Below are 56,671 nucleotides of genomic sequence, written 5' to 3' on the forward strand. Positions count from 1 at the left end.
GGCCGGGGCAGCGCCACCGGCGCCTTCGAGCGTATCGGCAATATCGCTGAATTTCTCGTCCAGCGCGGTGCCGAGCTGGCCGGCGCCGACCATGATGGCGAGCGCGATGAGAGCGGCGATCAGACCGTATTCGATGGCGGTCGCGCCGGATTCGTCCTTCACAAAACGTGCAATGAGATTAGACATTCGAGAGCTCCTACTCCAGGTGTTACAGCAATTCCGTCAACTTCTCTGTTGGCTGATCGGATACTGCCAATCTATCGAGAAGCTCTTTCGATCGACTTAATAAACAGCCTTACCGATTCCTTTCCGGCTTCGATGACATTGCGTGGTTAACCGTAGACTAAGCGGCGCCTATGGACCCGACAGGCGCAGCAGGCTGCGAAAGGGGCAATTTAGCGACCTGAGAAAGGGGCGGGCCGCTCCTGGCGATCCCAGCTCCAGGCGATCAAAGGGCCGAGCCCGACATCATCACGGCTCCCCTCCTTAACCCTTGCTTCACCAATCTCGTTCATGTTCCGTTGAGCAAATTGCCGCCGTGGAGCGCTTCAATGACCGGGCCGAGATCGTCCTTTCCGATTGCCGCGCTGCTTGCCGCCACGGCTCTTATCGTGCCGGCCAAGGCCGGCGCCGGCATCGAGGTCACCATGAACCAGGCGAAGATCGTCAAATTGTCGCGCGCTGCCGATACGATCGTCGTCGGCAATCCGGCGATCGCCGACGCCTCGGTGCAGGATGCTTCGACGATCGTGCTGACGGGCAAGGGCTTCGGCGTCACCAATCTCGTCGTCCTCGATCAGGAGGGCCGTCCGATCGTCGACGAGCAGATCACCGTCGTGCGACAGGACGCGTCCTCGGTGCGCATCTATCGACGCGCCGAAATACAGACCATGTCGTGCACGCCGTATTGCGAAAGCTCATATAAAAGCGAGGCGGAGAAGACCTCGGAAGCCGAGATGAGCGCCGGCCAGTAAGCGACCCGACCGTTTCGTCTCGCTGAAAAAGCCGCTTCGGTTATCGGCCTGTTAAAACCTCCCCTTCGAATTTAACGATCATCAAAACCGCACTTCAATGGGTTTGCGCTAATGTTGCCCGACACCCCCTAAGGGATCGGCAGGCACGGGACATGAGCAAAGCAGGACGATCAAGCCTTTCAGCGCGCTTCCTTGGCGACCGGCGCGGCAGCACCGCTTTGGAGTTCGCGATGCTTGCCGTGCCATTTGCGCTCCTCGTCTTTGCCATACTGGAGAGCTGCATTTCATTTGCCGGGCAAGAGGTGATGGCCAATATCACCGACGATGTCGCGCGCCAGCTGCGAACGGGCCAGGTAAGGCAGGCAAACGTAACCGAGGCGACGCTGAAGTCCATGATCTGCAGCCGGCTGGAGATCATGGTCGCCAAGGACTGCCCGGGATTGGAAGTGGATCTGCGCGCGTATCCGAGCTTCGCCGCTGCGGCCCAGGCGGGCTTCAATATCCAAGACGGCGAAATCGCGTTGACCGGTATAACCCCCTCGACTTTTACGGTATCCCCGGGCTTGGCTGAATCGATAAACATGCTGCGGGTTTTTTACAAATGGCCCGTCATGACCGATTTCATGGCCAAGTCGATGGCCAATCTGAAAGACGGCAACACGCTGCATTTCGCATCGATGACCTGGAAGAACGAGCCGTTCGACGACTGAAAATGCAAACCGCTGCGTGGGAAAAGGACGATAGCATGGGGCGTGCGGGGCACATATGAGGACCGCTGGGATATGCGCGAAAGCCATACGGTTCTGCCGTGATCGCCGCGGTGTCGCGGCGGTTGAGTTTGCCTTCATCGTGCCCGTCCTGCTGATGATGTACTTCTTGACCATGGAAGCCTCGCAAGCCATCGAGACCAACAAAAGGTCAGTCGCATCGGCAGCATGGTGGCGGATCTCGTCACCCAGCAGCAGACCGTCACGCCGGCCGAACTCGATGCGATCATGCAGATCGGCAACTCCTCCCTTCAGCCGTACAACCGATCGATCCCGGAAATCACCATCACCGCGATCCAGGTCACGAACGAGCCGACGCCGCGGGTGCTGGTCGCTTGGTCACGCAAGATGGTCGGCGATGCCTTCAGCGCCGGCGCCGCCAAAAACTCCGTCACCACGGTTGCACCGCAGCTCGAGGTCAAGGGCACGTTTCTCGTTCGCGTCGAAAGCAATCTGGCATACGAGCCGATCATCACCTGGTCGGCGGATAGTGAAAAGCGGCTTGGCTTCAGTTCGGCTTTCAACTCGATATCGATGGGCGAAACTTATTATCTCAGGCCCCGCAGGAGCCCGACGATTACCTGCGACACCTGCTGAACGACGGCGCCCGATCGCCATTGCTATCGGCCTGACACTAGGCGCACGATAGCCGCGGATGCCTTGCATGTCGCATGTGAGTTCCCTCTCGTTTTCGTCGATCCACGCCGATGCCGGCGACAATTCTACCATCGCGCCCGGATGTGCACACAGCCGTCTGGTTCCGAATTGCCAATGGCGGCGCGGCCGCCTATGTCTGGGCTGACAGACAAACGATAATAATGAATCCCTGCAATGGCGCGCGCCTTCCTTTTTGTTCTCGATTCCTTCGGCATCGGCGGCGCGGCCGACGCCGAGCGCTATGGCGACACCGGTTCCAACACGTTCGGACACATCGCTCGAGCCTGCGCGGAAGGCCGGGCGGATCGCGAGGGGCTGCGCAAAGGCCCGCTTTTCGTGCCCAACATGCTCTCGCTCGGCCTGGCGCACGCGGCGAAAACCGCGACAGGATTCTGCTTCGACAGCAGCGGCCTGCTTGCCTCCGCCTTCCACGGCGCGGCGCAAGAGATTTCGAGCGGCAAGGACACGCCGTCAGGCCATTGGGAAATCGCCGCCTTGCCGGTCCGCTTCGACTGGGGCTATTTCCCGGACACGGTTCCCGCCTTTCCAGCCGAGCTGACCGAAGCGATCATTCGCGAAGGAGAGGTGCCGGGCATTCTCGGCAATTGCCATGCTCCGGGCACCGAGATCATCGAGCGGTACGGCGAGGAACATGTCCGCACCGGCAAGCCGATCTGCTACACTTCGGTCGACTCCGTCCTGCAGATCGCCGCGCATGAAGTTCACTTCGGCCTGGAGCGCCTCTACGAATTCTGCAAGGTGGTGCGCAGGCTGGTCGATCCGCTGAACATCGGACGGGTGATCGCGCGGCCTTTCATTGGCGAAACCGCCGCCAGCTTCGAACGGACGCACAACCGCCGGGACTATTCGGTGCCGCCGCCCGAACCGACCCTGCTCGACCGGCTGACGGCGCGCGGCAGCCGGGTCATCGCGGTCGGCAAGATCGGCGACATCTTCGCCCATCGCGGCATTTCGGAAGTGCGCAAGGCCGCCGGCAACATGGCGATGTTCGACAAAGCACTCGGCGCGATGGACGACGCGGGCGACGGCGATCTCGTCTTCGCCAATTTCGTCGATTTCGACACCGAGTTCGGCCATCGGCGCGACGTTGCCGGCTATGCCGCCGCGCTCGAGGCCTTCGACCGGCGGCTGCCGGAGGCGCTTGCACGGCTGAGGGCAGGCGACCTTCTCATCCTCACGGCCGACCATGGCAACGACCCGACCTGGCACGGCACCGATCATACGCGCGAACGCATTCCGGTGATCGGCACCGGACCGGGCTTTGGCGGCGACATCGGGTTGAGAACGACGTTCGCCGACATCGGTGAAACCGTCGCCGAGCATCTTGGGTTGGCTCGCGGCCGTCACGGCACCTCCTTCTACACAGCGATAGGCGGCCATGCCTGAGTTGCCTGAGGTCGAAACGGTGCGGCGGGGCCTGCAGCCGGTTCTGGAAGGCGCCCGCATCGCCCGTGTCGAGGCGCGCCGGCCCGACCTGCGCTTTCCCTTTCCCGAAAAATTCCTGGAGAGGCTGACCGGCAAGACGATTACGGCGCTCGGCCGCCGGGCCAAATACCTGACGATGCACCTGGAAGGCGGTCCGGTGCTGATCTGCCATCTCGGCATGTCAGGCTCGTTCCGCATCGAAACGTCTGATGACACGCCCGAAAGCAGCGAAATGCTGGGCGCGTTTTATCATGAGCGCCCGAAGGCCGCGGTGCACGACCATGTCGTCTTCCATATCGTCTCTCCCCAAGGCGCCCGGTCCCGGGTGACCTTCAACGATCCGCGCCGTTTCGGCTTCATGCTGTTTTCGGAAGGGACGCCTGACACGCATCCGATGCTGGCGGGACTTGGCGTCGAGCCGACAGGCAATGCGTTGGACGGCGAACTGCTCGCCTCGCTGCTGAAAGGCCGGAAGTCGCCGCTAAAGGCAGCACTTCTCGATCAGCGGCTGATCGCCGGGCTCGGCAATATCTACGTGTCGGAGGCGCTGTTGCGCGCCGGCCTGTCGCCGTTGCGCGAGGCGGGCACCATCGCGAAGCCTGGAAAGAAGGCCAAACAGCAGCGCGACGCCCTGGCCGAAGCAATCCGCGAAGTGATCGCCGATGCGATCGCCGCCGGTGGATCGTCGCTGCGCGACTACGTGCAGACCGACGGGTCCCTGGGCTATTTCCAGCATTCGTTCGCGGTCTATGATCGCGAGGGCGAGCCCTGCTCCAAGCACGGCTGCAGCGGCCATATAGAACGCATCGTGCAAAGCGGGCGTTCCACCTTCTATTGCCGGAGCTGTCAGTTGTGATTTAGGTGGGGGCGTAAGCCAGGTGCCGGGTGTGAGTTGGACGCCTGATGCAAGGAGATGACCGAGTGAGGAGATACAGTCATGGCCTATGAAACGATTATCGTCGAAACCCGCGGCAAGGTCGGGCTGATGACGCTGAACCGGCCGAAGGCGCTCAATGCGCTGAACTCGCAGGTCCTGGCGGACGTGGTCGCAGCCGTGAACGGCTTCTGCGCGAATGCCGACATCGGCGCGATGGTCATCACCGGCTCCGAAAAAGCCTTCGCGGCAGGTGCCGACATCAAGGAAATGCAGGCGATCTCCTTTGTCGACGCCTATGTGCAGGATTTCTTTATCGGCTGGGAAGAGCTCACCCGGGTGCGCAAGCCTGTCATCGCGGCGGTGGCCGGCTATGCGCTCGGCGGCGGCTGCGAACTGGCGATGATGTGCGATTTCATCATCGCCGCCGACAACGCCAAGTTCGGCCAGCCCGAGATCACGCTCGGCGTCATGCCGGGCATGGGCGGATCGCAGCGCCTGACCCGTTTCGTCGGCAAGTCGAAGGCGATGGACATGTGCCTGACCGGACGGATGATGGATGCGGCGGAAGCCGAGCGTTGCGGCCTGGTGTCGCGTGTCGTGCCCGCCGGCGAATTGCTCGAGGAGGCGTTGAAGGCGGCGGCCAAGATAGCCGATTTTTCGCTGCCGTCGGTGATGATGGCGAAAGAGGCCGTCAACCGCGCCTATGAAACGACACTGGCCGAGGGGCTGCGGTTCGAGCGCCGGCTGTTTCACTCACTGTTTGCGCTCGATGACCAGAAGGAAGGCATGGCGGCCTTTGTCGAGAAGCGGAAGCCAAATTTCTCGAACCGGTAGCCAAATTTCTCGAACTGGTAAGATGGCGACGACATCAGCCGGGAGCGAGCGACAGCAGCGGCCCAAAAAGAAGGCGAAGCAGCGTTGACGCGCCGGAAAAGCTGAACTATAAGCCGCACCAACCGAGGCGGCCCTGTGGCTGCCCGTTTGTTTTTTGCGCCTTGCGGCATCCCGCATGCGCCCACCAGATCAGAAGAGAGGCATCATGGCCAATACCTCCTCGGCCAAAAAGGCAACGCGCAAGATCGCCCGCCGCACGGCGATCAACAAGAACCGCCGCTCGCGCGTGCGGACCTACATCCGCCAGGTCGAAGAGGCGCTCGCCTCGGGCGACAAGGCGGCCGCGCAGGCTGCTTTCAAGGTGGCTGAGCCGGAATTGATGCGCGCCGCGAGCAAGGGCGTGGTGCACAAGAATACGGCATCCCGCAAGGTGTCGCGCCTGGCCCAGCGCCTCAAGGTGTTGTCGGCCTAACCCGGATATCCGGGCTGATATACCTTTACTAAACTTGTCCTTTTCAGACCCGGCCGCTCGTGCCGGGTTTTTTCGTTTGCCGGCAAGTACTTAAAAAGAAAGCCCGCAAGCAACACCCCGCACGATTTCGAAGTTCGAATTGCTTTGCCGGCATATACATGCCGGCTGACAGGCGCAGGCGCTGAAAGCGTTCACGGCGAAAATATCAACTGTCGAAAATCACCTTTATTTTTCAAACGGTTGCGGATGGTCATCCACAGCTTGTTCACATCGCGTGCGAGGGATGGGGGACAATTGCCTGTCAAGAAAATTATTTGATAAAATTTCGCGCGACGCGGCCTTTTTCACATTCGCCGGAAAAGGGTTTGAATCACAATGGGTTTGTCAAAATAAGCCAGTGCAACGCAGGCTCCGAACCCGTTTGCGCTAACCACATTCCTTAAAAATCCGTTAGTCGTGGCCTTGCCCTATCCACAGCGATTTCGCTAAGGTCTGTCTATCGAGAGGGACGGGCTGTTGGCCCTTAACCCAGCCTGAATCGGCCAGCAAAAAAGTGGCAGAATTCATGACGCGGATCATCTCCGCGTACGGGTTTGGTTTGCCTTTTCGATACGGTAGGGGAATGGCGTAATTGTACATGGCAGATCAATGACGCGCCGGCGTTTCGCCGGGCGGAATTGTATTGCCCTGACATGACCAAAGCGGGCTGGCTCCGAGGAGCCGGCGCCGGTTCCCTGACAATGAGGCGACATCAGCTGCCGGCGGCGGCGGTGGTGTCGCTGCGAGGACACGGTCGCCGGAAACATGGATGCAGGAGGCGCATTCCCGGCGGAAAAAGGTACAAAAGGACAAGGAACTCGATCATGCAGAGCGGCATCGAAAGGGAGCTTACGGGCGACCTCCCATTCCCTGGGACCTTAACCGGAGGGGACGCCATGTCGGCTTCCATCGACGCGGAACAAAAGTTCGACCGGGTCAAGGCCCAGTTGAAGGCGCGTCTGGGAACCGAAGTCTATTCGAGCTGGTTCGGGCGCATGAAGGTCGCCGAGGCGTCCCGGGGCATTGTCCGCATCTCGGTGCCCACCGCCTTCCTGCGCTCGTGGATCAACGGCCACTACCTCGACCTCATCGCCGAGCTGTGGAAACACGAGGATCCTGAAATCCTCAAGATCGAGATCGTCGTGCGCACCGCTACCCGCCCGGGGCGCAACGGCGTCGAGCCCGAAGTGGCCCCGGCGCGCAAGATGACCAGGCAAGCGCAAACGGCGCTGGCCGCGGGAACAGCGGCCCCCGGCAGGGTGGAGCGGGTACCGGCACCTCGCCCGGGAATGCCTGCCGAGACCGAGTTCCGGCACAATGTGCTCGGTTCGCCGCTTGACCCGCGCTACACGTTCGGCTCCTTCATCGAAGGACCGTCGAACCGGGTGGCCTTCGCCGCCGCCAAGGCGGTGGCGGAATCGCAGTCGAGCGCGGTGCGTTTCAATCCGCTGTTTCTGCACGCGACGGTGGGGCTGGGCAAGACGCACCTGCTGCAGGCGATCGCGGCGGAATCGCTGAAGCAGAATCCGAAGTCGCGCGTCGTCTATCTCACGGCCGAATATTTCATGTGGCGGTTTGCCACCGCGATCCGCGACAACAACGCGCTGACGCTGAAGGAACAGTTGCGCGACATCGACCTCCTCATCATCGACGACATGCAGTTCCTGCAGGGCAAGTCGATCCAGCATGAATTCTGCCATCTGATCAACATGCTGCTCGACAGCGCCAAGCAGGTGGTGGTCGCCGCCGACCGGCCGCCGTCGGAACTGGAATCACTGGAGCCCCGCGTCCGCTCGCGCCTCAACGGCGGCGTCGCGCTCGAAATGTCGGCGCCGGATTTCGCCATGCGGATCGGCATGCTCAAGCTGCGCCTTGCCACCGCCAAGGCCGACGATCAATCGCTCGACATCTCGGAGGAGATCCTCAACCATGTCGCCCGCACGGTGACCGGCAGCGGGCGTGAACTCGAAGGTGCGTTCAACCAGCTTCTGTTCCGCCAGTCGTTCGAACCGCAGATCACCATCGACCGCATCGATGAGATCCTCGGCCACATCTATCGTTCGGGCGAGCCGAAGCGGGTGCGCATCGAGGACATCCAGCGCATCGTCGCGCGCCACTACAATGTGTCGAAGACGGAACTTCTGTCCAACCGGCGCACCCGCACCATCGTCAAGCCGCGGCAGGTCGCCATGTACCTGTCGAAGGTGATGACACCGCGCTCCTTGCCGGAGATCGGGCGGCGTTTCGGTGGCCGCGACCACACGACGGTGCTGCACGCCGTGCGCAAGATCGAGGATCTTTCAGGCGTCGACAACACGCTGGCGCAGGAGCTCGAATTGCTGAGAAGACTGATCAACGACCAGGCCTGACCGGCCCGAAAAAACAAAAGCGTGTCGCGTCTGGATGGCTGCAACGCGCTTGAAATCACGGTCTTTATGCACGTCGTTGCCGCAAAGCCCATGCACACTCTCGGGCCTGATCCGAGGGCATGCTTTTGGGCGACAGGCATGGCTTGCGGGCTTCGCCGGTTTTATCCCAAGAAAGCCCGCGTAACCGGCCCGAACCGTCAGCACGGGCTTGCGTTCACGGGTTTTTTCCTGTCAGTTTGTGCAGATTCTGAGCCTGTTCAGACCTTTCGCGGGTTGCCGCTTGCCGGAGACCCGCTCATTCATTCAAGCGAGCCTGTTTCGTCATGCGTGTTATCCTGGAACGGTCAAATCTCCTGAAGTCGCTCAACCACGTTCATCGCGTGGTCGAACGGCGCAACACCATACCGATCCTGTCGAACGTGCTGCTGAGCGCCGAAGGCGCCACCCTTGAAATGAAGGCGACCGACCTCGACCTGGAGGTGACCGAAGCCACGCCCGCCAAGGTCGAGCGCGGCGGCGCGACGACGGTCCCGGCGCACCTGCTCTACGACATCGTGCGCAAGCTCGCCGACGGCGCGGAGGTCATGCTGACGACCGACGAGGACGGCAACGCCATGACGGTGACCTCGGGCCGCTCGAGCTTCCGCCTGCAGTGCCTGCCGCAATCCGATTTCCCGGAGCTTTCGGCCGGATCGTTCTCGCATATCTTCCGGCTCGATTCGGTCGCGCTCCAGGGCCTGATCGAGAAGACCCAATTCGCCATCTCCACCGAAGAGACGCGCTACTACCTGAACGGCATCTACCTGCACACGCATGACGCCGACGGCAAGCTGAAGCTGCGCTCGGTAGCGACCGACGGCCATCGGCTGGCGCGCGCCGAGATCGACGCGCCGGCAGGATCGGAAGGCATGCCGGGCATCATCATTCCGCGCAAGACGGTGAGCGAATTGCAAAAGCTCGTCGACGACCCTGATATCGCGGTGACCACCGAATTGTCCGACACCAAGATCCGTTTCACCATCGGCAGCGTCGTTTTGACCTCGAAGCTGATCGACGGCACCTTCCCGGACTATCAGCGGGTGATCCCGACCGGCAACGACAAGAAGCTGATCATCGACCGCCAGAGTTTCGCCGCCGCCGTCGACCGCGTCTCGACCATTTCGTCCGAACGCGGCCGGGCGGTGAAGCTTTCGATTGGAGAAGGCCAGGTCACGCTTGCAGTCAACAATCCGGATTCAGGCAGCGCCACCGAGGAACTGGCCGCGGATTATTCGTCCGACGCGATCGAAATCGGCTTCAACGCCAAATATCTGCTCGACGTCGCCGCCCAGTTGACCGGCACCGAGGCAAAATTCATGCTGGCGGATGCCGGCTCGCCAACGCTGATCCACGACATGGCCGACGAAACCACCCTCTACGTGCTGATGCCGATGCGGGTCTGATGCATGTCGCGCAAAAGTGTGCCGCGGTTTTGCGATAACGACATGCATAAAACAACAAACCTAAAGCGCGTCCCATGAGGCCGGTCAAACGCGGCGCGCTTTAGGCCCGAACGAGGCCATCTTGCTGTCATGACCGGAGTTGCGAAGCAGCCTGAGCGCGATCAGCAGACTCATATAAGTAAGCTTTCGCTTACCAATTTCCGCAATTACACAACACTTTCGATCGATCTCGATCCCGGCCCGGTGGTTTTTTCCGGTGACAATGGTGCCGGCAAAACCAATCTGCTGGAGGCGATCTCCCTGTTGACGCCGGGGCGCGGCCTGCGCCGTGCGCCTTATGCCGACGTGGCGCGCGAAGGCGGCGACGGCGGCTTTGCCATTCATGCCCGGCTCGATGGGCCGGTCGGCCCGGTCGAGATCGGCACCGGCATCGCGGGCGGCGACGCCGCCGAAGGCGGCCGGCGGGTGCGGATCAACGGCGCGGCGGCGCGCTCGGCGGAGGACATGCTGGAATGGTTGCGCGTCGTCTGGCTGACACCGGCGATGGATGCATTGTTCACCGGGCCGGCCGCAGATCGGCGGCGCTTTCTCGACCGGCAGGTGCTGGCGATCGATCCGGGCCACGGCCAGCGCGCGCTCGACTACGAAAAAGCGATGCGCGGCCGCAATCGACTGCTCGCCGAAGGCTCGCGCGATGGCGCCTGGTTCGATGCGATCGAGACGCAAATGGCCGAAACCGGTGTGGCGATTGCCGCGGCGCGTGCCGAACTGGTGCGCCTGCTCACCGCCATGATCGACAGGCTGCCAAGCTCCGGTCCGTTTCCGCAAGCCGACATCGGCCTGTCCGGCGCGCTGGAAAGCGAGGTCGCAACCAGCGCGGCTGTCGATGTCGAGGAGCGGTTCCGCCGCACTCTTGCCGAAGCGCGCGATCGCGACCGCGCCGCCGGGCGCACGCTCGACGGGCCGCACCGGTCGGACCTCGTGGTGCGGCACCGGCCCAAGGCGATGCCGGCCGAACTCTGTTCGACGGGCGAGCAGAAGGCGCTGCTGGTCGGCATGGTCCTGTCGCACGCCCGGCTGACCGGCGAGATGTCTGGCATGACGCCGATCCTGCTGCTCGACGAAATCGCCGCCCATCTCGACTCGGGCCGACGCGCCGCGCTGTTCTCGATCCTCGAAGAGCTGAACTGCCAGGCTTTCATGACCGGGACCGATGCGGCGCTGTTTTCCAGTCTCAACGGACGCGCGCAGTTTTTGACCGTCGATCATGGCACGGTTCGGTGAATGGTGAATGGTGAATGGTGAATGGTGAATGGTAGTGAGAGCGCCATTATTTCACTAATCACTAATCACTACTGAGTGGTCGCTATCCACTATTCACTATTCACTATTCACTATTCACTATTCACCATTCACCATTCACACTAGTCAACTGCTGCGCACCCCGATGGGCAAGCCGATGGCAGGCTTTGGCAACGTGCATTGCCGCCTGACAAGGTTTTTCTCCCGCTATATGGTCCGACGATGATCACCACCGCGCTCACCAACGAAGAACTCGAACGCTACGCCCGCCACATCGTGCTGCCCGAGATCGGCGGCGCCGGCCAGCAGCGACTGAAGCGGGCTCGGGTCCTGGTCATCGGCGCCGGCGGGCTGGGAGCGCCGGTGCTTGAATATCTTGCCGCAGCCGGCGTCGGCACACTCGGCATCGTCGACGACGACAGCGTCTCGCTGTCGAACCTGCAAAGGCAGGTGATCCACGGCACCGGCGCTGTCGGCATGGCGAAGACCGACAGTGCCAAGGCGGCGATCGCCCGCATCAACCCCAACGTCGCCGTGGAACTGCACAATCTCAGGCTGACGGCGGACAACGCCCCTGCCCTTGTCGCCGGTTATGACATCGTCGTCGACGGCTCCGACAATTTCGAAACCCGTTATGCGGTGGCCGACGCCTGCGCCGCGGAAAAGCGGCCGCTGGTCCATGCCGCCGTCGGCCGCTTCGACGGCTCGGTGACCGTGCTGAAACCGTTCGAGACCGGCACTGACGGCAGCCCGAATCCGAGTTATCGCGATCTTTTCCCGGAACCACCGCCGGCCGGCTTGGTGCCATCCTGCGCCGTGGCCGGCGTGCTCGGCGTGCTGACCGGCGTCGTCGGCACGCTGCAGGCCATGGAGGCGATCAAGCTGATCGCCGGCATCGGCGAGCCGCTGGTCGGCCGGCTGCTGCTTTACGATGCGTTGGCCGCGCGCTTCGACACGATCCGCTACAAGAGCAGCTAGATTTTGGGCAGCCTGGTTTCCGTCGCGCAGCTTCCGGCCGATTTCGAGCGTTGGGACGAGGTGCTGGCGCTGATCATGCGCGCCTTCGCTGCCATGGACGGCGTCATCGATCCGCCATCGTCGGCGCATCGGCTCACGGTCGAGAATCTCCGCGACAAGGCCCGGCAGGAGACGGGCTTTGCGGCGCTGAACGACGGCAGGATTGTCGGCTGCGTTTTTGTCCTTGAGCGGGCCAGAGATTTCTATGTCGGAAAGCTCGCGGTCGAACCGGATTTTCGGGGACAAGGCATCGCCAGGCGGCTGATGCAAGCTGTCGAGGATCTTGCCCGCAACCGCGGCAAGCCTGCCATCGAGCTTCAGACGCGGATCGAATTGACCGCGAATCACGCGGCCTTTGCCCGCCTTGGCTTTCGCGAAACGGAACGGACGGCGCACACTGGCTATGACCGACCACCTCGATCACCATGCGCAAGGTTCTTTCGTAAGTATACGCTAACTTAAAATGGCAGCCGGTCACGTCCGCAGCGGCAGCACGCGATCCGGCGGCCGATGGCCATCGAAGAAGGCGCGGATGTTGATGATCACCTTCTCGCCCATGTCGATCCGGCCTTCGAGCGTCGCCGACCCCATATGCGGCAACAGCACGACCTTGCCCTTGGCGGCGAGCTTCAGCAATTTGCTGTTCAGCGCCGGCTCATGCTCGTAGACGTCGAGCCCGGCGCCGGCGATCTTGCCGTCCTGGATCAGCTTGACCAGAGAGTCCTCGTCGATGATGTCGCCGCGCGCCGTGTTGACGATGTAAGCGGACGGTTGCAGAAGCGCCAGCCGCCGCGCCGAAAGCAGATGGAAGGTCGCCGGCGTCGACGGACAATTGACCGAAATGATGTCCATGCGGGCAAGCATCTGGTCGAGGCTTTCCCAATAGGTCGCCTCCAGCTCATCCTCGACCGCGGCAAGGACGCGATGGCGGTTGTGATAGTGGATCGACAGGCCAAAGGCCTTGGCCCGCCGGGCGACGGCGGTGCCGATGCGGCCCATGCCGACAATGCCGAGGCGTTTGCCCCAGATACGCCGGCCGAGCATCCAGGTCGGCGACCAGCCGGCCCATTTCTTGTCGCCGGTCAGCACATTGGCGCCTTCCGCCAGCCGCCGCGGCACCGCCAGCATCAGCGCCATGGTCATGTCGGCGGTATCTTCGGTCAGCACGTTCGGCGTGTTGGTGACGGTAATGCCCTTCTTCGCTGCTGCTGACACGTCGATCTTGTCGACGCCGTTGCCGAAATTGGCGATCAGCTTAAGGTTGTCGCCGGCCTGCGCGATCAGCGCCGCGTCGATTTGATCGGTTATGGTCGGCACCAGCACGTCGGCTTCCTTGACCGCCGCGACCAATTCCGGCTGCGTCATCGGCCGGTCTTCGACATTCAGCCGGGCGTCGAAAAGCTCACGCATGCGGGTCTCGACCGGGTCGGGCAGCTTGCGCGTGATGACGACGAGGGGCCTTTTTCTGCCTACCATTGTTTCCTCGAACCCGACCTCGTTGAGACCTCTTTAACCAAGACAGGCGAAACTGCAGGCCGGTCGCGGTGCCAGTTCTCCATGTAACAAGAGGTTCCGCCGAAGACAAAGAAAAAGGGGCGCCAGGGCCGATGAGCCGGCGCCGAAAGGGAACGAAAGTGTCTGGTTTCGCGTCGCTCCGCCTGGCCCTCAGCGCAGCATTTCTCGGCGCTCTGCTTTATTCCCCGGATGTGGCGGCACAGAATGCGGCAGCACCGACCCAGAGCGTCACGCTCGGGCCGAGCGGCCTGCCGCTGCCGCGCTTCGTCAGCCTGAAAGCCGGCCGCGTCAACTCCCGCGTCGGACCAGGCGTCAACTATTCCGTCGACTGGATGTATATGAAGCCCGGCCTGCCGATGGAGATCATCCAGGAATTTGACACCTGGCGTCGTGTGCGCGATGCCGATGGCTCGGAAGGCTGGATCAACCAGTCGCTGCTTTCCGGTCGCCGCACGGCGATCGTGGCACCCTGGCAGCGCGGCAAGGATGCCCGAATCAACCTGCTCGACGACCCGCAAAAGGACGCCGGCATCGTCGCAATCGTCGAGCCGGGCGCCATGGGCACGATCAAGTCCTGTGACGGCGAATGGTGCGAAATGACCTTCAATGGCCACACCGGCTGGCTCGCCCAGTCGCTGGTCTGGGGCGCCTATCCGGGCGAACGGGTCAAGGACTGACCTCTTCCTGTCGGTTCGGGATGATGGGCATGTCGCGCAAAAGTGCGCAGCGGTTTTGCGATAACGACATGCGTAAAAGCGCCGATCACTCGCAGCGTTTCGGGCGCAGCCTCACGACGATATCGACATTGGCGATCTCCATCCCCTCCGGTGGCTCCGGCAGGTTGGAAACCGTGACAGGACCGCTGGCGATGTCGAAAATCCTGTTTTCGCCCTCAATGTAGAAATGATGGTGATCGGAGGTGTTGGTGTCGAAGTAGGTCTTCGACCCCTCGACGGCCAGGATGCGCAGAAGGCCCGCCTGGGTGAATTGATGAAGGGCGTTGTAGACGGTGGCGAGCGATACCGGCACGCCGGCGGCGATCGCCTCCTCGTGCAGTTCCTCGGCCGACAGATGGCGGTCGCCTTTGGCAAAAAGCAGATCGGCCAGCGCAATGCGCTGACGCGTCGGCCTCAGGCCAGCTTCGCGAACCCGCTTGTCCACAGCGACATTTTCCTTCCGGCAGCCCAGATCCATCTATCCGTCCAAGCTCAAGTTTCGCCTCAAGAGCTGCCCAGAACGGCAAAAAACGAACATTGACCGAACCTGGACATCCCCCGACATATATTCTGTCGGCCGAATACGATCAATAGCGCGCATTGACCGTGGCAGGCGGGCAGGTTAAGCGCAAACGCCGGTTTCCGGCCGGAAATAGATTGTGCTAGGAACCAACGACAAGGGCGCGCTACCGCCCGGACGATTATTGGGGACGGAGACTGATGGCGGTTTCGAAATCCAGCTACGATTACGAGGAACTGCTTGCCTGCGCCCGCGGCGAGCTGTTCGGACCTGGAAACGCCCAACTCCCCTATCCGCCGATGCTGATGTTCGACCGCATCACCGAAATCAGCGAGACTGGCGGCGCCTTCGACAAGGGCTTCATCCGCGCCGAATTCGACATCAAGCCGGACCTGTGGTTTTTCGCCTGCCACTTCATCGGCAACCCGATCATGCCGGGATGCCTGGGCCTCGACGCCATGTGGCAATTGACGGGATTCTACCTCGGCTGGCTCGGCGAGCCGGGCAAGGGCATGGCGCTGTCGACCGGCGAAGTGAAATTCAAAGGCATGGTGACGCCGTCGGTCAAGAAGGTAGAATATGGCGTGGACTTCAAGCGCGTGATGCGCGGCCGGCTGGTGCTGGGTATCGCCGATGGCTGGCTGAAGGCGGATGGCGAACCCATATACGCAGCAACGGATCTCAAGGTGGGACTGTCCAAGCAATCGGCCGCCGCCTGACCGGCGCCTGCGCAGCGCGGCGAGTCCGCGGGAGGCGCAAAGGAAGCTGTAGAACTTAATTTGCGCATCCTTGTCCGGCAGGTTTCGGTCCGGCAGGTTTCGGGTTCATGCGCTGGAAAGGAGTTGCGAATGAGACGGGTCGTAGTGACAGGCCTCGGCATCGTGTCGTCGATCGGCAACAATGCCAACGAGGTGCAGGCCTCGCTGCATGATGCCAGATCCGGCATCAGCTTCTCCGATTCCTTCGCCGAACACGGCTTCCGCTGCCAGGTCTGGGGAGCGCCGACGCTCGACCCCGCCGCGCTGATCGATCGCCGCGCCATGCGCTTCCTGTCGCAAGGTGCGGCCTGGAACCATGTCGCCATGGACCAGGCGATCGTGGACGCTGGACTTGGCGAGAACGACATCACCAATGAGCGCACCGGCATCGTCATGGGATCGGGCGGACCATCGACCAGAACCATCGTCGAGGCCGCAGAAACCACGCTCAAGAACGGCAGCCCCAAGCGAATCGGCCCGTTCGCGGTGCCGAAGGCGATGTCGTCGACCGCTTCGGCGACGCTCGCCACCTGGTTCAAGATCCACGGCGTCAATTATTCGATCTCTTCGGCCTGCTCGACCTCGGCGCATTGCATCGGCAATGGCTACGAACTGATCCAGTGGGGCAAGCAGGACATGGTCTTCGCCGGCGGCCATGAGGACCTCGACTGGACGATGTCGGACCTGTTCGATGCGATGGGCGCCATGTCCTCCAAGTTCAACGACCGGGCATCGGCTGCCTCGCGCGCCTATGACGTCGATCGCGACGGCTTCGTCATTGCCGGCGGCGCCGGCGTGCTGGTGCTGGAAGAGCTCGAGCACGCCAAGGCGCGCGGCGCCAAGATCTATGCCGAGGTCGTCGGCTATGGCGCGACCTCCGACGGCTTCGACATGGTGGCGCCCTCGGGCGAAGGCGCGGTGCGCTGCATGCGGCAGGCGCTGGCGACCGTCTCTTCGCCGGTCGACTACATCAACACGCACGGCACCTCGACGCCGGTCGGCGACTCCAGGGAAATGGGCGCGATCCGCGAGGTGTTCGGCGAAAACATGCCGTTCATCACCTCGACGAAATCGCTGACCGGCCACTCGCTGGGTGCGGCGGGCGTGCAGGAATCGATCTACTCGATCCTGATGATGCAAGGCGGATTCATCGGCGAGAGCGCCCACATCGAGCAGCTCGATCCGGAATTCGAGGGTATGCCGATCGTGCGAGAGCGCATCGACGATGCCAGGATCGACACCGTCCTGTCCAACTCGTTCGGTTTCGGCGGCACCAACGCAACGCTGATTTTCCAGCGCTATTCCGCATAAGGACTGCCAACCATGGACGGATTGATGAAGGGCAAGCGCGGGCTTGTCATGGGTGTCGCCAACGACCATTCGATCGCCTGGGGCATCGCCCGGAAACTGTCCGAACATGGGGCGGAACTCGCCTTCACCTATCAGGGCGAAGCCTTCGGGCGCCGGGTCAAGCCGCTCGCCGACAAGCTCGGCTCCTCGCTGGTCGTGCCTTGCGACGTCGAGGACAGCGCATCGGTTGCCGCCACCTTCGAGACCTTGGGCGAGGCCTGGGGCGGCCTGGACTTCGTCGTCCACGCCATCGGCTTTTCCGACAAGAACGAGCTGAAAGGCCTTTACGCCGACACCAGCCGCGACAATTTCGTCCGCACCATGGTCATCTCCTGCTATTCCTTCACCGAGGTCGCCCGTCATGCGGCCGCGCTGATGAGGGACGGCGGCTCGATGATCACACTGACCTATGCCGGTTCGGTCCGCGTCATGCCGAACTACAACGTCATGGGCGTCGCCAAGGCCGGGCTTGAAGCCAGCGTCCGCTATCTCGCCAACGACTACGGCCCGCGCGGCATCAGGGTGAACGGCATATCCGCCGGACCGGTACGGACACTGGCCGGCGCCGGGATTTCCGACGCACGCCACATGTTTTCCTACCAGCAGCGCAATTCGCCGCTGCGCCGCACAGTGACCATCGACGAAGTCGGTGGTTCCGCGCTCTATCTGCTGTCCGACCTGTCGTCGGGCGTCACCGGCGAAATCCACTATGTCGATTCCGGCTACCACATCGTGTCGATGCCGGCGCTCGACGAGCTGAAGCGGACCGACAGCGGACGAGAGTAATTTCGGCCGCAGAAGATGCCGTTGTCCGCGTGAACCAGCCTTCAGCGGCGCGCCGCGAAAACCTTGAACATGCCGTCGCGGGCAATCTCGGCATGGCTGGAGAAGGCGGCCGCCAGCACCGGCTCGTAGGGAAGCTGGCGGTTCGCCACCATGAACAGCCGACCGCCCGGCTTCAGCGCCTTTGCCGCGGCGCGGATCATGCCGGCGCCGATCTCGGGCTCGGCCGCCCGGCTGCGATGGAAGGGCGGGTTCATGGCGATGGCGTCATAGCGCCGCTCGACCGGCTCGCTCAAAAGATCGATCCAGAAGAAGTTGGGTTCCGCTGTGTTGCCGATATTGAATTTCGCCGCCTCCAGCGCATCGAACTCGGCCTCGTAGAGATCGAGCGCCGATATGCCAGGTGAGCGGGCGGCGACCTCGGCCGCCACATAGCCCCAGCCGGCGCAGAAATCGGCAACGCTGCCACGCAGGTCGCCGGGCAGATTGTCGACCAGCAATCTCGAACCTGCATCGATCTTGTCGAAAGAGAACATGCCTGGTGCGGTGCGGAACCGATCCTCGACCAGAAGGGCTGGATTGGCGGCGCGAAGTGCCGTTGCGAGCGCAGCATCGGCAGGTTGATGAAACCAGAAGGCGATGCCGTGATGTTTCGGCAAATGGCCGTCGAGCGGCACAAGCTCGTCGATGCGCTTGCGCAGGCTGGCAATGCCATCGTCCTTGGCGCCGGCAACGATAATCGATCCGCCCGGCCTCACACACTCGATCGCCTCGGCGATGCGCAATTCGTTCTGCCCGCGATGGCGGCCGGCAAGCACCAATGCCGCATCGAAGCCTTCGCCCTCCGGGCGCGGCGTGACGGTGAAACCGGCCGCCTGCAGCGCGCGATAGTGCGGCCGGAAGCCTTGCACCAGATGCAGTGCTGCATCAAAACCTTCGGGCAGGCGGAAGCCCGGCTCAGCGCCCAGAAAGAGGACACGCTCGCCCTTACGCGGCAAGGAAACAGCCTCCGCCTCGAACGGATGGAACAGTGTCTTCAGCGGCTCAGCGGACATTTTTCGATCTCGAAGTGCAGCTGGCTTGACCAGAAAATGAAAGCGGGCGCGACCTGTCGGCGCGCCCGTTTCGATTGTTCGGTCAGATCGCTCAGGCGGCGTCTTCTTCGCCGTCGGCCTTCTTGTCGCGGGCGATTTCCTTGCCGGTGGCCTGGTCGACGACCTTCATCGACAGGCGTACCTTGCCGCGTTCGTCGAAGCCCATCAGCTTGACCCAGACCTTGTCGCCTTCCTTGACGACGTCCGAAGTCTTGGCGACGCGATCATTGGCGAGCTGCGAGATGTGGACGAGGCCGTCACGCGGACCGAAGAAGTTGACGAAAGCGCCGAAGTCGGCGGTCTTGACGACCGTGCCCTCGTAGATTTCGCCGACTTCCGGCTCGGCGACGATGGTGTGGATCCACTTCTTCGCCGCCTCAATCTCCTTGGCGTTGGACGAAGCGATCTTGACCGTGCCGTCGTCCTCGATGTTGATCTTGGCGCCGGTCTTTTCGACGATCTCGCGGATGACCTTGCCGCCCGAGCCGATCACGTCGCGGATCTTGTCGGTCGGGATGTGCATGACCTCGATGCGCGGCGCGAATTCGCCGAGTTCGGAGCGCGCGCCGGACAGCGCATGGCCCATTTCGCCGAGGATATGCTGGCGGCCGTCCTTGGCCTGATCCAGTGCGATCTTCATGATCTCCTCGGTGATGCCCTCGATCTTGATGTCCATCTGCAGCGAGGTGATGCCGTTGGCGGTGCCGGCAACCTTGAAGTCCATGTCGCCGAGATGGTCCTCGTCGCCGAGGATGTCGGAGAGCACCGCGAAGCGCTCGCCTTCCTTGATCAGACCCATGGCGATGCCGGCGACCGGCTTGGCCAGCGGCACACCGGCATCCATCAGCGCCAGCGAGGTGCCGCAGACGGTAGCCATCGACGACGAGCCGTTGGACTCGGTGATCTCCGAGACGACGCGCAGCGTGTAGGGGAACTGGTCCGATGTCGGCAGCATCGGGCGGATCGCGCGCCAGGCGAGCTTGCCGTGGCCGATTTCGCGGCGGCCGGGCGAACCCATGCGACCGGTTTCACCGACCGAATAGGGAGGGAAGTTGTAGTGAAGGAGGAACTTCTCCTTGTACATGCCGGTCAGCGAATCGACATACTGCTCGTCCTCGCCGGTGCCGAGCGTGGCGACAACCAGCGCCTGGGTCTCGCCGCGGGTGAACAGCGCCGAGCCGTGGGTGCGCGGCAGGACGCCGACTTCGGAGACGATCTTGCGAACCGTCTTCAGATCGCGGCCGTCGATGCGCGAACCGGTGTCGAGGATGTTCCAGCGCACCACCTTGGCCTGGAGCTCCTTGAACACGGTGCCGATCTGCTCGGACGTATACTTGGCTTCTTCGCCTTCGGCGGGTGCGAACGCAGCCTTGACCTTCGCCTTGACGGCGTCGACGGCGGCATAGCGCTTCTGCTTGTCGGTGATCTTGTAGGCATCGCGAAGCTCGCCTTCGACGATCTTCAGCATCTCGGCTTCAAGCGCCGAATAATCCGGCGCGGTGAAGTCACGCGGATCCTTGGCGGCGACTTCTGCCAGCTTGATGATGGCGTCGATCACCGGCTGGAAGCCGCGATGGCCGAACATGACGGCGCCGAGCATCAGATCCTCGCCGAGTTCCTTGGCTTCGGACTCGACCATCAGCACGGCGTCGGAGGTGCCGGCGACGATCAGGTCAAGCTTGGATTCCTGCATCTCGTCGACATGCGGATTGAGCACATATTCGCCGTTGATGTAGCCGACGCGGGCGCCGCCGATCGGACCCATGAAAGGGACGCCGGACAGCGTCAAAGCCGCCGAGGTGGCGACGATCGACAGGATGTCCGGGTCGTTTTCGAGATCATGCTGGACGACGGTGACAACGATCTGCGTGTCGTTCTTGTAACCGTCAGCGAAGAGTGGGCGGATCGGACGGTCGATGAGACGGGAAACCAGCGTTTCCTTTTCGCTCGGACGGCCTTCGCGCTTGAAATAGCCGCCCGGGATCTTGCCGGCGGCATAGGTCTTTTCCTGGTAGTTGACGGTCAGCGGGAAGAAATCGAGGCCGGGTTTTGGTTCCTTCATCGAAACGACGGTGGCGAGAACCTTGGTTTCGCCGTAGGTGGCGAGCACCGCGCCGTCAGCCTGGCGCGCAATCTTGCCGGTTTCGAGGATGAGCGGACGGCCGCCCCATTCGATTTCCACTTTGTGGTGATTGAACATGTCTTGTCCTTCATATGCGGAAAGGGCCGCGCCATTTCACCGTGCGCGAGTGCCCGTTTCCCTTGGCTTCGTTTCTCGGGCAGCCACGGGCAAGACAACGGGAAGCTCGGGTAAATCCGGCGCGGGTGCCGCGCGAGCGTCCTGCAATCCTGCCCCATGACCGTCCATGGGCGGTTTCGAATGGCCCTGTGCTATATCGAAACCGGGTCTGGCCAATCGATCCGACTGGCCTTGCGCATGACCCGAAAACCGCGGCTCTCGGAAATGCCTTGCGCAAATTCAAAGTTTCAGAGCGTCCCATGTGCGCGTCCAAATCGAAGCGCGGCGCTCTACTTCCTTCATTGGAGCAATGGACTGCTCCAATGCGCGACCGGCGGGCTCTCGAAAGAACCCGCCGGTCAATTCGTCAACGGCGCAGACCGAGCTTCTCGATCAGCGTCTGATAGCGCGCGTCGTCCTTGCGCTTGAGATAATCAAGCAGGCTGCGGCGCTGGGAGACGAGAGCGAGCAGACCACGGCGGGAATGGTTATCCTTCTTGTGGTCCTTGAAATGGTCGGTCAGGTTCTTGATGCGCTCGGAAAGGATGGCCACCTGGACTTCCGGAGACCCGGTATCGCCCTTGGCGGTTGCGAATTCACCCATCAATTCCTTCTTGCGCTCGGCAGTAATCGACATCGTGTTTTTCCTTATCTGTTTGAGGAAACGGGACGCCCTCGGCCGGGATGTCGTCCAGCAGGGGCCGGTACAAGCAACGTGGCATTGCACGATGCTGCGGCGCATATAGGGCAATTCAGGCAAAAACACCAGCCCAATTCACAAGCCGGCTTTTTGCTGCACAAACGAAGATTTCGCCTCGGCTATAGCCACTTCTTCCATCTGAAGAAGGCGACAAGCCCGAGCGCGACAACGGCCATGAACACCAGCGCTGCCGGATAGCCGTATTGGGCCTTCAGCTCCGGCATGTTCCATGGCGAGGCTTCGGGATCGAAGTTCATGCCCCACACGCCAGCGAGAAAGGTGAGCGGGATGAAGATCACCGAGACGATCGTCAGATAGCTGATGACGTCGCTGGTGCGTGCCTGACCCAGCGACAGATGCATCTCGATCAGACCGGTCAGCATGTCGCGCTGGGTTTCGACCAGTTCGATGAGCCGAAGCGAGTGATCGAGCGTGTCGTTCAGGAAGATCTTGGTCTCGGGCTTGACGTAGGGCACGTCGTTGCGGATCAGCGTCGCCAGCGCGTCGCGCATCGGCCAAAGCACCCCCTTCAGCACGTTGGCGTCGCGCCGCAACTCGTGAAGCCGCCGCATCTGGTGCTTGTCCGCCGCGCGCAGCATTTGGTCCTCGATGCTGTCGACCAAGTCGCCGGCGGTCTCGATCGGCGGGAAATAACTGTCGACGATGGCGTCGATCAGCGCATAGGCGAGATAGTCGGCGCCGCGTGAGCGCAGCCGGTTGGGCATCGAGCTTTCGATGCGCTTGCGCACGGGATCGAACGGATCGCCTTCGCGCTCCTGGAAGGTGACGACGAAGTTCCTGCCGAAGAAGACCGCGATCTGCTCGTAGCGATGCGCGGTGACGTCGTCGATCATCCTGACGACGACGAAGGCATGGTCCTCGAAGAAGTCCACCTTCGGCCGCTGGCCGGTGTTGACGACGTCTTCCAGCGCCAGCGGATGCAGGCTGAAAATCCGGCCGATCTCCTCGATCAGCGGGATGTTGGCGAGGCCGGTGCAGTCGAGCCAGATGACCGGCCATGCGTTGCAATGAGCATTCAGGTCGTCGATGCTGGCATTTTCGATTGTCTCGAATTTGTCGGGCGACATCAGTGTCAGTCGCAGTTCGCTGCGCCGCGCCGCAGGGTCGGCGATCAGTGTGCCCGGTGATGCGCCAATCGGCGGCCGCCGTGCTGTCACCGGCGCCCGCTTCCTGATCGTCTCGGCCTTTGCCATGTGCCCCTCGAATGTACCTCTGATCGAGATTAGACGAGGGGGCTCAGCCGGCAAAGACCCGCTTCGGCTTGAACATGCCTTGCTCGATGGCGCCGATGGCGACCAGCTTGCCGCGCGCCGTGGCGCAGGCTTCCTCGGCTTCCACCGGCGCGTCGCGGCCACGGATGATGACCGGGTTGCCGAGGCGGATTTTTGTTGCCGCGTCGTCGCTGATCGCGATCTGCGGCAGGCAGTCGAGCGCGGCTGACGTGTCGACCAGAAACGCGTCGATGGCGTCGAAGTCGACCGGCACCGTGTCCGCTGAATCCGAACCCTCATCGGGCTGTTCGCCGAAGCGGGCGGCTTCCAGCTCGGCGATGGTGACGAAGTCTTCCTGCGTGAACGGCTCGACCTCGATCCGGCGCAGTTCGGCGATGTGACCGAAACAGCCGAGATCGCGGCCCATGTCGCGGGCCAGCGAGCGGACATAGGTGCCCTTGCCGCATTCGACCTCGAAAATGGTGCTGTCAGCACTGTGCTCGATCAGGTCGAGGCGGCCGATCTCGACTTCCCGCGCCGGAATGTCGACCGTCGCGCCGTCGCGGGCAAGATCATAGGCGCGCTCGCCTGCGATCTTGATGGCCGAAAATTGCGGCGGCGTCTGCATGATGACGCCGGTGTATTTTGGCATCAGCAAAAGCACATCGGCTTCAGCCGGACGCTGGTCGGAGCTTTTCGTCACCGGCCCTTCGAGGTCATCGGTCGAACGCTCCTCACCCCAGGCAACCGTGAAGCGGTAGACCTTGGCGCCATCCTGGACATAGGGGACGGTCTTGGTCGCTTCGCCGAGCGCGATCGGCAGCATGCCGGAAGCGAGCGGGTCGAGCGTGCCGGCATGGCCGGCCTTTTCCGCCTGGAACAGCCATTTGATCTTGGAGACGGCTTCGGTCGAACCCATGCCGACGGGTTTGTCCAGCACCAGCCAGCCGGAGATCGGCCGACCCTTCTTCTTGCCGCGACGCGCCACTATTTTTCGTCCTTGTCGTTGTCTTTGTTATGGTCGCCGATCTGGGCGTCTGGGCTGAGATCGCGCGCCACTTCGGGCGAGTGCAACAATTCGTTGATCTTCTGGAAATTGTCGTAGCTGGTGTCGAGCCGGAAGCGGAATTCCGGCATGTACTTCATCTGCCGGAGCGCGCCGGAAACGCGGCCGCGCACGAATTTCGCATGCTTGTTGAGCGCCTCGACCACCGCATCGGCATCACTGGCGCCAAGCGGCGAGACGAAAGCGGTGGCGATCTTCAGATCGGGCGACATGCGCACCTCCGAGACCGAAACCACCGAATTCTCGATCAGCGGATCGAGGATCTCGCCACGTTGCAAGGTTTCCGACAGCGCATGCCGCACCTGCTCGCCGACGCGAAGCATGCGCTGGGATGGACCTGACGTGGTTGAACGGGGCATTTTTCTCTATCCTGAAATCGTGAGGCACGGGATGGGACCGCGCCGCATGTCTCATATGATCCATCCCGATAGAAATCGGAATGGATCAGGCTCTATTTTTTGTTGACCATGATCCTCTCCGAACCCGGATACCACTTTTCGGGATCATGGTTTAGGCGGCAGCCTTTCGACCACCGGCCGGTCTGTAAATGCTCGAACTCAAGTTGCTCGAACTCAGAGCGTCCTGGTCACCATCTCGACGCGGAAGCACTCGATGACGTCGCCGACGCGCATGTCTTCGTAGTTCTGGAAGGCCATGCCGCATTCCTGGCCACCCGGAACCTCCGCAACTTCGTCCTTGAAGCGCTTCAGCGTCTTCAGCGTGCCTTCGTGGATGACGACGTTGTCGCGGATCAGGCGAACGCCCGCACCGCGCTCGACCTTGCCTTCGGTGACACGGCAGCCGGCGATCTTGCCGACCTTGGTGATGTCGAAGATCTCGAGGATCTCGGCATTGCCGATGAAGGTCTCGCGACGCTCCGGCGACAGCAGGCCGGACAGCGCCGCCTTCACGTCATCCACGAGGTTGTAGATGATCGAGTAATAGCGGATCTCGATGCCTGCGGCCGCAGCCGCCGCACGCGCCTGCACATTGGCGCGAACGTTGAAGCCGATGATTGCGGCGCCCGAGGTTTCCGCCAGCGAGACATCGCTTTCGGTGATGCCGCCGGCGCCCGCATGAACGATGCGCGCACGCACCTCGTCGGTGCCGAGCTTGTCCAGCGCTGCGCTGATCGCCTCGATCGAGCCCTGCACGTCGCCCTTGATGACCAGCGGGAATTCCTTCAGCCCGCTCGTCTGCAGTTGCGACATCATCTGTTCGAGCGAACCACGCTGGCCGGCATGCTTGGCCACCGCCTTCTCACGCGCCAGACGCTGGCGATATTCGGTGATCTCGCGGGCGCGGGCCTCGTTGTTGACGACGGCGAAGCGGTCGCCGGCCTGCGGGGTTCCCTGCAGACCGAGCACTTCCACGGGCATCGCCGGCGGCGCTTCCTTGATCTGCCCGCCACGGTCGTTGACCAGCGCGCGCACCCGGCCCCATTCGTTACCGGCAACGAGGATGTCGCCAGGCATCAGCGTGCCGGTCTGGACCAGCACCGTGGCGACGGGGCCGCGGCCCTTGTCGAGCTGAGCTTCGATGACGACGCCCTCGGCGGTGCGGTCCGGATTGGCCTTCAGGTCGAGGATTTCGGCCTGCAGCAGGATCGCTTCGAGCAGCTTGTCGAGATTGGTGCCCTTGGTCGCCGACACTTCGACGTCCAGCACCTCGCCGCCCATCGATTCGACGAAGACTTCGTGGCGCAGTAGTTCCGAGCGCACCTTCTGCGGGTCGGCGTCATGCTTGTCGATCTTGTTGATCGCCACAATGATCGGAACGCCGGCCGCCTTGGCATGGCTGATCGATTCGATCGTCTGCGGCATCACGCTGTCGTCGGCCGCCACTACCAGGATGGCGATGTCGGTCGCCTGAGCGCCACGGGCGCGCATTGCCGTGAAGGCGGCGTGGCCGGGCGTATCGATGAAGGTGATCTTGTTACCGTTCTTCTCGACCTGATAGGCGCCGATATGCTGGGTGATGCCGCCGGCCTCGCCGGACACGACATTGGCATTGCGGATGGCATCGAGCAGCGACGTCTTGCCGTGATCGACATGGCCCATGATGGTCACCACCGGCGGACGCGGCTCGAGATCCTCGGGACGATCGGCGATGTTGAAGAGGCCTTCCTCGATGTCGGACTCGGCGACGCGGCGAACCGTGTGGCCGAATTCGGTAGCGACCAGTTCGGCCGTGTCGGCGTCGATGACGTCGCCCGGCTTCAGGATCTGGCCCTGTTTCATGAAGAACTTGACCACATCGACGGCGCGCTCGGACATGCGCTGCGCCAGTTCCTGGATGGTGATGGTTTCGGGAAGTATCACTTCGCGCATGACTTTCTCGCGCGGTTCGTTATGCAGCGCGCGCTTGAATTTCTCCTGGCGCCGACGCATCGACGACAGCGAACGCGCACGCGCATCCTCATCGGAAAGTGCGGCATTCAGCGTCAGCTTGCCGCGGCGGCGATCTTCCTCGCCCTTGGTCGGCTTGGCCGGACGCGCCACTTCCGGCGTGACCGGACGGCGCACCGGGGCGCCGGCGCCGGTCCGCTTCGGCTTGATGTCCTCGTCGTCGACTGTCGCCAGTTCGGCGGTCAGCGGCGCGCGGCGGCGCGCCTCTTCCTCGGCACGCCGGCGGGACTCGGCCTCGGCCTGCAGCCGGGCTTCTTCCTCGGCTTGGCGGCGCGCGGATTCCTCGCGCTCGCGACGGCGGCGCTCTTCATCCTCGGCGCGGCGCTTGGCCTCGTCGATGGCGCGCTGGCGATCCTCGACGTCGCGCACCTTCGAACCCTCAAGAGCCCGGCGGCGCGCCTCCATTTCATCGCGCGACAATTGGTTCAGCACCATGCCGCCACGTTCGACCGGCGGCGGAGGCGGCGGCGCCTTGGGCGCTTCCTGCACAACCGGCGCTGCCGCGACCGGTGGCTTCGGCGTGAAGACGGACACAGGGGCAGCAACCGGCTCCGGCTTGTCACCGGGCAGCGAGAACTTGCGCTTCTTGGTCTCGACCACGACCGCCTTGGTGCGGCCATGCGAGAAGCTCTGGCGCACGGTGCCCTGTTCCGTACCGGGGCGCTTCAGCGTCAAAGTCTTCTTCGGCGTAACACTCAACGTCTTGTCGTCGCCCGATTTCGTATCGCTCATTCCATATCCTCTGCGGCATCATCTTCGTCAGCAACGGCCGCAAGCATTGCCAGATCGTCCGGGGAACCGCCCCGATACCGGTCGAGCGCAACCATGCGCTTCTGGACCGCCCTGCCCGCGTCTCCCGCGAGAACGGCAGCATGTATCACATTTGTACCCCCCAATGCCAAGCTCAACTCGGCCTCGGAGAAAAGTTTGTAGGCAAGGATGGCGGGGCCACCGAGGTGGACGGTTGCCCGTCGCGCCTGGCTGATCTTGCGGACGCCGTCATCTGACGCCTCGGTCGCATGCAACACGAAAAGCGCCAGCCCGCCACGCACCGCGCTCTCGACCTTGGTGGCGCCGAGCGCGATCGCGCCTGCCTTGCGGGCAAGACCGAGCATGCCCAGAGCGTATCTGGAAAGCAGCCCGTCGACCATGTCGCCGAGATCGGTCGGCACGGTCACCTGCGCCTTGAAGGCGCGAGCGAACAGGTTTTTCGCTGCCGCCTTGTCGATATGTAGGCGGTCGGCAGTCACCCAGCAACCGCGTCCGGGCAGGTTTTTCTTGATATCCGGAACGACGGCCGAATCCGGGCCGACGACGAAACGGATCAGTTCATCCGGTTCGGCCTGTCTGCGCGCGACGATGCAAGTGCGATCGTTCATCTCGTCCAAGGGCGGCTTGTGTGCGATGCGGTTTCACCTCACGCACCAACGGCTTCGTCAGCCGGCACGTCTTCGGCTGCAAGCTCGTCTTCGGTGATCCAGCCGGCCTTGAGGCGAGCAGCCAGAACCATCTGTTCAGCATCGGCCCGCGACACGCCGTGATTGGCGAGCACGCCCGGGAATACCTTCGTCTCGCCGTCCTTGCGTTCCTTCCAGCCGGTCAGATCATCGGCTGCATAGCCGGCGAAATCCTCGATCGTCTTCACGCCATCCTCGCCGAGCGTCACCATCATGGCGGTGGTCACGCCTGGAATCTCACGCAACTCGTCCTTGACGCCGAGCGCCTTACGCTTCTCGTCATGCTCGGCTTCGATCTTCTCCAGATATTCGCGGGCGCGAGCCTGGATTTCCGAGGCGGTGTCCTCGTCGAAGCCATCGATCGACGCGATCTCGTCGGCATCGACATAGGCGACTTCCTCGACGCTGGTGAAGCCTTCGGAGGCGAGCACCTGGCCGACCATCTCGTCGACGTTGAGCGCATCCATGAACAGAGCCGAGCGTTCGACGAACTCCTTCTGGCGTCGCTCGCTCTCTTCCTGCTCGGTCAGGATGTCGATATCCCAGCCGGTGAGCTGCGAGGCGAGCCGGACGTTCTGGCCGCGGCGGCCGATGGCCAGCGACAGCTGGTCGTCCGGCACCACGACCTCGATGCGTTCGGCGTCCTCGTCGAGCACGACCTTGGCGACTTCCGCCGGCTGCAGCGCGTTGACGATGAAGGAAGCGGCCGAAGGCGACCACGGAATGATGTCGATCTTCTCGCCCTGCAATTCGCCGACCACCGCCTGAACGCGGCTGCCGCGCATGCCGACACAGGCGCCGACCGGATCGATGGAACTGTCACGCGAGATGACGGCGATCTTGGCGCGCGAACCCGGATCGCGGGCGACCGACTTGATCTCGATAATGCCGTCGTAGATTTCCGGCACTTCCATGGTGAACAGCTTCGCCATGAACTGCGGATGGGTGCGCGACAGGAATATCTGCGGACCGCGCTGCTCGCGGCGCACGTCATAGACATAGGCGCGGACGCGATCGCCATATTTGTAATTTTCGCGCGGGATCAGCTCGTCGCGACGGATTATCGCCTCACCGCGGCCGAGATCGACGATGACGTTGCCGTATTCGACGCGTTTGACAGTACCGTTGACGATCTCGCCGATACGGTCCTTGTACTCGTCGTACTGGCGGTCACGCTCGGCCTCGCGCACCTTCTGCACGATGACCTGCTTGGCCGACTGGGCGGCGATGCGGCCGAAATCCATCGGCGGCAGCTGTTCGGCAATGAAGTCGCCGAGCTGGGCGTCGGGATTGCGCTCACGCGCCGAGGATATGGCGATCTGCGTCGCATAGTCGTCGACCTTCTCCACCACTTCCATCAGCCGCTGCAGCTTCATCTCGCCGGTATTCGGATTGATGTCGGCACGGATGTTGGTTTCCTGGCCATAGCGCGAGCGCGCCGCCTTCTGGATCGCATCGGCCATGGCGGCGATGACGATCGACTTGTCGATCGACTTCTCACGCGCGACCGCATCGGCGATCTGCAGCAGTTCGAGCCTGTTTGCGCTTACAACCATCTTTTTTCTCCCGAGCTTGTTGCCGAGCCTTTGCGCCCGGCAGCCCAATCACATTTCCTGTTCGGTTTCATCTTCTACGCCCGCTTCTACGCTCTCTGGCGCGTCTTCGGGCTCGCCGCGGCGCTTCTTGGCTTCCTTGCGCGCCCTGTTGTCCTTCGACAGTGCGTCGCGGATAAGGTCGTCGGTCAGGATCAGCCGTGCTTCGGCAATCGAATCGTAGGGCACACGCACCGTCGGCTGTTCGCCATAGGCCGCCTTGTCGCGCTCGATCAGCACGCCGTCCGCGTCGCTCTCGGCGATCTTGCCCTTGAAGCGCTTGCGGTCGGCGACGAGGACCGAGGTTTCCATCTTCACCAGATGACCCGTCCAGGTCGCGAAATCCGACTTTCGGACCAGCGGCCGGTCGATCCCCGGCGACGACACTTCGAGATGATACGCCTTTTCGATCGGATCATCGACATCGAGCGCCGGCGACACCGCCCGGCTGACCTCTTCGCAATCCTCGACGGTCATGGTGCCGTCCTCGCGTTCGGCCATGATCTGCAGCGTCAGTCCGTTCTGGCCCGTCAGATGCACCCTGACAAGGCGGAAGCCAATGGCACGCAGAACCGGCTGCACGATCAGCGCGATGCGCGCATCGATGCCGCTTTCGCGGATGATGCGGTCGTCGCTGTCGGGTACCGTTGCCGTCATTCTATTCCTGTCGCTTCGTCGGCGGCCGGAAGGTAACAAAAAAGAGCGGGACCGGGTGGACCCACTCTTCGCCATACCGACCAAGAATTTGAGCCTGATATAGACGATCGCAGCCGTCGTTTCAAGTCCGCATGCAGTCCGTGTCGGTAAGCAGATGAATTGTCCGCATGCAGGGTGGACGAAACTGTTGGGGGCGGCAGCGTTGCACAGGGCGCATGGCGGCCATGCGCCAACGTCCCTGTGATATCAGGCAGTACGCGCCTATCTATGCTGCGTTGCACAAAATCAATCACGCATTGCAGCAGGCGAAAGGGCATAATCATGACCAACCACAAGGTTTTCTCGGCCATCGGCGATTTCTTCACCGTCTTCGGCAGCGCCGTCGCCGCTTCGCACGCCGTCGAAGCCGGCCGCAAGCCGCGCGCACGCGATCTGCGCAATCTCGGCATGGATCCGGCCGCCTTCAACAAGATCGGCCGCTTCTAAGTCTAAGTCCGGCGACGCATGGACGAGGACATCTCTGGTCCTCATCGACGTCAAAGCGCACCTAGGCGCGCTTTGAATAGGACTATCTTCGGACGAAGGTGAGGTAGGCTGGCCGCCGGCCTTCGCGAACGGCCTTCGCCTCGTAGCGTGTACCCGGCCAACCCTTATAAGGCCGCTGCCAGTCGGCTGCCTCTTCAGCCTGCCACGCAAACGCTTCATGTGCCCGGCAGTGCAGCAGCGTCCAGTTCACATAGCTATCGATATCGGACGCAAAGCGGAATGTTCCGCCTGACGTCAGCACGCGCGCGAAACGGTCGAGATTGACCGGACTGACGAAGCGGCGCTTCCAGTGTTTCTTCTTCGGCCAGGGATCGGGATAGAGAAGGTCGATGCCGCCGAGCGAGGCTTGCGGGAGCCAGTCGAGCAGGCGCGTGGCGTCGTCGTCATAGACCCGAAGATTGGCAAGCGGCCGTTCCCTGACCGCCATCATCATCTTGGCCATGCCGTTGACGAAAGGCTCGACGCCGACAAAACCGGTCTCAGGAGCCGCCGTCGCCCGATGCAGCAGGTGCTCGCCGCCACCAAAACCAATTTCGAGATGAATGGCGCGGACATCGGCTTCGAACAGGCTGTGCAAGTCGGCCGGCGGTCCGGCCGTCAGATCAAGCCGGTAGGTGCTGAAACCGCTTTCCAGTGCCGCTGCCTGCTGCGGACGGATGGCCTTGCCGCGCCGGCGACCGAAAAATGCTTCGGTCGCACGGCTTGGCCGGTCTTTCGGATCCATGTCTTCCGGATCTATGGACGCCGCGGCTAGGCCGCGACTGCTTCGGCAGGCGCTTCGGCGAGTGCGTCCTTGAGAGCCTTGGCGAGGTCGGTCTTTTCCCAGGAGAAGGACCCGTCGCGGCCGGCCTTGCGGCCGAAATGACCATAAGACGACGTCTTGGCATAAATCGGCTTGTTGAGATCGAGATGGCGGCGGATGCCGGACGGCGACAGATCCATCACGGTGCGCAGCGCCTGCTCGAGCTTTGCCTCATCGACCCTGCCGGTGCCGTGCAGGTCGACATAGACCGACAGCGGCTGGGCCACGCCTATGGCGTAGGAAAGCTGGATGGTGCAGCGATCGGCGAGCTTCGCCGCCACCACGTTCTTGGCGAGGTAGCGGGCCGCATAGGCCGCGGAACGGTCGACCTTGGTGGTGTCCTTGCCGGAAAAAGCCCCGCCGCCATGAGGCGCAGCACCGCCGTAAGTGTCGACGATGATCTTGCGCCCGGTCAGGCCGGCGTCGCCGTCGGGCCCGCCGATGACGAACTTGCCTGTCGGGTTGATGTACCAGTTGCAGCTGTCGGCGATCTTCAGGTCGCCCAGCGCCTCGCGAATATAGGGTTCGACGACGTTGCGGACCTTCTTCGAATCCCAGCTGGCGTCGAGGTGCTGGGTGGACAACACGATTTGCGTCACTTCCGCCGCCTTGCCGTCGATATAGCGGACGGTGACCTGGCTCTTGGCGTCCGGCCCGAGCCGGCCGGCATCGCCGTTGCCTTCATGGCGCGCGGCGGCCAGCAGTTCGAGGATCTTGTGGCTGTAGTAGATCGGCGCCGGCATCAGATCCGGCGTCTCGCGGCAGGCATAGCCGAACATGATGCCCTGGTCGCCGGCCCCTTCCTCGCCTTGCCGGTCGGAGGCATTGTCGACGCCCTGGCCGATATCCGGCGACTGGCCATGCAGCAGAACCTCGATCTTTGCCGTCTTCCAGTGGAAACCGGCCTGTTCATAGCCGATTTCGCGGATCGCCTTGCGGGCGGCCGACTTGAACTTGGCCGGATTGACGAGCGGATGACCGGCGGCATCCATCAGGATGTTGCCGGCCTTGTCCTTCTTGAGCAGGGTCTCGGGGACGCGCACCTCGCCGGCGATGACGACGCGATTCGTGGTCGCCAGCGTTTCGCAGGCGACGCGGACCTTCCAGGGGTCCATGCCGGTCTTTCTGGCCTCGCGATAGACCAGATCGACGATCTCGTCGGAGATACGGTCGCAGACCTTGTCGGGATGACCCTCGGCAACGGATTCCGAGGTGAATAGATAGTTTTGCCGCGTCACGGGTGTCCCCTCTTGAAAAATCATCGGCACGCTGCCGATTGGCGCGCCACGTGTTAGCTGTGTCGAGCAGCGCTCGTCAAGCGGTGGGCACCATTATCTTGTACCACTTTGACCGCCGGCAGGCGGCCGCCAGCCTGCTTGGCTCCAGCACGTGCTTTAGCTTCAACACGTTGATGGAGAAAGACTTTGAGCATGGCTGTCGAGCAAAATCGATCCGCCCTCCTGCACGCCTGCGGGATGTAAATTCCACGATGCGCGAGATCGCAAGAAATTGCCTGCCCGCAATGACGACTTCGCTATCTTCGACTTTTCAACCGCTACCCAATCAATCGACCCAGACCAATCTGCGTAATCAATCGACTGCGTCGGAGGAAAGGGCCTTCACAAGCTCGATAACCTTGCGGCGTATCTTCACGTCGGTGATCTTGACGAAGGCCCGGTTGAGTTGAAGACCTTCAGGACTGCCGCAGAATTCGACGGCAGAAGCCATTGATGCATCCTCGGCAAATCCGCGGTTGCCCACGGCCTCCTGGCCCGGCGCGTCCTCGAAAAAGAAAGCGACAGGCACACCCAGTATCGAGGCGATTGCCTGCAAACGGCTGGCGCCAACGCGATTGGTACCCTTTTCGTATTTCTGTATCTGCTGAAACGTTATACCGAGGTTCTCGCCCAGCTTTTCCTGGCTCATTCCCAACATATTGCGACGAAGCCTGATGCGACTTCCGACATGGATGTCGATAGGATTCGGCTTCTTCTTGTTTTCTTCTGCCATTTTTTCCTCGCCGAATTTTTCCGGCTTTTTGTGTTTTTTCTGCCCAAAACGAAGCCGGCGGCCAGTGCCCCAACAGAACCGACGTGCTGACTTCGAGAAATTTCAGGCGGTTACAGTATGAGTTTCTAATGTGTCGACTGTCAATTCGCCCGTAGCCGTTGCCTTACATTCATTGTGAAAGCGGCGAGAGCGAACAGCAACATGATCATCAGTCCATTAATGCGTCTTTGGCTGGAAGAAACGATGGCTCGATTGGAAATCGGCACGTGGACATCGATGGCTCCGCGGGCGTCGATCGCCAGCGCGTCGAGGATGTGTCCGCGCGGATCGACGACAGCGGAAATGCCGTTATTGGCTGCACGCAACAATGGCACCCCGTTCTCCACCGCACGAATCTGCGCCTGCCTGAAATGCTGGTACGGACCCGGCGTGTCACCGAACCACGCGTCGTTCGTGACATTCACAATAAGCTCAGCTGACGTTGCGTCAACCGCCACCAGATCGGGAAAGATGACTTCGTAGCAAATGAACGGAAGCACGCGGATGCCGCCGGGCAACGCGATCGGGTGCCGCTCATTGCCCGCCGCGTAGGTTGTCGGCCCGGCGACGAGTTGTTTGAGCCCCAAGCGGCCAAGCAGGTCGGCAAAAGGGAGATATTCGCCAAAGGGCACCAGATGAACCTTGTCGACTGCATCGGCGATTTGACCCTTGTCGTCGATCGCCACCACCGAATTGTAGTACCGCCTGTCGGCATCATCCGCCGACCCGCCTTCCTCCCGGACGACGCCGGCGATCAGCGTCTGGCCGTCGCCAAGCATCTCTCCCAGCGCGGTCAGCGCATCGGGACGTTCGGCGAAAAAAAACGGCACGGAGGTTTCCGGCCACAGGATCAATTGCGGCTTGGCATGACCAGTCTCTGGCGCCTTGGCCGAAAGCCCCATCAGTGTAGCGAAAATCCGGTCGGGCACTGAAGGGTCCCACTTTTCGCTGAGGTCGACGGCCGGCTGCACGATGCGGACGTCGATTGCGCGGGTTGCGGGTTCGACCTTGGCAGCAAGCCTGACATAGCCGAAGCCGACATGGGCCGCGACGAGAACGGCAGCCAGTGCACCCCCAAGGCGGATATGCCGGCGCGCCGCAAGCAGGGCCGGCAAGGCAAAGACGAAGACCGCCAGCGCGTTGATGCCGACCATGCCGGTCACCGACACGCTCTGCATAAGCAAGGGCACCGGCATCGCCGCGTAGCCGACGGCATTCCAGGGAAAGCCGGTGAACAGAAAGTCGCGCAGCCATTCCGCCAAGCCGAAGCCGAAGGCAAGGGCGGCGATGCGGCCGATGTCGTTGCTCCACAGCAGCCGGGCAACCGCTGTCGCGAAGCCATAGAAAAAGGCGAGCGCCAGCGGAATTCCGACCACTGCGAAGGGAAGCGCCCAGGCGAAACTGTCGGCCTCGACTAGGAGTGCTGAGCCGATCCACCACAATCCGGCGAGAAAATAGCCGAAGCCGAACCACCAGCCGACGGCGAAGGCCGGCCGCAAATGCCGGAACCAGCCATCGGAGGCTTCGCCAGTTGCGCCGTCGAGGAGCCAGACCAGCAGCGGAAACGAAACGAAACAGACGGCGAAGAAATCATAAGGCGCCTGGGCAAGAACCGCCAGCGCACCGGCAAGAAACGCCACAAGCGCGCGGCGCCAGCCCCACAGCAGAATTATCCGGCCGGCCAGGCGCTTCATCGATGCTTCCGAGTCGTGCGAATCACGGCAGAAGATTTATCAGGCCGCAGTCCACGCTCCAAACGGCCATGCTTCAGCCAGACTGCCGGATTAGGTCTGCTGGATAGGTGGGGCGACTGACGCCGGCAAGATAAGTGTCGCATGTGAATTGTCGCGCAGACCGCACGTGCCGGTGTATCACTATAATGCGCGTGATAGAAATGCGTTCAGCCGCTCCAGCACGAGATCCGGGGCTTCGAGCTGAGGCAAGTGACCGACGCCAGGTAATGTTTCGAACGATGCCTGCGGGATCAGCGTATGAAGCGCTTTGCCTCGCTCCAGCGGGATCCATGGATCGTCCTTGCCCCAAATTATCTTTACCGGACACCTGATATCACCGAACGCCGGCTCGACTTCGGCGGTATATTTTTCGTCGGCTTGCGCGAATTGCCGATAGAAGCTTCCTCGTCCCTCCTCGGCAAGCCACGGCTCGGCAAGTTTCTCGAAATCTCCGGGCGCGATGTCATTTACGATCGCCCCCTTGATATATGCTTCCACGAGCGCTCTGTGGATATGCGGCGGCAGGCCCAGAAAGGCATCCACATGGCGACCGACATGATCGAAGAACTCCGATCCCCAAGGGCGCATGGCGACGACATTCATCAGGACATACCGCTCGAAGTCGCAGCCATGCAGCAAATGCGCCCGTAGCGTCGTCGCTCCGCCGAAATCATGGGCAACAACGGTGGGCTGCTCAAGGTCCCAATGCGCGAGCATCTCGGCGAATACTTCTCCTTGCACATCGAGTGAGGTGCGCTGCTCCGCGCGTTTGTCGGATCGCCCGTATCCGGGCATATCGTACCAGTGGACACGATACCGCCTTGCAAGATCTGGAATAATCCGATGCCATGAGAACGAAGACCACGGCCAGCCGTGAGCCAGCACAAGCGCGGGTCCACTACCAAATTGACCCGCTGCCACAGCGCCCGCGGATGTTTCCACGGTCTCATCGAGTTTCCACGACATCAGACATTCTCCTAGTACTCAGGACAGCGTCCGAATTGGTTCGCAAACCATGTAGTTCGAGACCGCTTCCCACCCATTGCTGAAATTCAGCCCGAGGATTCTAGTCGGTGCCAGCCTTCAATCTGCAGATCGCCCAGCCGTTCAGCCTCCTCGCATGGAACAACGCGTACGGTCTGGGAAAATGTCCAGACGTGACCTTCAGGATCGCACGCCCTGTACTGCCGTTCACCGTAAAACTGGTCAGCCGGCTCCTGGACGATCTCGGCTCCCGCCGTAGGCCGTCCTTGAGGCGCACATAAACCGACTGCGTGTTCTTGCCGGCGACCGACGCGGGACTGGCTACATGGTCGGCCCATTCGGAATCGACGATCATGTAGCCGTCACCGAACCGCATCTCGGAATGGACGAGCCTGTCATCAGCGTCGCTGACCACCATGCTCGGCTCGAAGCCGAAAGCCTTTTCAAGCCAGATCAAGGCGGCGCGCGGATTCCTGTAGAATATGCTGGAGCCCAAGGTTGAGCGCTTGAACGGATCGTCGACCATCATCGGGCGAGCGGCGTCTTTCAAGCCTGCTCGGCGCGGACGGCGCGCCGCCGGCGCTCGCTTTTCTGGGTCTCCACGATGCGCACACGCTTGACGCGGCGTGGATCGGCGTCGAGCACATGGAATTCGAAGCCGGGGATGGCCTGCACCACTTCGCCGCGTGCAGGGACCCGGCCAAGCGTGTTGAAGATCATGCCGCCGATCGTGTCGACATATTCGCCATGCTCGCCGGCGGCAAAATCCTCGCCGATCATCTTGGCGACATCGTCGATCTCGGCCTTGCCGTCGACGACGAACACGCCCTCGCCGGTCTGGGTGATCATCGGCTCGTCCTCGTCGTGCTCGTCCTCGATGTCGCCGACCACCATCTCGACGATATCCTCGAGCGAGACCAGACCATCGGTGCCGCCATATTCGTCGATGACCAGCGCCATCTGGGTGCGCATCGCCTGCATGCGCCCCATCAGGTCGGAGGCGAGCATCGACGGCGGCACGAAAAGCACCGGGCGGATCAGGGTCAGGTCGCCGATGGTGCGCGTGAGATCGACCTTGGCGAGATCGAGAAGCGTGGCAGGGGCGGCTTTCCTGGTCGTCCTGCTCTTTCTGACGCGGGCCAGCTTGGTGATGTGAGCGAGCACGTCGCGGATGTGGACCATGCCACGCGGGTCGTCGAGCGTCTCCGAATAGACCGGCATGCGGGAATGGCCGGACTGCTCGAACAGTCCCAGAAGATCGCCCAGGTTCGTCGTGATCTCGACCGCCTCGATGTCGGCGCGCGGCACCATGACATCCTCGACACGAACCTCGCGCAGGCGCAGAATGTTGTTGAGCATGGCCCGTTCGCCGGGCGAAAAGGCGCCGGCATCGCTCGCCGTTTCGGCAAGCGCGTCGGCGATCTCCTCGCGCAGGCTGGTGCCGTTGCGCTGCCTGAACAGGCCGAGCACGCGATCGAACAGGGAAGGACCGGCAGGCGATGGCTCGCTGGCGAAGCTGCCGGTCGTGGTACTCGGACTAGAGTCCTCTTCCGTCTGTTCGGATGGCTTGGTCGCACTGCCGGCGTCTGGGTGGGCGGCAGTCTCTGGTTTGTCGTTCATCGTCGTCCGGTCATTTGATCTTTTTAGTTACGCGTAGGGATCGGGAATGGCAAGCCTTGCAAGTGCTGCGCGTTCGACGGCTTCCATTTCTTCGGCCTCGGCGTCGGTCTCGTGATCGTAGCCCAGCAAATGCAGCAGGCCATGGATGACGAGATGGGTGATATGGTTGTCGACAGGCTTGTCTTCCAGTGCGGCTTCCCGCGCGACCGTCTCGGCGGCCAGCACAATGTCGCCGAGCATGGGCGGCAGCGGACGGCCCTTGGCGAGCGGAAAAGCCGGGAAAGACAGGACGTTGGTCGGTTTGTCCTTGCCGCGCCATCCCGCATTGAGACTGCGGATGTGGGCATCGTCAGAAAAAACGATGCTGAGCTCGGAACGGCCGGCCGCGCCGGTTTCGGCAAACGCGGCGGCAACGGCGCGATCGACCAGCCGCGTCAGCGCGGCCTCATCGGGCCAGTCGCCCGCTTCGACTGCTATATCGATGTCGACGGGGACCGGAAGATCCCCGCCTACAGATTTTTTGTCCTCAGCCATAAGGCTGCATCTTCAGCCTTCGGCGCCCAGGCCCCGGGCCAGCTTGCCGTCGCGGTCGTAGGCCTTGACGATCTCGGCGACCAGCGGATGCCTGACGACGTCGCCTTCGTTGAAGCGCACCGTCACCATGCCGGTGACGCCGTCGAGGATCCTGAGCGCCTCGACCAGACCGGATTTGGTGTTTTGCGGCAGGTCGATCTGGGTCGGATCGCCGGTGACGATCATGCGCGAATTCTCGCCGAGACGGGTCAGGAACATCTTCATCTGCATCGGCGTGGTGTTCTGCGCCTCGTCGAGGATGACGGCGGAGTGCGCCAGCGTGCGGCCGCGCATGAAGGCCAGCGGCGCGATCTCGATCACCTCGGCGGCAATCGCCCGCTCGACCTTGTCGGCCGGCATCATCTCGTAAAGCGCGTCATAGAGCGGCCGCAGATAGGGATCGACCTTCTCCTTCATGTCGCCGGGCAGGAAGCCGAGCCGCTCGCCGGCCTCGACGGCAGGCCGCGACAGCACGATGCGCTCGACCATGCCACGTTCGAGCAGCATGGCCGCATGCGCCACCGCCAGGAAGGTTTTTCCAGTGCCAGCCGGGCCGATGCCGAAGACGAGCTCGGACCGCTCCAGCGCGCGCATATAGGCGTCCTGGTTGAGCGAGCGGGCATAGATCGTCTTCTTGCGCGTCGATATCTGGGCGGCTGACACCTTGCCCTTGCGCTCCAGCGTCGGCAGCGTCAGCTGGTCGTCGGCGGCGATCGCCATGCGCACGGCGCCGTCGACGTCCGACTGGCCGATGTCAGCGCCTTTCTGGAGAATGCCGTAGAGATTATCCAGGGCGCGGCGCGCCTGCTCGGCGGCCGAGGCGGAGCCCTTGATGGTCAACTGGTTGCCGCGCGAGCGGATATCGACGCCAAGCTTCTGCTCGAGCCTGGCCAGATTCTCGTCGAACTGGCCATAAAGGGCGCTGGCAAGCTTGTTGTTGTCGAAAGTCAGAACGATGTGCGCCATATCCGAAGCCCCCGATGGTAGGTTCTGGGGCAGGTTCTTCACTTCCGCAGCGCTCAACCGTCTCTCCTCATCTGCCGAGACCTTCAGGCCAATTCGGCGAACAGGCTGTTGTAACCCGTCTTCGTGATTCGTACCTGGATAATCTCACCGATTTCGCCGGACTTTTCATCAACAATAACCGGCTGCAGCCACGGTGAGCGGCCGACCTTCTGGCCAGCCTGGCGGCCCGGCTTCTCGATCAGCGTGTCGATGGTGCTGCCGACCAGGCTGGCGCCGAAGTCCTGCTGCTGGGTCAGCAACAGCGCCTGCAGTCGCTGCAGGCGCTCGTCCTTGACCGCTTCCGGCACATGATCGGCCATTTCCGCGCCCGGCGTGCCGGGGCGCGGCGAATATTTGAACGAGAAGGCCGAGGCATAGTTCACCTGGTGGACAAGGTCCATCGTCGCCTCGAAATCCGCATCCGTCTCGCCGGGAAAGCCGACAATGAAGTCGCCCGAAAGCGCGATATCGCTCCGTGCGGCGCGGATCCGGTCGAGCAGCGTCAAGTAATCTTTTGCCGTATGCCTGCGGTTCATCGCCTTGAGGATGCGGTCGGAGCCGGATTGCACAGGCAAATGCAGATAGGGCATCAGCGCCGGCAAGTCACGGTGAGCGGCGATCAATTCGTCGTCCATGTCGCGCGGGTGGCTGGTGGTGTAGCGCAACCGCGCCAGCCCGGGAATCTCGGCCAGCCGGAACAGCAGGCGGCCAAGACCCCATTCCACGGTCTTGCCCCCTTTGGCTTCGCCTTCGCCGTGCCAGGCATTGACGTTCTGTCCAAGCAGCGTCACCTCGCGCACGCCGGCTTGCGCCAGTCGCTCGGCCTCGGCGACGATCTGCGCCACCGGCCGCGACACTTCCGAGCCTCTGGTATAGGGCACCACGCAGAAGGTGCAGAACTTGTCGCAGCCTTCCTGCACCGTCAGGAACGCGGTGACGCCGCGCCTGATGATCTCGGCGCGCTTCGGCTGCGGCAGATGCTCGAACTTGTCTTCGATGGCGTAGTCCGTCTCGACGATCTTTTTGCCGCCGCGCACCCGTGCCAGCACGTCGGGCAGCCGATGATAGGTCTGCGGGCCGATGACCAGATCGACAGAAGGCGAGCGGCGGATGATCTCGGAGCCCTCGGCCTGCGCCACGCAGCCGGCGACGCCGACCAGCATCTCGCGGCCGGCCCGAGCCCGTTCGGCCTTCATCTCACGAATGCGGCCGAGTTCGGAATAGACCTTTTCGGCGGCTTTCTCGCGGATATGGCAGGTGTTGAGCAGCACCAGATCGGCCTCGCCGATCGCATCCGTCGCAGTATAGCCGTCGGCGGCCAGCGCGTCGGTCATGCGCTGCGAATCGTAGACGTTCATCTGGCAGCCATAGGTCTTGACGAAGACCTTCCGGCTCGCGGCAGGCGGCGCGACCGCAGTTTCGGTCGCAGTATCGATGTCGTCCCGTTCGATCGTGTTCAATTCCATCTGGCGGCTTCTAACGCCTTTCCCCGACAAAAAACAGACGATTCTGCCTTACAGCGCCGCGCCTCCTTTGGACGCGCAAAGCGCTGGAGCTTTTCCGGCTTACCGGCTCGGGCGCGGATCGGCGAGCGCCGCCTGCACCATATCACGCACCTGACTTTCCATCAGCCTGGCCGTTTCCTTGCGCCTGGAGCCCTTGGAGAAGGCGACCGGCTCGCCGAAATGCACTTCGACATCGAGCCCGCCCTCCGCCATCAGCACCTTGAGATGCGGCATCAAATCCTCGTCGCCGATCCAGGCGGCAATCGGCCGGTGCCTGCGGCCGAGCGGCACGCCGTGCAGGCGCGTATAGACGATCGCCACCGGCTGGATGAAGACCGTTTCGGCCGCCCCTTCCGAAATCGCCATCGAGGCGGCGCCGAACAGCGTGCTCTTGAACGGCAAGATCATGTTGCCGTCGCTGGTCGAACCTTCGGCAAACAGCACCATGGCGTCGCCCTTGGCCATGCGGCTGGCGATCTCGCTCGCCTGGTCGCCCGACGAACGTTTGCGCTCGCGCTCGATGAAAACGGTGCGCTGCAGCTTCGACAACATGCCGATCAACGGCCAGCCGGCCATGTCGGCCCTTGCGATGAACGTCACGTCGGCCATCGACCCCAGCACCATGATGTCGGTCCATGAAACGTGGTTCGACGCAACCAGTAACGGGCGCTGATTGGACAAGGTCCCCTTGACGTGGATGCGCATGCCGAGCGCCCGGATGATGAGCCGGTGCCAGATCTTCAGGATGAACGTCTCGCGCCACAGGCCGGTCTTCATCGACAGGATCTGCAACGGCACGAGGATCAACGAGCCTGCGACAACGAGGCCCAGCGCCAGGAAAATCCTGATTTTTCCGATCATTCGCTCTTGGCCCTGTCCCGAGTTCTGGCTAGAGCGACGCGTCCAACTGGACGTCCAAGCACGCTCTAGCGCTTTTTAATCTGCGCATCTCAACCTGCGCATCGTGCTTTCCGAGAATCGGTTCCGATTTGCGGGCCGATGCGCTAGCGAAGATCGCGGCGCATGACAAGCGCTCCGGTCGGGCCGTGCTCGGGCGATCTGTAGTAGTTGGCACGTTTGCCGACCTCGCGGAATCCCAGCCGCCGATAGAGCGCGATCGCGGCGACGTTGGTCTCGTCGACCTCGAGGAAAAGCGCCTCGGCGCGTTGCGCATGCAGTTCGCGCAGCACCGCATCCATCAGTTGCCAGCCAAGGCCCTGGCGGCGATGGGAGCGCGCCACCGCGACAGTCAGGACCTCGCCTTCGCCGGCCGCCAGGCGCGCCAGCACGAAACCGACCGGCGGCTTGGCACCCTGGCCGGTCTCGCGCGCGGCATAGCCGAACACCGTGTCCTGCTCGATCAGCGCGGCGAATTCGTCATCACTCCACGGCCGGACGAAATCCTCGCGATGCAGCACCGACAGGGCCGCACTGTCGGCGACCGTCAGCGGCTCGAGCGCAAAGTCCCTGCGGCGCGGCTGGAGGAAAGGAATGCGCATCAGTTTTTCTTCCCGGCTTTCTTCCTGGACAGGATAAACCCGGCCTGCGGCTTGGCGTCAGCTCCGCGCAGATAAAGCGGTTTCGGCTTTTCGCCTTCACTCTTGGTAGCGGCCAGCCGGGCATAGATTGCGATATCCGTAGTGGCGCTTGTCGGGCCGACGTCGAAGGCGCGCCCGGCCGATGCAGCAATTTGCGTGGCCGCGGTGCCGGCCAGAACCGGAAACCCGTCAACCGCCATGGCGGCGGCTTGCGAAAGCGTGGCCACCGCGGGACCATAAATCAAAACGGATGCTTCGTCGTAAAGCGCTGCATGGATCTCCTCGCGGCCGGCGTCGAGCGCGGCCAGCACGGCGCGGCCGGGAAATGTCTCTTTCGCCTGCGCCGCCAGCGCTTCCAGCGTCGTCACCCCGATTGCCGGGATTTTCAGCGCCAGCGCCAGGCCCCGCGCCGCCGAGACGCCGACGCGCAGGCCGGTGAAGGAGCCCGGGCCGGTGGAGACAGCGATGGCGCCAAGACCGGCATAGTCGGTGCCGCCGGTCGTCAACGCCTCTTCGATCACAGCCATCAGATGTTCGGCATGGCCCTTGCCGAGATCGAGCACCGAGCGGCCGAGCTCCTTCCCGGCCGTCGCGTCGTAGACACAGGCGGCGCAGAGATTGGCGGCACAATCGATGGCAAGCAACTTCATGAGACGGCCGGTTGGCAGCGCCCGCTTGGGGCACAGGGGGTTCGAAAGACAATTTCCCTGTGCCTGCCATGGCTCGTCCCTGCAAGGGGATAATGCATAAATCGTTTGGCGGCTTCGCTTCGACCTCGCCCAAAAAGAGGTAACTCTCGGCGACCACAACCGTCAATGAACCAGTGCCGCACTATGCGGCCTGGTCGATGCGCAGCATGTGATTGTCCCAGACATAGTCCGGCTCGGACCGTGTCGCGCCGCCGGCTTGGGCTATCTGCCCCGTGCCGGTCGTCGCCATGAAGCTCGCCCCGTCGGGCGCCACGCCGCAGACCTCGGCCAGTGCGCTGGTGGCGACGATCCGGCCGCTGGCCGCATCGATGATGGCAAGCGAGTTGCCTTCCGGCGAGGACACCGCGACGGTACCGGCAGCAGGGTTGGCGGCGACCGAGCCGATGTAATTCCTGAAGCCGGACAGCACGTCCTGCGGCATGTCGAGCAGTTGCAGAGCCTTGCCGCGCGCGGCGCGGCCGACCAGCAACGGACGATCGCCGCCCGGCCCCCTGTACTGGCAGCCGAACCAGACCGCGCCGGATTTGTCGGTATCCATATGCCGGATCGAAAGCTGGTGCAGCGCCGGTGGCAATTCGTGCTTTTCGACAAGGTCGCCGGTAAGGCGGTCGACCAGCACATAAGATGGCTTCATCGTCGCGATGTTGAGCTCGGTGCGGCCATAATCGGGATGCGTCTCGATGCCGCCATTGGCGACGGCAATCGTCCTGCCATCGCCGAGCAGCAGCAGCTCGTGCGGACCCATGCCATAGGTCGGGAACTCGCCAACGCGCTTGAATTTCGCACGCGTGTCATAGACGCCGACCACGCCGGCGGCATTGTCGAAATCGTTCTCGGTGGCGTAGAGCAGCGCACCGTCGGTCGAAAACACGCCGTGGCCGAAGAAATGCCGGCCACTGATGCTGGCAATGGTCAGCGGCTCGTCGCGGCCGGTATGGTCGAACACAACCGCGAAAGTGCCGGGCTGCCTGGCAAAGACCACCGAGCGTTTCGACAGCGGATCGAAGGTGACGTCGTGACCGCGGGCGGGCAGGTCGATGGCATGCAGCACCTTGCCGGCCTCGGACAGGATCGCCGCGCCATAGCTGCCGTCGCGCTTGACGAAAGCGGTGGCGAAGACGGCGTCCGTGCTAAGCGTCTTCGCCCATGCCGATGGCGCCATCGCGGCAACAAAGCCTGCCCCGGCAGCCCTCAGGAAGTCGCGGCGGTCGATCAGCGACGTTTTCAGAATCAGTCTCCGTCGAGCGACGAGAACCCGGCGGTCAGGCCGAATTCGGCGGTTAGCCTGGTGCCGATGAGGGTCGACAGGCTGGATGTCACAAGCGAGAAGTGGTCGAGCTTCTGGCGCAGCGCCGGATCGGCAAGCGCCTTGTCGATCGGGCCTCTGATGGCGGTGGCGTCGGCGGCGCCGTTGACGAGCTGGATGTGGATCGATTCCGCCATCCAGCGCGCATCGGGCGACAGCGCGTCGCCAAGCTGCGAAGCCTGGAACAGAGCGTCCATGCCCGAAAGATTTCCGGTCAGCGAACGCGCGGTGTTTTGTGAACGCCAGTAGATCGCCTGTTTCGGCTTGTCGGCCTGCGGGCTACTGCCCAGAAAACCTTTCAGGCGCACGTCACGGACCATCTCCAGTTCGTTGATGAAGACGCCGACCAATTCGGTCACCGCTTCCGTGCCGTCGCGGTAGAGTGCGTTTTGCGGCCCCGGATTGGCCCAAAGTGCTGCAAAGCCGTCGGGCTTGTTCCAGGCGTCGCTGACCTCGGCGACAATCGTTTCAATGTTGCCGGCGACGGCCGCGCCGTAAGCGCAGCGATAGGGATCGTCCTTGCCGGCGAGCCGCTCGGCGCCATCGCCGTAAAGCACGAATTCCAGCGCGCCGAGCCCTTGCATGGCGACGCTCTTTGTCGCCAGATGGGCCGGATCGGCGGCGGTCCGGTCTTTACTGGCCAACGCCGCCTGCACCTGCCTCAGGCCGATGCTCTTGCGGTCCGGCCAAAACAGCATGCGTTCCAGCCGGTTGTTCTGCGTGATCGGTCCGATGCGGATGATCTCGACGACCGACCAGGCATCCACGGTGCCGGAGAATTCGGCGCGCGCCGCATCGAGATGGTCCTGCGAAGGCGCGTCGCACAGCGTGCGCACTGCCTTGCTCAGGCTGTCGGCATGGTCTTGCAGGCGTGCATAGGCCGGGCGGACAAAGCCATCGATCGCTCGCTGGATCACGTCGGAAGCCTTCACCGCTGCGGACGCCGGCAAGGCGCCGGCGAGGACCAGCGGGAGAACCAGGACAAACGCCAGACGCTTCGACATCACAAAGACTCCAGGAATTTGATCAGTGCGGCGCGATCGGGCGCGGCGGCGGCGGCAAAGCGGTCGCGCGCCTTCTGCCCCTCGCCGCCATGCCACAGGATCGCCTCGGTCAGGGTGCGCGCCCGCCCGTCGTGCAGGAAGAAGGTGTTGCCGTTGACGGTCTGGGTAAGACCGATGCCCCACAGCGGCGGCGTGCGCCATTCGCTCCCGCTGGCATCGCCCACCGCTTGCCCGTCGGCGAGCCCCGGCCCCAAGTCGTGCAGCAGAAAATCGGAATAGGGCCAGATCAGCTGGAAGGCCTGTGCCTTGTTGGGCGTGCCGCGGCGGGTGACGAATTTCGGGGTATGGCAGGAAATGCAGCCCATGTCGTAGAACAGCTTCTTGCCGGCCAGCACATCGGGCTTGTCGAGATCGCGCCGCGCCGGCACGGCGAGGTTTTGCGAATAGAAGGTGACCAGGTCCATGACCGGCGGCGGCGCCTCGACCGGGCCGAGGCGCTTCTGGACGCCGTTGGCCCTGGCAAGGCAGTTCTTTTCGGCCGCGGTGCAATCGCCCCAGTGGTTCGGCACTTCCGGCGTCGAAATGCCGATGTCGCCGGCAAATGCGTCCGCCGCTTGCTGGCGGATCGAAGGGGTCTGCGCCTTCCAGCCAAAGCGGCCGAGCGTCGGCTCGCCGCTGTGGCCGTCGCGCACGATGTTGGGCTTGCCGGAGATGCCGTCACTGTTGCGATCGTCCGGATCGGCACTGGCAAGAATGTCGGCCGGCGCGATTTGCTCGACCAGGCCGAGGCCGATCATCGGCGGCGTCAAGCGCGGCGAAAGCGTGGTGTGCGGATCGAGCGGCCCGTTGGCAAGATCATCGACCGAATAGCTCGGCTTGCGCAGCCAAACCACGGTGCCGTCCGGCAGGGTGACTTTTTGCTCTTGATAGACGACACGCATCCTGCCTTCGCCGCGAAGGCCCGGAACGGCCAGTTCCTGCAATTGCGAGCCGTAGACCGGATCAGGGAAGTTGAGCACCTTGCCGGCGGCGAGCGCTGCTTTCTCCTCCTCGGTGCTCGCCTGCCGCGCCAGCCGCAGGAACATCGAGGTGGTGCCGCTGTCGGCTTGCGGCGGATGACCGCGACCGTCCTTCAGATGGCAATTCTGGCACGCCCGCTCGTTGAACAGCGGACCAAGCCCGTCCGATGCCTGCGTCGACGAGGGCGACGACACCCAGTTCTTGCGGAAAAGAGCATTGCCGAGCTTGAAGGTGCCTTGTTCCTCGAAAGTGATATTGGCGGAAGATTGCGAGAAAGCGTCCTTGTTGGCGCCTTTCCGCGACGTGCCGGCGCCGCCCTGCATCGGCTCGAACTGCTCGGGCTTGGAGAAATCCCTGGTCGGCCTGGCGATGGCAATGACGCGCGCCAGATCCTTCGGCGTCAGATCGGCACGGCTGGTGGCGAGACCCGCCGGTTCGGGCGCGCCGGCCAGCGCCGAGGCGGTCAGCGCGACCACTACGGCAGGCGAAAGCCGGCGAAGCCAGCCGTATCGCGGGTTGTGCTGGGACGGCAGGCCGCAATCCTCGGCCCGCCGCAAGCGGCGCAAGTAGTCTAAGCGGCACCGCATTCCCGCATGTCCCTAATCCGCCTCGTCGGCCGATGCGGCGTTGAGCTGGCCGTATTTTTCCTCGCCGATCGAGGCGAGCAGGTCGAGTTGCGTCTCGAGGAAGTCGATGTGACCTTCCTCGTCGGACAACAAATCCTCGAACAGCTTCATCGTCACATAGTCACCTGCTTCGTCACAAATCTCGCGCGACCGTTTGTAGGCAGTGCGCGCGTCATACTCGCCGGCAAGATCCGATTCGAGCACTTCCTTGACATTCTGGCCGATGCGCAGCGGCGCTACCGACTGCAGGTTCGGATGGCCTTCAAGGAAGATGATGCGGGCCACGAGCCGGTCGGCATGGTGCATCTCCTCGATCGATTCCGCGCGTTCCTTCTTTGCCAGCTTGGCGTATCCCCAGTCCTCCAGCAGCCGGAAATGCACCCAGTACTGATTGACTGCTCCAAGTTCCAGAAACAGAGCTTCGTTAAGCCGCTCTATGATCTGTTGTTCGCCTTTCATGGGTTCTGCTCCCGTATTGGACGCGCAGGCCTCTGACGCGATCCAGGTGTGAAACGACGTCCACGCCGCTCGCCTCCGAGCGGGCGTGGTAATTTTCGGTTACCCGAATGATCGTTTCGACCACATTTGGGAAGCAGCCGCAACAGCGGCCACGCTTCTGCATGGCATGATAGATCTTCGCCGGCACGATAAGCTGCCAGGGATCCTGATCCAGCAGCCCGACGATCGTCTGCTCAATCTCCTTCTCGGTGATGATGTTGCAATGGCAGATCAGCATTATTTGCTCTGTGTGGCTGACGGCGCGTGCTCGGCGCCATGTGGCTTATTTTCTTAGTGGAGCCTGGACTTTCGGTTCGGGCTCCGGGCATCGACGCCTTACTGAAACACCTTGTCCGGCGCATCGAGGCTGTCCGAGCCCTCGAAGGCTATGGCATTGAGTTTCAGGGTGCCGACGGCGCGTTCGATCGACTTGGTCTGGTCGACCAGCGCGTCGATCGCCGCCTGCACGGTGGCGTTGCCTTGCGTATTGCCTTCGCCGATCTGCTGGTCATAGGCCTCGCCGCCAAGCGCTCGCGCCTTGATCGCTTCCATCTTGGCGACGGTGACATCAAGCTTGTCCGACAGTTCCTTGTCGACCGCCGGATCGGCCTCCTTGACCATGTCGGATACCGACGGTCCTTCGACGACGGTGCCGTCGAGGCGGGTGTAGTTGCCCTTATAGGCGGCGCGAATGCCGACGGCATCGTAGAGATGGGAATCGTAGGTGTTGTCGGAGAAGCAGTCATGCTCCTCTTCCGGGTCGTGCAGCAGCAGGCCGAGCTTCATGCGCTCGCCGGCGAGTTCGCCGTAGGACAGCGAGCCCATGCCGGTGAGGATGGTCGAGATGCCGGCTTTCGGCTCGCCGTCGACAAGGTTCTTGCGCGCGGCGCCGCCTTCCTTCCAGTCGTTGACCATGTCCTGCAGATCGGAAACCAGAAGCTCGCTCGCCGACTTCAGGTACTGCGCGCGACGATCGCAATTGCCGCCGGTGCAGTTGGCGAGGTCGTAGTCGGTATAGGGCCGTTCGCCAGCGCCCGGGCCGGTGCCGTGCAGGTCCTGGCCCCACAGCAGGAATTCGATGGCGTGATAACCAGTCGCCACATTGGCCTCGATGCCGCCGGCTTCCTGCAGCGTGCCGGAGAGGAACTCGGGAGTAAGATTGGGGGCGTCGATCTTCTTGCCGTCGATCTCGATCGACTTGTTGGCGATCACATTGGCGGTATACAGCGCATTCGCGTCCGACTCGGTGCCGTAGTTCTCGGCGACATAATCGATCAGGCCTTCGTCTAGCGGCCAGGCGTTCACCTTGCCTTCCCAGTCGTCGACGATGGCGTTGCCGAAGCGATAGACTTCGGTTTGCTGATAGGGAACGCGCGACGCTTTCCAGGCCTCGCGGGCGGCGGTGAGCGTTTCCTCCGAAGGCTTGGCGAGCAGCGCGTCGACGGCCTTGCCGAGCGCCTGCGCCGCGGTCAGCGAATCCTCATATTTGGCGAGCGCAATATCGGAATAGGTCTTGATGACTGCCTTGGCATCGGTTTCCGCCTTGGCCGGCAGCACGAATATCGCCGCCGTCAAGGCCACCGTGGCGCCGATCGCTGCAAGCCTGCTGCCATATCGCGCCGTGATCATCGCTCTCATGATTGTCATCTCCCTCGGGAATTCAGTGAAAATGCCGGCGCCAAAGGCGCGTCGGCAGGCAATCGGCGCCAAGGCAGGTCCATGCCATTGAGCGAGATACAGGCCGCGGCATAGCGCGGTTTGCGGAAGAAAGACATCGAAATGCCTCCAATCGAAAGGGTTCAAGGCCCAGACATCAAAGGGATGCGCTTGACGCGCACGCTTCCATAAAGCGATGAAGATGCCGGAAGTCAACCAATTTCAGAGAGAAAAGCCAATTGAAACAACAGTTTAGAATTATTCTAAACTGCAAGTATCAACTTTAGCCGTATTTGCCGCGCCGCCGTCGAACGAACGATTGACAGACCGCCATTCCGGGTGCGACCCGCAAGGGTGGTCTTGCGGCGGCGTCAGACAATCGCCACTTGGCGAGACGTCCTAGACTTGGATAACGCCTAGGAGAGATGAGGAATTGGGGCTGCGATGAAAAACGGTGTGGTCATTGTCGGTGCGGGTCATGCGGGCGTGCAAGCGGCCGCCAGCCTGCGCGAGGACGGCTACGACGAACCCGTGATCCTCATCAGCGATGAGGACGAACTGCCCTACCACAAGCCGCCGCTGTCGAAGACCTTCATCAAGGATCAGGAGGCCAAACCGCAGCCGCTGCGCGGCGAGGCTTTTTATACCGGCAGCGCGATCGACTACCGGCCGGGCGTCCGCATCGATCGCATCGATGCCGGCGGCCGCAGGCTGGAGCTATCGGATGGCGGCACACTGCCGTTCGACCGGCTGATCCTGGCGACCGGTTCGCGGCCGCGCATGCTGTCGCTGCCGCGTTCGGATTTTTCGGGCGTGGTGTCGCTGCGCTCACTCGCCGACGCGCGCCTGATCCGCGAATTGAGCGCGCAGAGCGAGGATGTCGTCATCCTCGGCGGCGGCTTCATCGGGCTGGAGATCGCCGCGACGCTCACAGCGGCCGGCCGCAAGGTCATCGTGGTCGAGGCGGTCGACCGCCTGCTCGGCCGGGCGGTGGCGCCGATCATCGCGCGCCACGTGCGGCAGCGGCTGGAAGCGACCGGCGTGCGCATTCTCACCGGCACCACGATTGCACGGCTCGAAGCCGAGAACGGCCATGTCTCGGCGGCAATCACCGCATCCGGCGAGCGGCTGCCGGCGCAGATGGTCATCATCGGCATCGGCGTCGTGCCGAATGTCGAACTGGCGCAAGCCGCCGGCATCACTATCGCCAACGGCATCCGCGTCGACCAGCAGATGCGCACGTCGGTGCCCGAAATCCTCGCCATCGGCGATGCCGCCTCCTACCGGCACTGGCTCACCGACGGCGATGTGCGGCTGGAATCGGTGCAGAATGCGACCGACCAGGCGCGTCTTGCAGCACGCACCGTTGTCGGCCATGCGGACGCCTTTGCGGCGGTGCCGTGGTTCTGGTCCGATATCGGTGACATCAAGCTGCAGATGGTCGGCCTGATTTCGGGCGGCGACAGCCATGTCGTGCTGGGCGACGTCAACGAGAACCGGTTCTCCATCTACCACTATGCTGGGAATCGTCTGCTCGGCATCGAATCGGTCAACCGGCCTGGCGACCACATGCTTGGCCGCAAGATGCTCGGCGCCGGCTTTTCGCCGACGCCGCAGACGGTTGCGACGGGACCGGACGGATTGAAGGCGGCGCTCGCCGCTTTCCAGCAGGTAGAGCCCGTCCGCGCCGCCGAATAAGGATGTGTTGATGCCGGCGAACGGCGGTTTTCTGCGCTGATCCTTCCCTTCTCCCACAACAAGGGAAGAAAGATCCGCTCAGGCGGCGCGGACCTCGCGGATCGAGCTTTCCAGGATGTCGAGCGCTTCGTTCATGACGCCGTCCTGGATGGTGATTGGCGCGAGGAAGCGGATGACGTTGCCGTAGACGCCGCAGGTGAGCAGGATCAGGCCCTTGTCGAGCGCCTTCAGCCGGACCGCATTGGCGATCTCGGCCGACGGCAGGCCCTTCTTCACATCGTTGAACTCGACAGCGTTCATGAAGCCCGGGCCTCTGATATCGACGATCTCCGGCGTGTCGTCGCGGATCGATTGCAGCCGCTGCTTCAGCCGGTTGCCCAGCGTGTTGGCGCGGTCGCAGAGCTTTTCCTCTTCGATCACGTCGAGCACGGCATGCGCCGCGGCAACGCCGATCGGGCTGCCGCCATAGGTGCCGCCGAGCCCGCCGGGGCTGGGCGCATCCATAATCTCGGCGCGGCCGGTGACCGCCGACAGCGGGAAGCCGCCGGCAAGGCTCTTGGCCATGGTGGTGATGTCGGGCGCCACCTCGTGATGATCCATGGCGAACATCTTTCCGGTGCGGGCAAAACCGGTCTGCACCTCGTCGGCGATCAACAGCATGCCGTGCTGGTCGCAGATCTTGCGCAGCGCCGTCATGAAGTCGCGCGGCGCCTCGTAAAATCCGCCCTCGCCCTGCACCGGCTCGACGATGATGGCGGCGACGCGGGCCGGATCGACATCGGCCTTGAACAGCCGGTCGAGCGCGGCCAGCGAATCGGCGACCGTGATCCCATGCAGCGCCACCGGGAACGGCGCGTGGAAAACATCGGCCGGCATGGCGCCGAAGCCGACCTTGTAGGGCACAACCTTGCCGGTCAGCGCCATGCCCATGAAGGTGCGGCCATGGAAGCCGCCGGCAAAGGCAATGACCGCCGGACGGCCGGTTGCGTTGCGGGCGATCTTGATGGCGTTCTCCACCGCTTCGGCACCGGTGGTGACGAAAATCGTCTTCTTGTCGAATTTGCCCGGCAGCAAGCCGTTCAGCCGTTCGGCCAGCCTGACATAGCTCTCATAGGGCACCACCTGGTGGCAGGTATGGGTGAAGCGGTCGAGCTGCGCCTTGACCGCCTCGATCACCTTGGGATGGCGGTGGCCGGTGTTGACGACGGCGATGCCGGACGAGAAATCGATGTAGCGACGGCCCTCGACATCCCAGATTTCCGAGTTCTCGGCGCGGTCGGCATAAATCTGCGTGGTCATGCCGACGCCGCGCGAGATCGACTGGTTCTTGCGTTCGGAGATGGCTGAGTTCTTCATGATGTTCCCTCACCGGGCCGGCGCCCGTTCTCGTTTGGTATATGCTAAGACCTGTTCTGACCTTATTTCACGTTTTCCTCAAGTTGGCACCGCCGCCAGGCGATTGGGCCTGCCGCCGCTAAGGTCGCATTCCTTCGCGACGCGGACAGCTGATTTGACTCACGCAGTCCGCACAAACCCGTCGCTCGCCCTGAGCAAATTGCGCGTATAATCCTTGCTGACGCGGCGCTCGACGAGGTCATCAGCGGTGAGATGCTCGACCGCCTCGCCGTTCTGCATCACCATCAGCCGCTCGCACATATGGGTGATGATGGCGAGGTCGTGGCTGACCATCAGGAAGGTCAGCTTGCGCCGCCGCCGGATGTCTTCCAACAGGTTGAGCACCTCCGCCTGCACGGAAGCGTCGAGCGCCGAGGTCGGCTCGTCGAGCAGCAGGATCGCCGGTTCGAGGATCAGCGCCCGCGCAATCGCCACCCGCTGGCGCTGGCCACCCGACAATTGATGCGAATAGCGGAAGCGAAAGCCGGTGCCGAGCCCGACCTCGTCGAGCGCCCGCTGGATGCGTTTCTCGCCATCGGCAAAGCCGTGGATGGCGAGCGGCTCCTGCAGCAGTCGGTCGACGGTTTGGCGCGGATGCAGCGAGCCGTAGGGGTCCTGGAAGACCATCTGCACCTCGCGATAGAAGGGCTTGTCGCGGCGCTTGCCGAGTTTTTTTCCGTTGACGGTGATGCTGCCCGAAGCGGCCGGCGCGAGGCCGGCGATCGCCCGCAGCAGCGTCGATTTGCCGGAGCCGGATTCGCCGACCAGGCCGAAGGATTCGCCGGATTGCACTTCGAGGCTGACACCCTTCAGCGCGCGAAAGCGGTCGAAGACCACCTCCAGCCGGTCGACAGAAAGTGCTGCCGTCATGCCGCCCACTCCGGCTTGCGGTCGAGCACCGGCAGCGGGTGACGGTCGGCGCCGATCTTGGGCATGCAGTTGAGCAGGCCGCGCGTGTAGGGATGCTGGGCGCGGCCGAGCTCCGACGCCTTGAGCTGCTCGACCACCCTGCCGGCATACATGACGATCACCCGGTCGCAGAACGACGAGACCAGGCGCAGATCGTGCGAGATGAAGATCAGCCCCATGCCGCGCTCGCTGACCAGCCTGTCGAGGATGCCGAGCACGTCGAGCTGCACGGTGACGTCGAGCGCCGAGGTCGGCTCGTCGGCGATCATCATCTCCGGCCCGGCAATCAGCATCATGGCGATCATGGCGCGCTGGCCCATGCCGCCCGACACCTCGTGCGGATGCAGGTCGAAGACACGGGCGGGATCGCGGATCTGCACCGCCTCCAGCATGGCGAGCGCCCGGTCGCGTGCCTCCGCCTTGCCGACCTTCTCATGCGTGCGCAGCGTCTCGACAATCTGGCGGCCGATGCTCATCACCGGGTCGAGCGAGTATTTTGGATCCTGGAGGATCATGGCGATGCGCTTGCCGCGCAGCGCCCGGCGGTCGCGGGGCGAGGCCGCGAGCAGGTCGGTGCCGTCGAAGGCAAGTTTCCTGGCCGTGACCTCGGCCTGCGGCGGGGTCAGGCCCATGATGGCGCGGCCGGTCTGCGACTTGCCGGAACCGCTCTCGCCGACGATGCCGAGCCGTTCGCGGCCGAGCGAGAAGGAGACGCCGCGCACCGCCTCGATCCGGCCGGTGCGCGTCGGGAAGGTGACGCGCAGATCGTCGACCTCGAGAAGCGTGCTCATTGGTCACCACTGCGGGGGTCGAGCGCGTCGCGCAGGCCGTCGCCGAGCAGGTTGAAGCCGAGGCTGACGAAGAGGATGGCAAAGCCCGGTGCACCGGCCACCCACCATTGGTCGAGCACGAAGCGGCGGCCCGACGCGATCATCGCGCCCCATTCCGGCAGCGGCGGTTGCGCGCCGAGGCCGAGGAAGCCGAGACCGGCGGCGGTCAGGATGATGCCGGCCATGTCGAGCGTCACCCTGACGATCAGCGAGGAGATGCAGAGCGGCATGATGTGGCGCAGCACGATGCGGAACGGCGAGGCGCCCATCAATTGCACCGCCTTGATGTAATCCGAATTGCGCACGGTGAGCGTTTCGGCACGCGCGATACGGGCGTAGGGCGGCCATGAGGTGACGGCGATAGCGAGCACCGCATTCTCGATGCCGGGGCCGAGTGCGGCGACGAAGGCCAGCGCCAGGATCAGCTTCGGAAAGGCGAGAAAGATGTCGGTAATACGCATCAGGATCGCATCGATCCAGCCGCCGGCATAACCGGCGACGGTGCCGACCAGCAGGCCGATAGGAGCGGCGATGACTGCGACGAGAATGACGACGTAAAGCGTCCATCGCGAGCCGAAGATGACGCGCGAAAGGATGTCGCGGCCAAGGTCGTCAGTGCCGAACCAGTGCTCGGCACTTGGCGCCAGCAGCCGCGAGCCCTTGAGGTCGCCGAATGTCGGCGAATAGGGCGCCAGCACATTGGCAAACGCGGCGACCACCAGCAAAACGATGATGATGAGCAGGCCGAGAAACGCCAGCCGGTTGGCTGAAAAGCGCCGCCACGCGACATAGGCGCGGCCGAGCCTGGCCTGCATGCGCGACGCCGGCCGCTCGCTGAGCAGCCAGTCGCGGCGGCTCTGGATTGCTTCAGCGCTCATCGTACCTTGGTCCTTGGGTCGAGCACCCGGTAGAGCAGGTCGGACAGGAGATTGATGCCGATGAACACCGAGCCGATGATGATGGTGCCGCCGAGCACGGCGTTCATGTCGGCGTTCTGCAGGGAATTGGTGATGTAGAGGCCGATACCCGGCCAGGAAAACACGGTCTCGGTGAGCACCGAGCCTTCGAGCAGGCCGGCATAGGAAAGCGCGATCACGGTGACCATCGGCACCGCGGCGTTGCGCAGCGCGTGGCCCCAGATGATGCGTGTTTCCGACAGGCCCTTGGCGCGCGCCGCGACGATATATTCCTGGGCAAGCTCGTTCAGCATGAACGATCGCGTCATCCGGCTGATGTAGGCGAGCGAGAAATAGCCAAGCAGCGAGGCCGGCAGGATGATGTGGCGGAAGGCATCGAGAAACACATCCCACTGCCGCTGCCACAGCGCATCCAGGAGATAAAAGCCGGTGATCGGGGTGAAGGTGTATTCGTAGACGATGTCGAGGCGACCGGGAAAGGCCACCCATTGCAGCCTGGCGTAGAACAGCACGAGCGCCAGCAGTCCCAGCCAGAAGATCGGCACGGAGTAGCCGACCAGGCCGATGATCCGCACGATCTGGTCGATGATGCTGCCGCGCCGGACCGCGGCCAGCACGCCGAGCGGCACACCAAGCAAAGCACCGATCAGCGTTCCCAGCGTCGCCAGTTCGATCGTCGCCGGAAAGGCGCGGCGAATGTCGGTCATGACAGGGTTGGTGGTCAGCACCGAGGTGCCGAAATTGCCGTTCAGGGCATTCTTCACATAGATGTAGAACTGCTCGATCAGCGGCAGGTCGAGCCCCATCTCGCGGCGGGTCCGCTCGACGACATTGGCCGGCGCACGGTCGCCGAGCACCGCCAGCACCGGGTCGATCGGGATCACCCGGCCGATGAAGAAGGTCACCGCGAGAAGACCGAGATAGGTGGTTATCGCGATGACCAGGAAACGGGCGATCGACGACGCGACAGCGACAGCGCGGGCGCTGCCGCGCCCTGCCGTCGCTTCGCTTTCAACAGTACTCATGCGGCGCGTCCGCCGGCATCATTCCTTGGTGATCTGGCTGACGAAATTGGTGTCGAAGCTCGGGCCGAGCGCAAAACCCTTGAGGTTCTTGCGCAGGCCGGCCACTTCCAGCTGCTGGTGAACGATGATGAAAGGGCTGGTTTCGAGAATCTTCCTCTGCAGATCCTGATACATTGCGGCGCGTTTGGCCGGATCCTTCTCGAGCAGGGCCGCTTCGGTCTGCTTGGTCAAGTCCGGAATATCCCATGCGTTGCGCCAGGCCAGCGTCTTGGTCTTGCCTTCATCCGAATTGTCGGGGTTGCTGGCGAAGGTCTGGGCGTTGGAGTTCGGATCGAAATAATCCTGACCCCACTGGCCGATATAGATATCGTGGTTGCGGGCGCGGTACTTGGTCAGCGTCTGTTTGCCGTCGCCGGGAATGATCTCCAGCTTGACGCCG

At 62.9% G+C, this 56,671-nt stretch carries 54 protein-coding genes and 3 pseudogenes (1 of these 57 cut by a window edge); 19 read left to right on the forward strand and 38 right to left on the reverse strand.

Annotation, left to right across the window (positions count from 1 at the left end; all coding sequences use genetic code 11):
- Positions 1-186, reverse strand: a 186-nt coding sequence (locus AC0L2K_RS27805) for a Flp family type IVb pilin (RefSeq protein ID WP_287306575.1), incomplete at its 3' end; no start/stop codon positions are given.
- A gap of 365 nt (positions 187-551) precedes the next feature.
- Between AC0L2K_RS27805 and AC0L2K_RS27810 the strand changes: the two genes are divergently transcribed.
- The 13 genes and pseudogenes from AC0L2K_RS27810 to AC0L2K_RS27870 all read left to right on the forward strand — a co-directional run bounded on the left by AC0L2K_RS27810 (position 552) and on the right by AC0L2K_RS27870 (position 12,642).
- Positions 552-974, forward strand: coding sequence for a pilus assembly protein N-terminal domain-containing protein (locus tag AC0L2K_RS27810; RefSeq protein ID WP_023802143.1), 423 nt, complete (start codon positions 552-554; stop codon positions 972-974).
- A 152-nt stretch (positions 975-1,126) separates the two neighbouring features.
- Positions 1,127-1,684: a TadE/TadG family type IV pilus assembly protein gene (locus AC0L2K_RS27815; protein WP_128169869.1), complete on the forward strand. Its 558-nt coding sequence runs from the start codon at positions 1,127-1,129 to the stop codon at positions 1,682-1,684.
- Between the two features lie 55 nt (positions 1,685-1,739).
- Positions 1,740-1,841: pseudogene (locus tag AC0L2K_RS27820) on the forward strand (TadE/TadG family type IV pilus assembly protein); the annotation flags it as partial.
- Between the two features lie 68 nt (positions 1,842-1,909).
- The gene (locus tag AC0L2K_RS27825; RefSeq protein WP_473532941.1) at positions 1,910-2,338 is read left to right on the forward strand and encodes a TadE/TadG family type IV pilus assembly protein; all 429 of its coding nucleotides are present in this window, start codon (positions 1,910-1,912) and stop codon (positions 2,336-2,338) included.
- A gap of 234 nt (positions 2,339-2,572) precedes the next feature.
- Complete coding sequence (locus AC0L2K_RS27830; RefSeq protein ID WP_473532904.1) at positions 2,573-3,805, forward strand: phosphopentomutase; 1,233 nt, start codon at positions 2,573-2,575, stop codon at positions 3,803-3,805.
- A complete protein-coding gene (mutM, locus tag AC0L2K_RS27835; protein WP_473532905.1) occupies positions 3,798-4,700 on the forward strand; it encodes a bifunctional DNA-formamidopyrimidine glycosylase/DNA-(apurinic or apyrimidinic site) lyase in 903 nt (300 codons plus the stop codon). Before AC0L2K_RS27830 ends, mutM begins: the two co-directional genes overlap by 8 nt.
- A gap of 81 nt (positions 4,701-4,781) precedes the next feature.
- Positions 4,782-5,555, forward strand: coding sequence for an enoyl-CoA hydratase (locus AC0L2K_RS27840; protein ID WP_287360884.1), 774 nt, complete (start codon positions 4,782-4,784; stop codon positions 5,553-5,555).
- Between the two features lie 205 nt (positions 5,556-5,760).
- Complete coding sequence (gene rpsT / locus AC0L2K_RS27845) at positions 5,761-6,027, forward strand: 30S ribosomal protein S20 (protein ID WP_023802137.1); 267 nt, start codon at positions 5,761-5,763, stop codon at positions 6,025-6,027.
- 935 nt (positions 6,028-6,962) lie between these two features.
- The gene (dnaA, locus tag AC0L2K_RS27850) at positions 6,963-8,435 is read left to right on the forward strand and encodes a chromosomal replication initiator protein DnaA (RefSeq protein WP_023802135.1); all 1,473 of its coding nucleotides are present in this window, start codon (positions 6,963-6,965) and stop codon (positions 8,433-8,435) included.
- 323 nt (positions 8,436-8,758) lie between these two features.
- Entirely contained in the window at positions 8,759-9,877 is a 1,119-nt protein-coding gene (gene dnaN / locus AC0L2K_RS27855; protein WP_473532906.1) for a DNA polymerase III subunit beta, read from the forward strand.
- A gap of 129 nt (positions 9,878-10,006) precedes the next feature.
- Entirely contained in the window at positions 10,007-11,161 is a 1,155-nt protein-coding gene (gene recF, locus AC0L2K_RS27860; RefSeq protein WP_473532907.1) for a DNA replication/repair protein RecF, read from the forward strand.
- A gap of 240 nt (positions 11,162-11,401) precedes the next feature.
- Entirely contained in the window at positions 11,402-12,157 is a 756-nt protein-coding gene (locus AC0L2K_RS27865) for a molybdopterin-synthase adenylyltransferase MoeB (protein ID WP_473532908.1), read from the forward strand.
- Positions 12,158-12,642: pseudogene (locus AC0L2K_RS27870) on the forward strand (GNAT family N-acetyltransferase).
- Positions 12,643-12,670: 28 nt separating this feature from the next.
- Here AC0L2K_RS27870 and AC0L2K_RS27875 read toward each other — a convergent pair.
- Entirely contained in the window at positions 12,671-13,672 is a 1,002-nt protein-coding gene (locus AC0L2K_RS27875; protein WP_023802130.1) for a 2-hydroxyacid dehydrogenase, read from the reverse strand.
- Positions 13,673-13,830: 158 nt separating this feature from the next.
- Between AC0L2K_RS27875 and AC0L2K_RS27880 the strand changes: the two genes are divergently transcribed.
- Positions 13,831-14,388, forward strand: coding sequence for an SH3 domain-containing protein (locus AC0L2K_RS27880; RefSeq protein ID WP_023802129.1), 558 nt, complete (start codon positions 13,831-13,833; stop codon positions 14,386-14,388).
- An 85-nt stretch (positions 14,389-14,473) separates the two neighbouring features.
- Here AC0L2K_RS27880 and irrA read toward each other — a convergent pair whose 3' ends face one another.
- A complete protein-coding gene (gene irrA, locus AC0L2K_RS27885) occupies positions 14,474-14,905 on the reverse strand; it encodes an iron response transcriptional regulator IrrA (RefSeq protein WP_023802128.1) in 432 nt (143 codons plus the stop codon).
- A gap of 242 nt (positions 14,906-15,147) precedes the next feature.
- On the opposite strand from irrA, the gene fabA reads away from it, so the two are divergent.
- From fabA to fabI, 3 genes are all read left to right on the forward strand, one after another.
- Complete coding sequence (gene fabA / locus AC0L2K_RS27890) at positions 15,148-15,666, forward strand: 3-hydroxyacyl-[acyl-carrier-protein] dehydratase FabA (RefSeq protein ID WP_023802127.1); 519 nt, start codon at positions 15,148-15,150, stop codon at positions 15,664-15,666.
- Positions 15,667-15,795: 129 nt separating this feature from the next.
- The gene (fabB, locus tag AC0L2K_RS27895) at positions 15,796-17,016 is read left to right on the forward strand and encodes a beta-ketoacyl-ACP synthase I (protein ID WP_091599979.1); all 1,221 of its coding nucleotides are present in this window, start codon (positions 15,796-15,798) and stop codon (positions 17,014-17,016) included.
- Between the two features lie 12 nt (positions 17,017-17,028).
- Positions 17,029-17,841, forward strand: coding sequence for an enoyl-ACP reductase FabI (gene fabI, locus AC0L2K_RS27900; RefSeq protein ID WP_473532909.1), 813 nt, complete (start codon positions 17,029-17,031; stop codon positions 17,839-17,841).
- Positions 17,842-17,882: 41 nt separating this feature from the next.
- Here the strand turns inward: fabI and AC0L2K_RS27905 are convergent, their stop codons facing one another.
- The 10 genes from AC0L2K_RS27905 to rimP form a co-directional block, all read right to left on the reverse strand.
- A complete protein-coding gene (locus AC0L2K_RS27905; protein WP_287226901.1) occupies positions 17,883-18,893 on the reverse strand; it encodes a class I SAM-dependent methyltransferase in 1,011 nt (336 codons plus the stop codon).
- A gap of 91 nt (positions 18,894-18,984) precedes the next feature.
- Positions 18,985-21,132, reverse strand: coding sequence for a polyribonucleotide nucleotidyltransferase (gene pnp / locus AC0L2K_RS27910; protein WP_023802123.1), 2,148 nt, complete (start codon positions 21,130-21,132; stop codon positions 18,985-18,987).
- A 406-nt stretch (positions 21,133-21,538) separates the two neighbouring features.
- The gene (gene rpsO, locus AC0L2K_RS27915; RefSeq protein ID WP_274609416.1) at positions 21,539-21,913 is read right to left on the reverse strand and encodes a 30S ribosomal protein S15; all 375 of its coding nucleotides are present in this window, start codon (positions 21,911-21,913) and stop codon (positions 21,539-21,541) included.
- A gap of 77 nt (positions 21,914-21,990) precedes the next feature.
- Positions 21,991-23,085, reverse strand: coding sequence for a magnesium/cobalt transporter CorA (corA, locus tag AC0L2K_RS27920; RefSeq protein WP_473532910.1), 1,095 nt, complete (start codon positions 23,083-23,085; stop codon positions 21,991-21,993).
- Between the two features lie 43 nt (positions 23,086-23,128).
- The gene (gene truB, locus AC0L2K_RS27925; RefSeq protein ID WP_287217761.1) at positions 23,129-24,091 is read right to left on the reverse strand and encodes a tRNA pseudouridine(55) synthase TruB; all 963 of its coding nucleotides are present in this window, start codon (positions 24,089-24,091) and stop codon (positions 23,129-23,131) included.
- Positions 24,091-24,528, reverse strand: coding sequence for a 30S ribosome-binding factor RbfA (gene rbfA / locus AC0L2K_RS27930; RefSeq protein ID WP_023802119.1), 438 nt, complete (start codon positions 24,526-24,528; stop codon positions 24,091-24,093). Before rbfA ends, truB begins: the two co-directional genes overlap by 1 nt.
- 213 nt (positions 24,529-24,741) lie before the next feature.
- Positions 24,742-27,309, reverse strand: a complete 2,568-nt coding sequence (infB, locus tag AC0L2K_RS27935) for a translation initiation factor IF-2 (RefSeq protein ID WP_473532911.1) — start codon at positions 27,307-27,309, stop codon at positions 24,742-24,744.
- Positions 27,306-27,956 (reverse strand): RNA-binding protein, encoded by a 651-nt coding sequence (locus tag AC0L2K_RS27940; RefSeq protein WP_473532912.1) that lies wholly within the window; start codon positions 27,954-27,956, stop codon positions 27,306-27,308. Before AC0L2K_RS27940 ends, infB begins: the two co-directional genes overlap by 4 nt.
- Positions 27,957-27,994: 38 nt before the next feature.
- Entirely contained in the window at positions 27,995-29,590 is a 1,596-nt protein-coding gene (gene nusA, locus AC0L2K_RS27945) for a transcription termination factor NusA (RefSeq protein WP_023802116.1), read from the reverse strand.
- A gap of 48 nt (positions 29,591-29,638) precedes the next feature.
- The gene (gene rimP, locus AC0L2K_RS27950) at positions 29,639-30,283 is read right to left on the reverse strand and encodes a ribosome maturation factor RimP (RefSeq protein ID WP_128174033.1); all 645 of its coding nucleotides are present in this window, start codon (positions 30,281-30,283) and stop codon (positions 29,639-29,641) included.
- Positions 30,284-30,604: 321 nt separating this feature from the next.
- Between rimP and AC0L2K_RS27955 the strand changes: the two genes are divergently transcribed.
- Positions 30,605-30,769 carry a hypothetical protein gene (locus AC0L2K_RS27955; RefSeq protein ID WP_023802114.1) on the forward strand — a complete coding sequence of 55 codons (165 nt, stop codon included), beginning with the start codon at positions 30,605-30,607 and terminating at the stop codon, positions 30,767-30,769.
- 82 nt (positions 30,770-30,851) lie between these two features.
- On the opposite strand, the gene trmB is transcribed toward AC0L2K_RS27955, so the two are convergent.
- The 19 genes and pseudogenes from trmB to AC0L2K_RS28050 form a co-directional block, all read right to left on the reverse strand.
- Positions 30,852-31,553 (reverse strand): tRNA (guanine(46)-N(7))-methyltransferase TrmB, encoded by a 702-nt coding sequence (gene trmB, locus AC0L2K_RS27960; protein WP_023802113.1) that lies wholly within the window; start codon positions 31,551-31,553, stop codon positions 30,852-30,854.
- Between the two features lie 26 nt (positions 31,554-31,579).
- Entirely contained in the window at positions 31,580-32,893 is a 1,314-nt protein-coding gene (gene metK, locus AC0L2K_RS27965) for a methionine adenosyltransferase (RefSeq protein WP_210163894.1), read from the reverse strand.
- Between the two features lie 328 nt (positions 32,894-33,221).
- Positions 33,222-33,641 carry a helix-turn-helix domain-containing protein gene (locus AC0L2K_RS27970; protein ID WP_023802110.1) on the reverse strand — a complete coding sequence of 140 codons (420 nt, stop codon included), beginning with the start codon at positions 33,639-33,641 and terminating at the stop codon, positions 33,222-33,224.
- 140 nt (positions 33,642-33,781) lie between these two features.
- Positions 33,782-35,374, reverse strand: coding sequence for an apolipoprotein N-acyltransferase (gene lnt / locus AC0L2K_RS27975; RefSeq protein WP_287258261.1), 1,593 nt, complete (start codon positions 35,372-35,374; stop codon positions 33,782-33,784).
- A gap of 180 nt (positions 35,375-35,554) precedes the next feature.
- The gene (locus AC0L2K_RS27980; protein WP_473532913.1) at positions 35,555-36,379 is read right to left on the reverse strand and encodes an alpha/beta fold hydrolase; all 825 of its coding nucleotides are present in this window, start codon (positions 36,377-36,379) and stop codon (positions 35,555-35,557) included.
- Positions 36,380-36,465: 86 nt separating this feature from the next.
- Positions 36,466-36,926: pseudogene (locus AC0L2K_RS27985) on the reverse strand (VOC family protein).
- A 17-nt stretch (positions 36,927-36,943) separates the two neighbouring features.
- Complete coding sequence (locus tag AC0L2K_RS27990) at positions 36,944-38,017, reverse strand: hemolysin family protein (RefSeq protein ID WP_023802107.1); 1,074 nt, start codon at positions 38,015-38,017, stop codon at positions 36,944-36,946.
- A gap of 27 nt (positions 38,018-38,044) precedes the next feature.
- On the reverse strand, positions 38,045-38,551 hold the full coding sequence (gene ybeY, locus AC0L2K_RS27995) for an rRNA maturation RNase YbeY (protein WP_091600007.1): 507 nt from the start codon (positions 38,549-38,551) through the stop codon (positions 38,045-38,047).
- 12 nt (positions 38,552-38,563) lie between these two features.
- Entirely contained in the window at positions 38,564-39,556 is a 993-nt protein-coding gene (locus tag AC0L2K_RS28000) for a PhoH family protein (RefSeq protein ID WP_287305617.1), read from the reverse strand.
- Between the two features lie 83 nt (positions 39,557-39,639).
- Complete coding sequence (gene miaB / locus AC0L2K_RS28005; protein WP_473532914.1) at positions 39,640-41,061, reverse strand: tRNA (N6-isopentenyl adenosine(37)-C2)-methylthiotransferase MiaB; 1,422 nt, start codon at positions 41,059-41,061, stop codon at positions 39,640-39,642.
- A 99-nt stretch (positions 41,062-41,160) separates the two neighbouring features.
- Positions 41,161-41,961, reverse strand: a complete 801-nt coding sequence (gene olsA / locus AC0L2K_RS28010) for a lyso-ornithine lipid O-acyltransferase (protein ID WP_023802103.1) — start codon at positions 41,959-41,961, stop codon at positions 41,161-41,163.
- A 143-nt stretch (positions 41,962-42,104) separates the two neighbouring features.
- Positions 42,105-42,599: a ribosomal protein S18-alanine N-acetyltransferase gene (gene rimI / locus AC0L2K_RS28015; protein ID WP_023802102.1), complete on the reverse strand. Its 495-nt coding sequence runs from the start codon at positions 42,597-42,599 to the stop codon at positions 42,105-42,107.
- On the reverse strand, positions 42,599-43,288 hold the full coding sequence (tsaB, locus tag AC0L2K_RS28020; protein WP_473532915.1) for a tRNA (adenosine(37)-N6)-threonylcarbamoyltransferase complex dimerization subunit type 1 TsaB: 690 nt from the start codon (positions 43,286-43,288) through the stop codon (positions 42,599-42,601). Before tsaB ends, rimI begins: the two co-directional genes overlap by 1 nt.
- A gap of 181 nt (positions 43,289-43,469) precedes the next feature.
- Positions 43,470-44,576: a DUF1513 domain-containing protein gene (locus tag AC0L2K_RS28025; protein ID WP_473532939.1), complete on the reverse strand. Its 1,107-nt coding sequence runs from the start codon at positions 44,574-44,576 to the stop codon at positions 43,470-43,472.
- Between the two features lie 2 nt (positions 44,577-44,578).
- Complete coding sequence (locus tag AC0L2K_RS28030; protein WP_023802099.1) at positions 44,579-45,658, reverse strand: imelysin family protein; 1,080 nt, start codon at positions 45,656-45,658, stop codon at positions 44,579-44,581.
- Positions 45,658-47,265, reverse strand: a complete 1,608-nt coding sequence (locus AC0L2K_RS28035) for a di-heme oxidoreductase family protein (protein ID WP_473532916.1) — start codon at positions 47,263-47,265, stop codon at positions 45,658-45,660. Before AC0L2K_RS28035 ends, AC0L2K_RS28030 begins: the two co-directional genes overlap by 1 nt.
- A gap of 12 nt (positions 47,266-47,277) precedes the next feature.
- Entirely contained in the window at positions 47,278-47,763 is a 486-nt protein-coding gene (bfr, locus tag AC0L2K_RS28040) for a bacterioferritin (RefSeq protein WP_023802097.1), read from the reverse strand.
- A complete protein-coding gene (locus AC0L2K_RS28045) occupies positions 47,729-48,040 on the reverse strand; it encodes a (2Fe-2S)-binding protein (protein WP_023802096.1) in 312 nt (103 codons plus the stop codon). The genes bfr and AC0L2K_RS28045 overlap by 35 nt, the downstream gene beginning before the upstream one ends.
- Before the next feature lie 98 nt (positions 48,041-48,138).
- A complete protein-coding gene (locus tag AC0L2K_RS28050) occupies positions 48,139-49,431 on the reverse strand; it encodes an imelysin family protein (protein ID WP_473532940.1) in 1,293 nt (430 codons plus the stop codon).
- A gap of 471 nt (positions 49,432-49,902) precedes the next feature.
- On the opposite strand from AC0L2K_RS28050, the gene AC0L2K_RS28055 reads away from it, so the two are divergent.
- The gene (locus AC0L2K_RS28055) at positions 49,903-51,156 is read left to right on the forward strand and encodes an NAD(P)/FAD-dependent oxidoreductase (protein ID WP_473532917.1); all 1,254 of its coding nucleotides are present in this window, start codon (positions 49,903-49,905) and stop codon (positions 51,154-51,156) included.
- A 78-nt stretch (positions 51,157-51,234) separates the two neighbouring features.
- Here the strand turns inward: AC0L2K_RS28055 and AC0L2K_RS28060 are convergent, their stop codons facing one another.
- The 6 genes from AC0L2K_RS28060 to AC0L2K_RS28085 form a co-directional block, all read right to left on the reverse strand.
- On the reverse strand, positions 51,235-52,512 hold the full coding sequence (locus AC0L2K_RS28060; protein WP_128247975.1) for a 4-aminobutyrate--2-oxoglutarate transaminase: 1,278 nt from the start codon (positions 52,510-52,512) through the stop codon (positions 51,235-51,237).
- Between the two features lie 159 nt (positions 52,513-52,671).
- Entirely contained in the window at positions 52,672-53,421 is a 750-nt protein-coding gene (locus tag AC0L2K_RS28065) for an ABC transporter ATP-binding protein (protein WP_473532918.1), read from the reverse strand.
- Positions 53,418-54,251 carry an ABC transporter ATP-binding protein gene (locus AC0L2K_RS28070; RefSeq protein ID WP_287068180.1) on the reverse strand — a complete coding sequence of 278 codons (834 nt, stop codon included), beginning with the start codon at positions 54,249-54,251 and terminating at the stop codon, positions 53,418-53,420. The genes AC0L2K_RS28065 and AC0L2K_RS28070 overlap by 4 nt, the downstream gene beginning before the upstream one ends.
- Complete coding sequence (gene nikC, locus AC0L2K_RS28075; protein ID WP_473532919.1) at positions 54,248-55,168, reverse strand: nickel transporter permease; 921 nt, start codon at positions 55,166-55,168, stop codon at positions 54,248-54,250. The genes AC0L2K_RS28070 and nikC overlap by 4 nt, the downstream gene beginning before the upstream one ends.
- Positions 55,165-56,232: an ABC transporter permease gene (locus AC0L2K_RS28080; protein WP_473532920.1), complete on the reverse strand. Its 1,068-nt coding sequence runs from the start codon at positions 56,230-56,232 to the stop codon at positions 55,165-55,167. Before AC0L2K_RS28080 ends, nikC begins: the two co-directional genes overlap by 4 nt.
- An 18-nt stretch (positions 56,233-56,250) precedes the next feature.
- On the reverse strand, positions 56,251-56,671 hold the final stretch of the coding sequence (locus AC0L2K_RS28085) for an ABC transporter substrate-binding protein (RefSeq protein ID WP_473532921.1). It continues 1,223 nt past the right edge of the window; the window shows 421 of its 1,644 coding nt (coding positions 1,224-1,644); the start codon falls outside the window, past its right edge; the stop codon is at positions 56,251-56,253.

The sequence above is a fragment of the Mesorhizobium sp. WSM4817 genome, from assembly GCF_055811135.1.

Bases quoted from the DNA above. Each gene is read 5' to 3' on its own strand.
- AC0L2K_RS27905 (WP_287226901.1), bottom strand. From the start codon at position 18,893: ATGTCCGCTGAGCCGCTGAAGACACTGTTCCATCCGTTCGAGGCGGAG.
- mutM (WP_473532905.1), top strand. From the start codon at position 3,798: ATGCCTGAGTTGCCTGAGGTCGAAACGGTGCGGCGGGGCCTGCAGCCG.
- rimP (WP_128174033.1), bottom strand. From the start codon at position 30,283: ATGACGGCAACGGTACCCGACAGCGACGACCGCATCATCCGCGAAAGC.
- metK (WP_210163894.1), bottom strand. From the start codon at position 32,893: ATGATTTTTCAAGAGGGGACACCCGTGACGCGGCAAAACTATCTATTC.
- trmB (WP_023802113.1), bottom strand. From the start codon at position 31,553: ATGGATCCGAAAGACCGGCCAAGCCGTGCGACCGAAGCATTTTTCGGT.
- olsA (WP_023802103.1), bottom strand. From the start codon at position 41,961: ATGATCGGAAAAATCAGGATTTTCCTGGCGCTGGGCCTCGTTGTCGCA.
- AC0L2K_RS28060 (WP_128247975.1), bottom strand. From the start codon at position 52,512: ATGAAGAACTCAGCCATCTCCGAACGCAAGAACCAGTCGATCTCGCGC.
- lnt (WP_287258261.1), bottom strand. From the start codon at position 35,374: ATGAAGCGCCTGGCCGGCCGGATAATTCTGCTGTGGGGCTGGCGCCGC.
- AC0L2K_RS28000 (WP_287305617.1), bottom strand. From the start codon at position 39,556: ATGGCGCACATCGTTCTGACTTTCGACAACAACAAGCTTGCCAGCGCC.
- AC0L2K_RS27875 (WP_023802130.1), bottom strand. From the start codon at position 13,672: ATGGTAGGCAGAAAAAGGCCCCTCGTCGTCATCACGCGCAAGCTGCCC.
- AC0L2K_RS28065 (WP_473532918.1), bottom strand. From the start codon at position 53,421: ATGACGGCAGCACTTTCTGTCGACCGGCTGGAGGTGGTCTTCGACCGC.
- bfr (WP_023802097.1), bottom strand. From the start codon at position 47,763: ATGAAAGGCGAACAACAGATCATAGAGCGGCTTAACGAAGCTCTGTTT.
- infB (WP_473532911.1), bottom strand. From the start codon at position 27,309: ATGAGCGATACGAAATCGGGCGACGACAAGACGTTGAGTGTTACGCCG.
- rimI (WP_023802102.1), bottom strand. From the start codon at position 42,599: ATGCGCATTCCTTTCCTCCAGCCGCGCCGCAGGGACTTTGCGCTCGAG.
- AC0L2K_RS28070 (WP_287068180.1), bottom strand. From the start codon at position 54,251: ATGAGCACGCTTCTCGAGGTCGACGATCTGCGCGTCACCTTCCCGACG.
- pnp (WP_023802123.1), bottom strand. From the start codon at position 21,132: ATGTTCAATCACCACAAAGTGGAAATCGAATGGGGCGGCCGTCCGCTC.
- AC0L2K_RS27955 (WP_023802114.1), top strand. From the start codon at position 30,605: ATGACCAACCACAAGGTTTTCTCGGCCATCGGCGATTTCTTCACCGTC.
- AC0L2K_RS27970 (WP_023802110.1), bottom strand. From the start codon at position 33,641: ATGGCAGAAGAAAACAAGAAGAAGCCGAATCCTATCGACATCCATGTC.
- AC0L2K_RS28050 (WP_473532940.1), bottom strand. From the start codon at position 49,431: ATGATCACGGCGCGATATGGCAGCAGGCTTGCAGCGATCGGCGCCACG.
- AC0L2K_RS27825 (WP_473532941.1), top strand. From the start codon at position 1,910: ATGGTGGCGGATCTCGTCACCCAGCAGCAGACCGTCACGCCGGCCGAA.
- recF (WP_473532907.1), top strand. From the start codon at position 10,007: ATGACCGGAGTTGCGAAGCAGCCTGAGCGCGATCAGCAGACTCATATA.
- fabB (WP_091599979.1), top strand. From the start codon at position 15,796: ATGAGACGGGTCGTAGTGACAGGCCTCGGCATCGTGTCGTCGATCGGC.
- nusA (WP_023802116.1), bottom strand. From the start codon at position 29,590: ATGGTTGTAAGCGCAAACAGGCTCGAACTGCTGCAGATCGCCGATGCG.
- AC0L2K_RS28045 (WP_023802096.1), bottom strand. From the start codon at position 48,040: ATGCTGATCTGCCATTGCAACATCATCACCGAGAAGGAGATTGAGCAG.
- dnaN (WP_473532906.1), top strand. From the start codon at position 8,759: ATGCGTGTTATCCTGGAACGGTCAAATCTCCTGAAGTCGCTCAACCAC.
- rpsO (WP_274609416.1), bottom strand. From the start codon at position 21,913: ATGCGCCGCAGCATCGTGCAATGCCACGTTGCTTGTACCGGCCCCTGC.
- AC0L2K_RS27810 (WP_023802143.1), top strand. From the start codon at position 552: ATGACCGGGCCGAGATCGTCCTTTCCGATTGCCGCGCTGCTTGCCGCC.
- AC0L2K_RS28035 (WP_473532916.1), bottom strand. From the start codon at position 47,265: ATGCGGTGCCGCTTAGACTACTTGCGCCGCTTGCGGCGGGCCGAGGAT.
- rbfA (WP_023802119.1), bottom strand. From the start codon at position 24,528: ATGCCCCGTTCAACCACGTCAGGTCCATCCCAGCGCATGCTTCGCGTC.
- rpsT (WP_023802137.1), top strand. From the start codon at position 5,761: ATGGCCAATACCTCCTCGGCCAAAAAGGCAACGCGCAAGATCGCCCGC.
- AC0L2K_RS27815 (WP_128169869.1), top strand. From the start codon at position 1,127: ATGAGCAAAGCAGGACGATCAAGCCTTTCAGCGCGCTTCCTTGGCGAC.
- nikC (WP_473532919.1), bottom strand. From the start codon at position 55,168: ATGAGCGCTGAAGCAATCCAGAGCCGCCGCGACTGGCTGCTCAGCGAG.
- AC0L2K_RS27865 (WP_473532908.1), top strand. From the start codon at position 11,402: ATGATCACCACCGCGCTCACCAACGAAGAACTCGAACGCTACGCCCGC.
- AC0L2K_RS27840 (WP_287360884.1), top strand. From the start codon at position 4,782: ATGGCCTATGAAACGATTATCGTCGAAACCCGCGGCAAGGTCGGGCTG.
- AC0L2K_RS28030 (WP_023802099.1), bottom strand. From the start codon at position 45,658: ATGTCGAAGCGTCTGGCGTTTGTCCTGGTTCTCCCGCTGGTCCTCGCC.
- fabA (WP_023802127.1), top strand. From the start codon at position 15,148: ATGGCGGTTTCGAAATCCAGCTACGATTACGAGGAACTGCTTGCCTGC.
- miaB (WP_473532914.1), bottom strand. From the start codon at position 41,061: ATGGAATTGAACACGATCGAACGGGACGACATCGATACTGCGACCGAA.
- fabI (WP_473532909.1), top strand. From the start codon at position 17,029: ATGGACGGATTGATGAAGGGCAAGCGCGGGCTTGTCATGGGTGTCGCC.
- AC0L2K_RS28080 (WP_473532920.1), bottom strand. From the start codon at position 56,232: ATGAGTACTGTTGAAAGCGAAGCGACGGCAGGGCGCGGCAGCGCCCGC.
- irrA (WP_023802128.1), bottom strand. From the start codon at position 14,905: ATGGATCTGGGCTGCCGGAAGGAAAATGTCGCTGTGGACAAGCGGGTT.
- AC0L2K_RS27990 (WP_023802107.1), bottom strand. From the start codon at position 38,017: ATGAACGACAAACCAGAGACTGCCGCCCACCCAGACGCCGGCAGTGCG.
- ybeY (WP_091600007.1), bottom strand. From the start codon at position 38,551: ATGGCTGAGGACAAAAAATCTGTAGGCGGGGATCTTCCGGTCCCCGTC.
- tsaB (WP_473532915.1), bottom strand. From the start codon at position 43,288: ATGAAGTTGCTTGCCATCGATTGTGCCGCCAATCTCTGCGCCGCCTGT.
- corA (WP_473532910.1), bottom strand. From the start codon at position 23,085: ATGGCAAAGGCCGAGACGATCAGGAAGCGGGCGCCGGTGACAGCACGG.
- dnaA (WP_023802135.1), top strand. From the start codon at position 6,963: ATGTCGGCTTCCATCGACGCGGAACAAAAGTTCGACCGGGTCAAGGCC.
- AC0L2K_RS27980 (WP_473532913.1), bottom strand. From the start codon at position 36,379: ATGTCGTGGAAACTCGATGAGACCGTGGAAACATCCGCGGGCGCTGTG.
- AC0L2K_RS28055 (WP_473532917.1), top strand. From the start codon at position 49,903: ATGAAAAACGGTGTGGTCATTGTCGGTGCGGGTCATGCGGGCGTGCAA.
- AC0L2K_RS27830 (WP_473532904.1), top strand. From the start codon at position 2,573: ATGGCGCGCGCCTTCCTTTTTGTTCTCGATTCCTTCGGCATCGGCGGC.
- AC0L2K_RS27940 (WP_473532912.1), bottom strand. From the start codon at position 27,956: ATGAACGATCGCACTTGCATCGTCGCGCGCAGACAGGCCGAACCGGAT.